The organism is Caenimonas soli (assembly GCF_013155545.1).
Lineage (GTDB): Bacteria > Pseudomonadota > Gammaproteobacteria > Burkholderiales > Burkholderiaceae_C > Ramlibacter > Ramlibacter soli.
On record NZ_JABJVV010000013.1, the window covers coordinates 1 to 56,519 of the forward strand.

Here is a 56,519-nt window from a genome sequence, read left to right on the forward strand (position 1 = left end):
CACCGCTGGTACTACGTGCCCGACCTGACGCGAGACGAGTTCTTTCTGTTCAAGGGCTATGATTCCGCAGATCACTACCATCGGTGGTCTGCTCACGGCAGTTTTGACAATCGTCGCGCGTATCCGAACGCCAATCCGCGCGAGAGTGTCGAGAGTCGGTTCTACGTGTACTACGAGTGACCGGCCGACCATCGCTTCCAGCCTTTCAAGGCGTTGCGTTCGCAGCTGGCCGGGCGGCGCCAAGGCTGCGGTGTGTCACGTAGCTGTTGACTCGTTCAAGTAGCCAATGGCCGTCGCCCCATGCGAACCTCGATGCTCCTTTGATGGGCCCGGCGGCAGTGCAGGCGTTTCGCTCCGGTGACCTCGCAACATCGCCATGGGGTGCACCTGATGCTGGTTGGCAGCGCGTGCATGGTCATCAACGACGCGCTGATTAAACTTGCCACTCAGTCGATCCCAGTCTCCCAAGTGATCTTCGTGCAGGGCTTGTGCATGATGATCTTGCTGGTTGCCATCGCAGTAGCAATGCGCATACCACTGCGCGCGAACTTCTTCACCGATCGCATAGTGCTGTTGAGGTCAGCACTGAACGCGCCCGGGCTCTTCACTTTCGTCGCCGCGCTCAAGCACATGCCGCTCGCGAATGCCATTGCGATCGGCATGGCAACACCACTCATGGCGAGCCTCCTGGCTGTGTTTATCTTCAATGAAAAAGTGAGTGGCGCCAGATGGCTCGCGATGACCGCGGGGCTCGCAGGGACGCTGTTGATTGTGCAGCCTGCGAGCGACGAGTTCAACGCATGGTCCTTAGTTGTTCTCGTAGGCTCATTCTTCGGCGCATGCCGCGACGTGGCCACTCGGTCAGTCCGTAAAGACATTCCGTCACTGGTCCTCACAATCGGCGCTGTGGTCGTGATGACGATGTGCGCAGGGGCTGGGGGACTCGCAGAAGATTGGCGGCTGTTGAGCCTACCGCAAATCGCGGTGCTCGCTGCGGCAAGCGCTTTCCTCTGCTCTTCGTTCTTTCTTGCGACTGTCGCCATGCGGGAAGGGGAGTTCGCCGTGCTCGGGCCAATCAGGTATTCGACGCTAATCTTTGGCGCCCTGCTGGGCTATGGCATCTGGGGTGATATCCCGGGTTTCGTCGCTCTCTGCGGCATGGTTCTCACGGTCCTGGCTGGGCTTTGCCTCGTCCGTCTGCGTTAGATCAACCTTCATGCTGCTCGGCCAACGACCACCGGGACCGCACCGACGCGGTCCCTACATCTCGTCCACCTCGCGCGCGCTCATCACGAACGGCGGCGAGAAAGCGAGATGTCGCCGTGGGGCCTGGCGCGAGCTAGCAGGTCCCTGTCGCTTGCCGCCTGAATTATGCGCGCGGCGACCTTCAGGCGCGGGGTCGAATCGCTTCTTCATTGCCGGATCGGCCACGAATTCCAAGGCTTCCATCATTCCAACCGACCGCACGTTGGCGCTGGAAGACGCAGCTTCTGTCTTTCGCGATCGTGGCGCGGTGGTTGTCGATGTCACGTTGCCGCCGCTCGCCGATTGGTCGGCGCGCGGCGAGATCATCGCGTTGGCCGAGGGTTATGCGGTCCATGAGAAATGGATGAAGTCGCGTCCGCAGGACTATGGAGAATGCTTCCGCGACTACATCAGCATGGGGGCGTTCCTCAGCGCCGCCGACTATGTCGAGGCGCAGCGCATGAGACGGGATCTCTGCGCCGCCTTCGACGAGACGATGCGTAAGGTCGACGTGCTGCTCTGCGCGACGTCGCGCAGCGAGGCTCCGTCGATGGAGACGCCGACGAAGGTGGTGAACTCGTTCGAGCTTCCCTGGTTCAATTCCGCGTTCAACGTCCGCGGCACTCCGGCACTCGCCGTATGCACCGGCTTCACCGCCGCGGGATTGCCTCTCGGCATGCAGCTGGTAGGCCGTCCTTTCGAGGACGCAACCGTGTTGCGCGCCGGCCATCACTACGAGAAGGCGACACCTTGCGCGACAGGCGGCCGGCGCTTTCTGCGTAGCGTCTCGCTCGTGGCGCAGCGCCGCAATGGGATCGGGGCCCCCGCATTGGCGACTAGGATCAGGCTCTTCGACGGCCTGCCGTGCTGAATGCGAGAGAGAGAGGCGGCTCGAGGCGGTCATTGCGCGATGGCTAGAGGCCTCATCTCCGCCTATGTGCCGCCGTAGGCGTCCGTCGTGGTCGAGTTCGCCTCCAAGTGATGGAAAACGTGCCGAACGCATCGGCGCATTCTCACATGGCTGCTACACCTATTCGGGCCATACGCTAGGTGTCCGCGGCCAACGCCGTTTGGACCATCCTCGAGCGCGGGGACCCTGAGGCCAGAGCAAAGAGGACCGGGCACCCACTTCCAGTCGCTCTTTCGCAGCGCGTTCGAAATCTCCCCATCGTCGACGAAGTGCGTGCGCGGCCTCGGTGGGGCCGCAACGCTTAGTTGTGATTCGCTCCGGTGTGGATGCACGTGTATTTCAGCTCCATGAATTCGGCGATGCCGTGGCGCGATCCTTCGCGGCCCAAACCAGCCTGCTTCCATCCGCCGAACGGTATGGAGGGCCCCGTGAAAGACGGCGTGTTCACGGCGACCATTCCATACTCCAGCGCCTTTGAGACCCGATGCGCCCGGCCGAGCGACTCTGTCTGGACATACGCCGCCAGGCCGAGCTCGTTGTTGTTCGCGCGGGCGATGACTTCTTCCTCGCTGTCGAAGGGCATGACGGCAACGACCGGGCCGAACGTTTCATCGCGCGCGATCTGCATGCCCTCCGTCACGTCGGAGATTAGCGTCGGCGTGACGAAGTTGCCGCCAAGCGGATTGGGCTGCGTAGTACCAACCAGCAACCGGCCTCCGCAATCAACTGCGTCTTCAATCTGGCGGCGGCACTTCTCAGCAACAGAGCGACGCGTCATCGGACCGATCTGGGTCGCTTCGTCGAGACCGTGCCCCACACGCAGCTCGCGCACCTTGTCGGCGAGCAAGCCGCAAAACTCCGCGTACTTACCGCGCTGCACGTACACGCGATTGACCGCAAGGCAGTCCTGGCCCGAGGTCGCGAACTTTGCGGCCATGCAGTCATTCACAGCCTTTTCCAGTGGCGCCTCGTCGAACACGATGAAAGGCGCATGCCCGCCGAGTTCGAGCGAGACACGCTTCACGGTAGCAGCGGCATCCCGCATAAGAATGCGGCCGACCTCGGTGGAGCCGGTGAATGAGAGGGCGCGCACCACAGTGTGATCATTGAGCCTGTGCACCAAAGCGGGTCCGTCGCCGTGCACGACGTTGAAGACGCCGGGCGGCAGCTGCGCTTCCTGCGCCATGCGGGCGAGTGCGAATGCGGACAAAGGCGTTTCGGGTGCGGGCTTCACGACGACACTGCATCCCGCCGCGAGTGCCGCCGCAGCCTTCCGCGTGATCATCGCGAACGGGAAGTTCCAGGGAGTGACGATGCCCACCACGCCGACGGGCTGCAATTCCACGACGACACTGATGCCGGGTTTGTGCGGCGGGATCGTGTCACCGTACGCGCGCTCGGCTTCCGCCGCGAACCACTCGATAAAGCCGATGCCGTAGCGCACCTCGCCGAGCGCTTCGGCCAGCGGTTTACCTTGCTCGAGAGTGATGATGCGGGCGATGTCGTGTTCATGCTCGCGGCAGGCGACGGCCCAACGCCGCAGCGCGTCGCCGCGCTGCCGGGCGAGTACGCCAGCCCACTTTTTCTGTGCGCGTTGAGCATGGACCACCGCGCAGTCGACATGCTCCGGTGTCATCCACGCAGCTTCAGCGAACGACAAGCCAGTGGCAGGATCTGTCAGCGGCCTGACGTCCCCACAGCTGACCCAAACGCCACCGATGAACGAGCTTTTCTCGAGCATTCCCGCGGCTTTCAGTTGGGCGGATGCCTCGTGAACTTTCTTAGACCAGAGGGCCTCGACGGTCATATCCTGCGTTTCCTTCATGGACGAGACAGGAGAGGATTGTTCCGCACAGAGCAACGGCAGATGCAGCAAATCTGCGTGCCCCCAATCTGTTATTCGGCGTCTCTTTCCGTTGCACGCAGTTTTTCGCAAGACGATGGAACTTGACAGGTTGGTCAGGTTCAGAAGGCGATCCGCGACTCCGCAGGTGATGGCGGGGTGCTACGTGACTTGGGGATGCTGGCTTCGTCCTGATCATCACCATCGAAGACATCGCGTGAAGGCAAGTTGCCGCCTCGCCGGGGCGGGCGCGCTAGGATTGTTCGGGCACGCGCCATGGGCGGAGCGGCAGCCCTGCAAGCGGAAAAAAAAGGGCTCGGCACCTTGGTGCCGAGCCCTGAATGCGGTGACCGCACGATACGCACGCACCGCCTTGGAGAAGCGGCGACGCACGAGTCCATGCGCCGCACGGCGTAGCTTGGCATCCCTGCTGCAGAACGCAAGTCCTGCTGCGGGGGACGCCATCAGCCGCTAGGTTGGCGAGAAACAGACAGCTGAGAAAAATCAAGATGCTCTCATCAGACTTCTAAACGGACAGCTTTTTGGGGCGGTAATCCTACGCGCGTCACGCATCGCGCCGAACGGTGAACCGCATTCACCGCCACGCGATGTTTTCGGAACGCGGCCGCCTCCGGCAGCGCTGGGGTATCGAGCCGACTTTCCCCGGAGCCGTTACCTGCCGAGCCGGTGGTTCGTCGACATCAAACCGTTAGGGAGAGTGCGCAGCTTGGCGCAGATCGGCTACGAGCAAAGTGTTGATGAGGATGTGCAGTCACCAGCGACGCCGCGCCACGCCCTCCATATTCAAAAGGAGCCGCAGCGGTTGTGCATGGCGATTAGATGGTGGTGCCGCCGTCGCAGACGATCGTCGTTCCGGTGGTGAAGCTTGCCGCGCGCGACGCGAGGTACACGGCGGCACCCGCGATCTCGTCCGGCTCGCCGATGCGGCGCAGCGGCACCTGCGCGCTCACCTTTTCCAACCTCGCAGGGTCTTCCCACAATGCGCGGGCGAAATCGGTGCGGATCAGGCCCGGCGCAATACAGTTCACGCGCACGCCGTGAGGCCCGTACTCGTGCGCGAGATTGCGCGCGAGCTGCATGTCGGCGGCCTTCGACACACAATACGCGCCGATGGTGGTGCTGCCCTTGAGCCCCCCCACGGACGACACGATGATCACAGAGCCGCTCCGGCGCTCTTCCATCTGCGGCACGCACATCGAGATCAGCCAGTGGTTGCTGACGATGTTGTTGTCCAGGACCTTGCGAAACTGCTCGTCCGAAATGTCCGCCATGGGGCCGTAGTACGGATTGCTAGCGGCATTGCAGACTAGGGTGTCGATACGGCCGAAGGCCAGCAACGCGTGATCGACCAGTTTGCGCAATGCCTCCTTTGAAGAAATGTTCGCTGCCACACCGATCGCGCGTCCCGCGCCGTATCGCTCGTTGATGGATGCGGCCACCTCGTCGGATGCATCCTGGTTGCGCGACGAGATCACGACGTGCGCGCCATGCTCCGCAAGCCGCTCCGCAATGGCGCGTCCGATGCCGCGCGAGGAACCGGTGATGATCGCGGCCTGGCCGCTGAGGTCGAAAAGATTCATTTGACCGCCTCCTTGCCATAGCTGCCGTACTTGCCTAATTCGCTCTTGGCGACCGCGTTACGATGCACTTCGTCGGGACCGTCGGCAAAGCGCAGAGTACGCGCGCCGGCGTAGGAGTACGCCAGCGGGAAGTCCCCGCTGACTCCGCCGCCCCCGTGTGCCTGGATGGCCCAGTCGATCACCTGTTGCGCCATCGACGGCGCGACCACCTTAATCATCGCAATCTCGTTCTTCGCCGCCTTGTTGCCCGCCACGTCCATCATCCACGCCGCCTTCAGCGTGAGCAGCCGTGCCATGTCGATCCTGCAGCGCGCCTCGGCAATTCGCTCCTGAGTCACCGTCTGCTGCGCGATCGTCTTCCCGAACGCCACCCGCGACATCGCGCGTTTGCACATCAGCTCGAGCGCGCGCTCGGCGAGGCCGATGAGGCGCATGCAATGGTGGATGCGGCCCGGCCCCAGGCGACCCTGCGCGATCTCGAAGCCGCGGCCTTCTCCCAGGAGCATGTTGCCCGCGGGCACGCGGACGTTCTCAAAGTACATCTCCACGTGACCGTGCGGCGCGTCGTCATAGCCGAAGACCGTGAGAGGTCGCACGATGCGGATGCCCGGCGTGTCCGCTGGTACTACGATCATGCTCTGCTGCGAATGCTTGTGCGCTTGCGGGTCGCTTTTTCCCATCGTGATGAACACCTTGCAGTGCGAATGGCCCGCCCCGGAGATCCACCACTTGTGCCCGTTGATCACATAGTGGTCATCATCGCGCTCAATGCGTGTGCAGATGTTGGTGGCGTCAGAGGATGCCACCTCAGGCTCGGTCATCGCGAACGCGGAGCGAATCTCTCCGTCCAGCAGCGGCTTGAGCCAGTGCGCCTTGATGTCCCCGGAGCCGTAGCGCGCGATCGTTTCCATGTTGCCCGTGTCGGGCGCGGAACAGTTAAAAACCTCGCTGGACCAGCGCACGCGACCCATGATCTCGGCGAGCGGCGCGTATTCCGAATTGGTGAGGCCCGCACCTTGATACCCAGAAGCTTCGGCGGTGTCCTTGGGCAGAAACAGGTTCCACAGGCCGGAGGCGCGGGCCTTTGCCTTGAGCTTTTCCACAATCTGGAGCTCGCTCCAGCGCTTACCTGCCGCTGTGTTAGCCGCGAGCTCCGCCTCATAGTCCTTTTCGGCGGGGTAGATGTAGTCGTCCATGAACTTGAGCAGCCGGGCCTGGAGCTCCTTGGTCGAGGGCGAGTAGTCGAAATCCATCGTGCGTTCCTTTTTTTGTTGCGTTCAGGCCATCTCGGCGAATCGCCACGCGAGTTGCGCGGCAGGGCGCGCAGTGACCGCGGCCGCGGCGGCTTGCGCACTCGAGGCCGTGCCGGCCTCGACACGCTTCGCAATACCTTGACGGATCGCGGCAATGCGAAAGAGGTTGTAGGCCATATAGAAGTTCCAGTCCGCCCTGAGTTCGTCCGGGTTGGCCAGGCGCGTACGCTCGCAGTAGTGGCGGATGTACTCGTCTTCACCGGGAATCCCCAAGGAGTTGAGGTCGAGCCCGCCGACGCCCCGCAGCGAACCCGCGGGAATGTGCCGCGGCATGCAGTGGTAGCTGAAGTCCGCGAACGGATGCCCCAGCGTCGAAAGCTCCCAATCCAAAACTGCGATGACTCGAGGCTCGTGGCGATGGAACATGAGGTTATCCAGGCGAAAGTCACCATGCACGATGGAAACCTTGCTCTCGTCGCGCGCGGCCGCGGGAATGTGCCGCGGCAGCCAGTCCACCAGGCTTTCCATCTCCGGGATCGGCTGTGACATCGGGCCGGCGCCGTCCGTAGAGGATTTGTATTGCCTGCTCCAGCGGCCAATCTGCCGCTCGAAGTAGTTGCCGGGCTTGCCGTAACCTGCCAGCCCGGCCGAAGCGAAGTCCACCATGTGAAGGGCGGAGATCACGCGATTCATCTCCTCGTAGATTTCACCGCGCTGCGCGGGCGTCATACCGGGCAGCGACTGATCCCACAGCACCCGGCCTTCCATGTACTCCATCACGTAGAACGCACGGCCAATGATGGATTCGTCCTCGCACAGACAACACATGCGGGGCACGGGCACGCCAGTGCCAGCCAGCGCGTTCATAACCGTGAATTCACGCTCAATTGCATGCGCGGAAGGAAGCAGTTTTGCTAGGGGCCCCGGTTTTGCGCGCATCACGTAGCTGCGCGTCGGCGTATCGAGCTTGTACGTGGGGTTCGACTGCCCCCCCTTGAACATTTCTACATGCAACGCGCCGCGAAAGCCCTCGAGGTTGCGCGCCAGCCAGACACTGAGTGCCTGCACATCGAAGTGATGGTCTTCGGCGACAGGACGCGTGCCGATGAATTGATCCGTGTTGGCTTCAGTCATCCGTGTCACTTAGGCGCAGCAGCGCCTCCCGGTTGCGCACGATGACAACACCGGGCGCCTCGATCCGGATGGCCTTCTCGCGTCGCATGGCGCTTAGTACCTCGTTTACGCGCTGGCGCGACGCGCCCAGCAGCTCCGCGAGCTCATTCTGCGCGAGCCGTAGGCCGATCCGAACTTCGCGCCCCGCTGACGGTACGCCGTAGCTGCGCACCAGGTGCAGCAGCTTTTTGGCTACCCGGGCACGCAGCGGCAGCGTGCTGAGGTCCTCGATCGCATTGAACATCCACCGCCGCCGCCGAGCCTGCAGGCGCAGCAGCGCGGGGTAAAGCTCGACGTGCTCCGAAAGAATGCGATGCACGTCTTCGCATGCCACCCTCAGCAGAGTGGTTTCGCCGTGTGCAAACGCATCCTGAGCGAGGCGTCCGCCGTCGAACATCGCCATGATGCCGAACCACGAGCCGGGGTCCACATACATGAATGTCAGTTGCCGCCCTGTGGCTGTGGTCGTGCCCACGCGCACGGCGCCTTTGGCGACCGCGCTCCATGCCCGCGCCATCTCGCCACGGGCCGAGATCGGCTCACCGTCCCTGTAGCGTCTGACGCAGGCGTATCGGAGGATGTCATGCCGCAGTTCGGCTGAAAGCGATGAAAACCAGGGATCCGAGTCAATTGCATCCCGTTCGTTCGTGTTCAGGTGCCAAGTCATGTGTGGTGAAGCTTAGGGGATCCCGCTCGGTGGGTTGATTCAATCATTCGCGAAAAAACCTCGAAAGCGGCCTTTTGAGGCTGCTCAACGCCTCCTCCCGAACAGGCATGTGATGTCGTGGTCCGGCAGCCCCCCGCTACCGCCAAACGCCGGCGCCACGGTCGGAAATCTCTCCCATTCCCGCGAATAGGCTTTGCGCGCCTTGGGTCCTGTCATGGATTGAAACTCTGGAATATGAAATGCGGGGAGGGATAGTCTCAGACGCGCTCGAGAAGGACGGCGATGCCTTGACCGATGCCGATGCACATCGTGCAAATCGCATAACGGCCACCGGTGCGGTGCATCTGATTGACCGCCGTGATGGCGAGACGCGCGCCGGATGCGCCAAGCGGATGGCCGAGCGCGATCGCGCCGCCGTTCGGGTTGACGCGGGGGTCGTCATCTTTCAACCCGAGCAGGCGCAGCACCGCCAGTCCTTGTGCAGCGAACGCTTCGTTTAGTTCGATCACGTCGACCTCATCCAGCGACACGCCTGTGAGCGCGAGAAGCTTTTGCACGGCCGGCGCCGGGCCGATGCCCATAATGCGCGGCGGCACGCCGGCGATAGCCATACCAACGATACGCGCGCGCGGCGTAAGGCCCTGCTTCGCGGCGGTCGTTTCATCCGCGACGATAAGCGCGCAAGCGCCGTCGTTCAGGCCACTCGCATTGCCCGCGGTCACCGTGCCATCGGACTTCACGACGCCCTTGAGCTTCGCAAGCACTTCGAGCGAAGTCTCGCGCGGGTGTTCATCCTTGTCCACCACGATAGCCTCGCCCTTCTTCTGCGGGATCGTCACGGGGACAACTTCTTCCGCGAAGAAGCCATCCTTCTGCGCCGCTACCGCCTTCAACTGTGAGGCGAGCGCCATACGATCCTGCGCCTCCCGCGAGATCTTGTATTCGGCTGCTACGGTTTCTGCAGTCTCCGGCATCGAGTCGGCGCCATAACGCTGTTGCATCAGGGGATTGATGAATCGCCAACCGATAGTGGTGTCGTAAACGGTGTTCGTGCGCGAATACGCACTCTCCGCCTTCGGCATCACGAACGGCGCACGACTCATACTCTCGACGCCGCCTGCGATGATGCACGATGCTTCGCCTGCCTTGATTGCGCGCGCCGCCGCACCGACTGCATCGAGACCCGAGCCGCACAGGCGGTTGATGGTCGCGCCCGGTACTTCGACGGGCAGGCCCGCCAGCAGCGATGCCATGCGCGCCACGTTGCGGCTGTCTTCGCCGGCCTGGTTGACGCACCCGTAGAACACGTCACTTACGGCCTGCCAGTCCACCGTCGGATTGCGCTGCATCAACGCCTTAAGCGGGATCGCACCGAGGTCGTCGGTGCGGACGGAAGAAAGAGCGCCGCCATAGCGGCCGAAGGGGGTGCGAACTGCGTCGCAGATGAAGGCTTGACGGGTCATATTTGAATAGGGACTGGGACGACCGATTCACTGTATCTATTGTCGGGATCCCTGAGATGCAATGAACAGCCCATTCGCGCGCAAAAACCGCGTTTGCACAGTCTTCGGCGGCGGAATTCCACTCAGGGGCCTCACGGCGGTTCTCATGACTACGCGCGCGCTGCACAACCGGCTCCTCGCTTGCCGCCGCCTCCTGTCCCCTGGGGTCGCCCGACGCCAGGAGCCCCTCAAGCGCCCGCGGAATGCCGGCACGCGCCGCCGGCTGGCTGCGAGCCTGGTAGCGCCTGAGCTTGCAGAAAAACATCGTTTGATTTATCTTATGTCCTGTTTCAATGCAGTCATCACGCAGTTTTTGGGCACAGCAATGGATATTGACCGGATCGACGCCCGCCTTATCGCGGAAGTTCAGCGGAACAACAGGACACCCAGCGAGGTACTGGGTGAGACCGTGGGCTTGTCGCCGACTGCCGTGCAGCGCAGGTTGAAGAGGCTGCGCACGGAGGGCGTCATCGAATCGGACGTAGCGATCGTGAATCCGAAGGCGATTGGCCAAAACGTGGCGATGGTCGTTTTGGTGGGCCTGGAGCGCGAGCGTTCGGACATCATCGACCACTTCAAAAAAGCGATTCGCATCACGCCGCAGGTCATGGCAGGCTATTACGTGACGGGCGATGCGGACTTCGTGTTGATAGTGACGACCGAAGATATGGAGCGATACGAATCTTTCACCCGCGCCTTTTTTTACGGGAACGCCGACGTCAAATGGTTCAAGACGATGGTTGTGATGGACCGGGTGAAGGCGAGCTTCGCACTGCCTATTGACGCCGAGCGCTTCAAATAACTAAAACCGGTCGCGGTTGCAAGAGACGCCCAGAGCAACACGCCACATCCTCGGTCGCAGCTCACTTCAGCGACAGGTCCCAACGAATGCCGGAGGCACGTGCAAAAACGCGCGGCCCCCCGACGCGCCTTCGCGCAGCTTTTCGGCTTTGGGACAGCACACTAAGCCAGAAAAAGACCCCTCGAATCTCCCAGAATCCTCTGTTCGCGTATGGAGGAAGTTGAGCACAATGAATCTTGACAGCGCAAAACAGGTTGCCCCGCTGGTCTTTTCGGGATCATATCTGGGAGCTAGGCACGAATACTTGGTGACGCCGATGTCGAGAGAGGATCTGTGCAGCGTAAAGGGACCATCTGGCTATGCCCTGTTCACGCCCCCGAACCTTGCTTGCGAGGAGATGGCCGAGCATCTTTTTCCTACGGACAATTCGCAGGAGCTGCGGCGCGCTGAAGCTGCCATCGCCGCTTATCGGCCACTGCAATGTGAGTGGAAATTGCAGGAAGCGCGGAAATCTGGGCAGTACACCAAGTCGGGCGGTATGTTTTTGCGGGGGAAGCATGCCTAGTGAAGCCGGCGAACTGTCGAGCGCATGGCGGAGCATTTCGACATAGCACCCCGTGATCAGACCGTAATCGTGGACCATCACACCTGCCGCAGCCGCTACAGCTGTGAACTGCAATGCGAGCAGGCTTCCGGACTGGTTGGCTACGAGAGAGCGGTAAATATCATCGCCCACTCTGTGTCGCCAGAGCTAGGAACCTCTTCTTCGCTGGTCCTGCACGGCACACAGGATGAATTCTGGCAGCGTGGATTGGGGATAGGTACGCCTACGTTTACCTCGAATTCAGAACTAACCATTCGGACAATGCACGGCAGGCGGCTCGCAACGACCCCTGGTTATTCACGTATCGGCCAAAAGCAGTGGATTCCGAACAGAGCCGCCAGATTCGGAATGCCTCCAAGTCTCGCTTTGACCCATAAGGGTCCGATTGGCCAGAAATGGCTGTTTGGAGATCCCAAGTGCATAAACAATCGCTCGAGGCGCTTGTATTGGGGAAATAGCTCCTTGTCGAGAGCCATTCCCAGAGAAGCTGTCTGTCAGTGCAGCCTAAGCGCCTGCTCGGCACTAAGCCAAGGAAGGCCAAGTGCCTCCGCGACCGCTCGGTGGGTCAAGTGACCGCGGAACACGTTAAGGCCCTCTCGAAGATGCATGTCGTCAGACAACACGTCGATTCCCCGGTTCGCGAGGGCGAGCCCGAACGGGAGCGTGGCATTGTTCAGCGCTTCCGCAGAGGTTACGGGCACCGAACCGGGCATGTTCGCAACGCAATAGTGGATGATTCCGTCGATTTCGTACGTCGGGTCTTGGTGAGTCGTCTGCCTGGAAGTTTCAAAACACCCTCCTTGATCGATTGCCACATCAACGAGAACACTCTTCGTACGCATTTGCCTCAACAGCCCTTTCGAAACAAGCTTAGGTGCACTCGCGCCGGGAATGAGCACCGCCCCGACAACGACGTCCGATGCAAGCACTTCCTCTTCCAGCGCAGTCGAGTTGGACGCTCGAGTACGTACTCGCCCGCCAAACAGGTCGTCCAAAGCACGAAGGCGTTCAAGCGAGCGCTCGATAATAGTCACCTCTGCACCGAGCCCGACCGCCATGCGAGCTGCATGTGTGCCCACCACGCCACCGCCAATTACGAGTACCCGGGCTGGAGGGACGCCGGGCACCCCCCCAATCAGCAATCCTTTGCCGCCGGCGGGGCGTCTCAGGCAATTCGCAGCCGCTTCGATGGCCAAGCGCCCAGCCACCTCGCTCATCGGCGCCAACAACGGCAGTCCGCCGCGGGCATCGGTCACCGTCTCATAAGCGATCGCTGCGCAGCCGGAACTTACGAGTCCTCGCGTCTGCTGCGGGTCCGGAGCGAGATGGAGGTAGGTAAACAGAATGTGCTTCTCCGTGAGCATTTTCCATTCAGGTTCCTGAGGCTCCTTGACCTTTACGATAATCTGCGCAGACGAGAAGACCTCAGCCGCCGTAGAGACAATGGTTGCGCCGGCGTTCGTGTAGACCGCATCACTTGCCCCGATGCCATCACCCGCGCCGGTCTGCACGTAGACCTGATGTCCAGAGCGCACATACTCGGTCACAGACGCAGGGGTCAAACCCACTCGGTACTCTTGGGGCTTTATCTCTTTTGGAACTCCTACTTTCATAATCTTCATTTCTGGTTGGTGGTACGAGTCACGAAGATTACGGTATACCGAACGCAATGTGCGCGTGAAATGGCGGGCCTGGAGACGGCCCCCTTTGAGATTCTGGCGCGGAAGCCATTCTGGGCGCTCAAAAAATGCATGCACTAGACCAACTTGACTTGCAGCTGCTGAAGCGATTGGCCAAAAACGGCCGGATCTCGCATGTGGAACTTGCATCTCAAGTCTTCTTGTCATCCTCAGCGGTTGCTCGTAGGCAAAGATCTCTTGAAGACGCGGGCATTATCACAGGGTATTCGGCGAATGTTTCACCGAAGGCGTTGGGACTGAATGCGACGGTGCTCGTTCACGTCGCCTTAACAAAGCAGTCGGACGAAGCCCTTTCGGACTTTGAACGCGCAGTGACAAGTTGTGAGAACGTTGTTCAGTGTTTTTTGATGTCAGGCGAGTACGACTACATGCTGGTGCTACTTGTCCGAGATCTTGAGGATTTTGAACGCGTGCACAAAATGCATTTGTCTCGCTTTCCTGCAGTTTTGAGAATTCAGTCGAGCTTTGCAATAAGGGAGGTGCTCAAAAGACCAATCCCTGATATATCGCTTTAGCTGCCGCCGCCATGCCAGTACAACAAGGGTCGCGCCGGTAGATTCGCACGGTCACCGGATAGTTGATTAAAAAAATAGACAGGGAAATGAAAAACAAAAGAAGGCAACTTATCGAGTTGCGACATCTACGCTACTTCATCACTTTGGCCGAGGAGCTTCACTTTGCGCGTGCGGCCGAGCGATTGCAGATAGAGCAGTCACCACTGTCCCGCGCGATCCGCGAAATGGAACGGCTGCTCGGCGTGCGGCTGTTCGAGCGAAACACACGCAGTACGAGGATCACGCGCGCGGGCAATGTCCTTGTCGATTATGCCAGGCGAGTACTCGCGTTAATGGAGCAAGCCGGGGCGAGCGCCAGATCTGCCGCCTTGGGCCACAGCAATCATTTGCGCATCGGGGTGTCGGATTGCACCGCATATTTCGGGGTGACTGAAATTCTCACGCGTCATCGAACACTACATCCAGATGTCTCAATCTCACTCCACGAGATGCCGTTGCATCGACAAGTCAGTGGAATACGCGACGACCTTCTTGATGCGTCATTCTCCCTCGATGGTAGTCATCGCAATGGAATTCAGGCGCAGGCCGTTGCATGCGATGCGATCTGCGCGATTATTCCCATCGCACATCCGCTGGCGCGCGTCGATGTCGCACTGGCAGCTGATTTGGTCTATCACCCATTGATCCTGTTCAGTGCCGAATCGGACTTGGGTGCTGGCTCCGAGATCGAGAACTTTGCGGAAACTCTCGGCCGACCCTACATCGCGTTCCGCGCGAATTCGCTCGGCACAATGTTGACACTCGTCGCGCTAGGGCACGGTATCGGCCTGGTCGGCTCCGCCCAGATGGCGGGCCTCCGGCGCAGCGATGTCGTGCTGCGCCCCATTGGGGGAATCACCCAGCAACTCACGACGTACGTGCTGCACTCCAATTGCGGCGTATCTGAGCCACTGGAGACTTTTATTGAGCTGGCCCGGGAGTTGTGCCCGATCGCCGCTTCACCGGGCTGGCCTTCCTGAAGCCACGATCTCGTGCGATGAAGGCTTCCAGCATGTGTGGAATCAGCACAGACGCATCGATCGGTTCGCCCCAGCGCGCCGCGTGCAACTCGGCGTAGCGGTCCAAGTCCATCCTCAGCTTTTCTGGGATGGCGATGGTGAGTTTCACCATTGCAGTTTTGGGTAGCGGCCCAAGTCGCAGCTCGGCCGTCATTGCGCGCCCCGATTGAAGAACAGTGGCTGGTATGGTCGTAGCACCATGTCTTTGTTCACCATGACACGCAATTCGAACCCCGACCGGATGGTGAGCGTCGGCTGGACATCCAGATTCCTCTTGGTCAGCTCCTTGCCCACCTCGTTGGCCGTCTCCTGCATGCTCTGCCGCATCGCGATGACGATCTGGCCCTCACCACCGCCACGCTGGGGCGCGGCCAGTTCGGCCCCGATGCCCATCATCGTCGATAGCCCCGCGCCGGCGAGCAGCCGTTCCCAGTGCCAGTCCACGCCGTCCTCCAGCCCAGTGCGCCCCGCAACGTCCAGACCCTGTAGTCGATCCAGTGCGATCGAGGAGGTGTCCGGCAGGATCAGCCGCGTCCACACCATCAGGACGCGCCGCTGGCCAAACGACACCTGGCTGTCGTACCGCCCGACCAGACGGCTCCCCTGAGGGATCAGCAAGTAGCGGCCCGTGGCCGAGTCGTACACGGCCCCCGTCACCGTGGCCACGACGGGGCCTGGCAAGTCAGAATTGATGCCGGTCAAGAGTGCCGCGGGAATCACGGTGCCGGCAGTCACCAAAAATCGCGATACCGGCGGCTGTAGCCGGGCGCTTTGGGTCGCCAGATCATTCGGCCGGTCGATGAATGCCTGTCTGCGGTCTGCCGTGCTTGACAAAGGCGCGCCTGCTCCCAAACCTGAACCGCCGGCATTCGCGACTATGTCGTTGCTGGTCCTCGACGCCGCACGCTCCGGTCCTTCAGCCGGCGCTGCCGTCTGCGCATTGGCCAAGGGAGTGTGACTCCCTTGCTTGAAAATGACCGGAGCCTTCGCCGCATCTTCTGCTTCCCGCGCGCGGGCCACGCGCTCGACGTTCGCCTGTTCGTCGTAGCCCATCGGGCGGCCGGCAGAACTGGCCTGCCCCAACTCAGCGCGCAGCATCGGTCCCCCCAGATCCCCCGGCAGGGGCGGCCCTAGTATTGGTATCGAAGCTGCCGGAGTGAGCTTCGAATAGTCCGCCGGCAGTTGACCCAGCCCTTCGGCCTTCGACACCCGATCGACATTGTGCAATTCAGGATTTGCGGTACCCCGTTTGGGACTCGCGCTCTGCAGCGACCACAATGTGGCGCCTAGAATCGCCGCACACAAAACGCCGACCACAGTTGAAAGGGTCCGGCGGTTCAGGCGCATAACCGGACGTGGCGTAGCGCGAAGCGCCGCGCTCTCCGGCGGCTCCTTCATTTGGATGCCCTCCGTACTCATTGGCCGCCTCGCGTCACACCATCCGTGCGCTGGATGCGGACTATCTGCATCTTGTCCGTGCCGAGCCGCAGTTCCGCCGCACCGAACATCCGGTCGACGACGTAGTAGGGCGAGCGAAAGCGGTAGTTCACCAGCTGCCCGTCGCCCTGCGCGCCGATTACGAACAGCGGCGGCAGTTCCCCCTGGGCGATGCCCCCAGGAAACTGGATGTAGACCTTTTCGCCGTCGTCGAACGCGCGCAAGGGCCGCCATGGCGGGCTGCCGCCCGTGATCTCGTAGCGGAACTTCAGGCGATCGAGTGTCATGCCGGTATCCACCGGCGCCGCCGCCTCAACGCGCTGCGCCTGCTTCTGCAGCGCGATCATCCGGTCCGCCGGATAGTCCCAGGACACCGACGCCATCCAGGTGCGTTCGGTGGAACTCAGTTCAAGCAAGTAGACGCGGCGATTCGTTGTAATGACCAGGTTGGTCTTCAGGCCCGAGCGGATCGGCTTGACCAAGATGTTCACGCGCGAGGTGGCGCCCGCGCCACTGGCGGTGTCGCCGACGATCCAGCGCACAGTGTCGCCGGCGGAGACCGTCACCAGTTCTTCGCCATGCTGCAGCGTGACGACCGTGACGCGACCCGGGCTCGCGTAGAGCTGGTACAGCGCGCCTTCTGAATACGGCCACACCTGGATCGCGTTGACGTAGCCCTCGCGTGTTGGCGAGACGCGTGCCTCCTTGTTCGCCAGTTCGACGCGGTCCGGCACGCTCGCCGCCTCCGACGTTGGCCAGTATTCGAGGTCTGCCGCCAGGGGCTTGAGTTGCTCGGGTAGCGGCAGCGGTTGCGGAATGGAGACGATTTCTATCGGAGCCGGTGGCTCTGGCTCCCGCACCGCCTCAACAGGCTCATCCAGCCGGATCTCGGGCGCCGGCACCGGCGTGGTGGCGCACCCCGTGACGGCGGACAGCGCGGTGATGGCGCACAGCAGGGCAAGCTTCTTCATGGTGTCTTTCCTTCGGTTGTGGTGAGTTCGCGGCTCCAGTTCAAGCCGTTGACGTAGATACCTAGCGGGTTGTGGCGCAGCCGCGCTTCAGTGCGTGGCGTCTGGAGGACGATGGAGACCATGGCCGTCCATCGCTCGGTTGCCGCAAGAGATCCGTTGACAAAGCTGCGCTCGATCCAGCGCAGCTGGAAGGTGTCGTCGCTCGCGCGTACGATGCTGCTCACCTCGACGGCTACTGTCTGCCGGCCCACCCGCGCGAACGGATCGTTGACCCGCGCGTACTCGTTCAGCACCGCCGCGCCGCGGTCGGTCGTGAAGTCGTAGGCTTCCAGCCAGCCCTTGCGCACGACGATGGGGTCGACAGACAGCGACCGTACGTTGACGATGAAGCGTTCCAGATGGAAGGCGATCTGGGCGTCAGTCGGCCAATAAGGCGTGAGCGCCTCTCCGATCGCGCGCACCTGGCCGGCCGCTTCAACCTCGATCACGTAGGGTGTAACGATCGATTGACCGGTGCGCCACACCAGGGCCCCGCCCATCAGCAATGCCAGGCCCAGACAGCCAAAAGCCATCAATCGCCAGTTGCGCGCCTGAACGCGCGAAGTCCCCACTCGCTCGTCCCACACCTGAGCCGCCGCCTGGTAGGGCGTCACGGGCGCCGGGGTGTCGGAGTAACGCGCTTCGGGTCGTTTGAATCGCAAGGTCATGTTTGGCTTTCATCTCGCAAGCTGGGGGAGGCGCCGCCGCCGCCGTGGTCGGAGGACCGAAGCACTTGCGCGGCAACGGCGGCGCCATGGGCAATCTGCTGCCGGCGCTGTAGGTGCTTGGCCCAGTCTGGCGCATTCGCGGAGGGACTGGCCGGTCCGTCTGAAGTTGCAACAGCGGCTGCAGGTTTGCTGTCGCTATCGGAGGAATCGCCTGGTGACATCCCGCCAGCGGCCTTGTCGCGGATCGAGCGCGCGCCTTCCGCCAGCTTGCGGCCGACCGCCTGGGTACCGGCTCGCGCGACACTCGCCACGCCAGCCGCCGCGACGCGCGGACCGCCCTCCGGCACGGCCGCTGCGCCGCTGTCGTAGGCTGCGCGCGCACTGCCCGAAACGCCCGTTGCCGAGCGTCCGGCGCTGCCTAGTCCCGATGTCGCACTCTGCGCGGCGCCGGGAAGCAGCCGGGCGCCAGCAGCCACCGCCGTGCTGCTGGCAGCCACCGCTGCGGTGCCCGCCGCGGCAAGCCCTGCAACTCCAATTGCGGCGCCCGCTGCAGCACCGGCGCCGAGTTGTGGCGCGCCGGATACGAGCCCCGTGGCGATCCCCGGCCCGAAGATCCCCAGCCCGAACAGCGTGAGCGAAGCCAACATGATCGCCAGCGCGTTGTCGATGGAAGGCTCCGACCCCGGGGGCAACTGGAACTCCGCGAAGAGGCCGGAGCCAATCCCCACAATCACGGCAAGCACCAGCACCTTGATGCCCGACGACACCACATTGCCCAGTACGCGTTCCGCCAGAAACGCGGTCTTGTTCCACAGCGCGAACGGAAGCAGGACGAAGCCCGCCAGGGTCGTGAGCTTGAACTCGATCAGTGTCACGAACAGTTGCACCGCAAGCACGAAGAAACTCACGATAACGATCAGCCAGGCCAGGAACAGCACCGCGATGCTGTCGATGTTCAGAAAGACTTCCGGAAACCCGGCCAGGTCCCCGATCTGCGCCATGATCGGCCGTCCCGCATCGACACCGACCTGCGCGATATGCCCCGGCTGCAGCAGCTGCGCCTGCGTGAGCGCTGAGCCGGAGGCCACCAGTCCGAGGCCCGCAAAGGAGCGAAACAGGATGCCGGCCAACGCGTTGAAGTTGCCGATGATGAAAGCGAAGGCGCCGACGTAGAGTGTCTTTTTGATCAGCTTCGCGATCACGTCTTCGCCGCTGCCATTCACGCCGCCCATGGCCCAGAACAAGCCCGCCAGAACCATATCGATCGCGACCAGCGTGGCCGTGAGAAACGCCACCTCGCCACCCAGCAGACCGAAGCCCGAGTCAATGTATTGAGAGAACACGCTCAGAAAGCGGTCGATGACCGACAGGTCGTTCATGGCACGGCCTCCCCACTGCGTGGTCGCTGCGCCGACGACGCCGGAACCTTCGTCGCATCGCTCTTTCCAAAGAAATGGCGACGCCAGGCTTCGCTGGCGGCGGTGCAAGTGGCATCACCCACCTTGGCCCACTCGACCTTGCACTGTCGCATCAAGTCTCTCATCCGATTCGGGTCGCTGGCGATGGCCTCAGCTGTAGGCGCGACCGGATTGCATGCGGCCAGCATCAACAGGCACGCTGCCTTCGACAGCGCACGTTGCATATCGATGAACTTGGTCACGGCGAATAAAATTTCACGGTCTGCGGCGTGTAGCGGGTGCCGTCGCCCTGGAAGCGCCGGCGAACTTCCCGCGCGCGCTCCTGCGCCGCCACGACGCGCGCGAGTTCGAGACCCACGGCGCGGTCCTGCGTGATGCGCAGCTGCTGCTCCTGCATCGCCTGGCGCGACTGCAGCGCCAGCAACTGGTTGGTGGCCTGCGCCGCCTGCAGCGCCCCAACGGCGCTCTGGCTTCGATCGACCAGATCCGTGAGCGTGTTCTCGTCGCTGGCGAAGTTCTGCACTGCCTGCGCCTGCACGCGCATTGCCGCACCGAGGGCCTTGAGTGAGTAGTCCCAGCGTTGGCGCGCATCGTGTGCCATCTGGCTGCCGCTAATCGCAGAGGTGTAGGCCTGGGGATACAGGCGCGAGAAATCGGCCTGCATGGTCGACACCTGGTACGCGAGACCCTGCGCCTGCTGAATCAGCTGATTGGCGCTGGTTAGCGCCGCGCGCAGCTCGGCCAGCGAGCTGAAGTTCAGGCTGGTGAGGTTGAGGGCCTCGTTTTGCAGCTGGCGCACCTGGTTGTTGATGGTTTCCAGCGTGTGCGCCGCCGTCAGGATGTTTTGCGCGTAGTTGGTCGGATCGAACACGATCAGTTGGGCGTGCGCCGGTGCGGTCATCAGAGTGAGCGCCGCTGCGGAAATGAGGAGAAGTTTTTTCATGGGAGTTGTTCCTTCGGTGGGGGAAATTCGTTCATCAGGTCGGCGGCCCAGCCGATGCGCCGATGGCGGAGCCACGCCGCGGCGAAGCCGCTGAGGCCGCTCTTTGCAAGCACCACGTCCATGGCGCGCTGGTCCTCGGGCGAAGCAGCTGCGGCAAAAGCGAGTGCCACCCGGCCCAGCCCGAGTTCGAAGACGCGGTTGCCCAGGCGCGACTGGTAGTAATAGTCGCGCTTGGGCTGAGCGTGCGCGACGATGCCGATTTGCCGGGCGTTCAAGCCGAAGCCTTCATAGATCGCACGGATCTGAGGCTCGGTGGCCTGTGGGTTTGGCAGGAAGATGCGGCTGGCGCAGCTCTCGACGATGGCCGGTGCGACCGACGAGGACTGAACATCCATCAGCGACTGCGTCGCGAAAAGCACCGACACATTTTTCTTGCGCAAGGTCTTGAGCCACTCGCGGATGCGGCCCGCAAACGCCGGGTCGTCCAGAAACACCCAGGCCTCGTCGAGGATCAGAAGTGTCGGCGCGCCGTCGAAGCGCCCATCCAGCCGGTGGAAAAGGTAGCTGAGCACCGGCAGCACCGCCGCTTTGCGGTGCATCAGTTCTTCCATTTCGAAACCCTGCACCGGGGCATCGCCCAGCCGGTCCTCGTCAGCGTCGAGGAGACGCCCGTGGGGCCCGCCCAGCGTGTAGGGTTGCAGCGCCTGGCGTAACGCGTTTGACTGCAACAGCACTGACAAGCCCGTGAGCGTCCGCTGCTCCGCCGGCGCACTGGCCAGGCTATTCAGCGCCGACCAGACGGAATCCTTGACCTCAGGTGTCAGCTGAACGCCCTCGTGCTGCAAAATGTCGGCCACCCATTGCGCCGCCCAGGCGCGCGCAGCCTCGGCATCGATGCCCGCGAACGGCTGAAACGCGATCGCGCTGTCCGCGCCCAGGTCGTAGTGCTCGCCGCCCAGCCCGAGCACCGTGGCCCGCGCCGAGCGACCCTTGTCGAAGACAAAGATGCGTGCGCCTGGGTAGCGGCGGAACTGCAGCATGAGGGTGGCCAGCAGCACCGACTTCCCCATGCCGGTGGGCCCCACCACTAGGGTATGTCCGACGTCGCCCACATGCGTCACCAGCCGGAACGGCGTCGCCCCATCGGTGCGGGTGACCACAAGCGGGGGCCCGTCCAGATGGTCGTTGCGCTCAGGCCCCGCCCACACGGCCGACAGCGGCATGAGATGCGCCAGGTTGAGGGTGGAGACGATGGGCTGGCGCACGTTGGCGTAGACGTGTCCCGGGATCGAGGACAGCCAGGCGTCGACCGCGTTCAGGCGTTCCGGCATCGTGATGAAGCCGCGGCTCTGGATCGTGCGTTCCACCGCGCGCAGCTTGTCGTCAGCTTCGGCGGCCGTGACGCCCATTACAGTCACCGTGGCCGTGAGGAATCCGTAGGCCACCTGGTCCGTCCCCAGCTCCTGAAGGGCCGCATCGGCATCCGCCGACTTGTTGGCGGCGTCCGAATCCACCAGCGGGCTTTCCTGCTGAAAGATCGTCTCGCGCAGCAGCGCCACCACGCTCTTACGCTTGGCGAACCACTGGCGGCGCAGCCGCACCAGTTCGCGCTCAGCCGCGCTCTTGTCCAAAAAGAGAAAGCGGGTGCACCAGCGGTAGGCGAAGCCCAGCCGGTTCAGCTCGTCCAGCAGGCCCGGCCATGTCGAGGTCGGAAACCCGCGCACCGTCAGCACCCGCAGGTGCTGCGTGCCCAGCATCGGCGCTAGCCCGCCCGTCAGCGGCTCGTCGGCCAGCAACGCGTCCAGATGGAACGGCACCTCTGGCACCGCGACCGCTTGCCGACGCGTGGACACCGTCGCGTGCAGGTAGGTCAGCGTCTGCCCGTCGTCCAGCCAGGCGATGTCCGGCATCACGCCGTCCAGCAGGTCAAACAGGCGCTGCGTTTCCGACTGGAAAGCGGCCAGGTGGTCGCGCCATTGCGCGGGCGCCGCAGACGCGGAGGCCTGCGCCACGGCCGATCCCTCGTACAACATGCCCGCCATGCGCGAGGTCGATTCCTCGGGCGGCAGCCACAGCAGCGTGAGCATGTAGGCGCTCTCGAAGTGGCTGCCCGCCTCTTCGAAAGCCGCACGCCGTTCTTCTTCGATCAGCCAGGACAGGGGATCCGGGAACGTGGACAGCGGATAGTCCGCAGCAGCACGGCGCTGCGCTTCAACAAACACGGCCCAACCGCACCCCAGTCGGCGCAGCGCGTTGTTCAGGCGAGCCGAGGTGGCCACCAGCTCGCTGTCGGTCGAGCTGTCCAGGTCCGGTCCACGAAACCGCGCGCTGCGTTGAAACGAGCCATCCTTGTTCAGGACCACACCGGGCGCAATGAGCCCGCCCCAGGGCAGCCAATCGGCCAGGAGGGCCGGGCGCTTGCGGAATTCAGCGAGGTTCAGCATGGCTCAGGCGTCCAGCAAGGCGCGGTGTTTCAGATGTCGTGCAAACACCTCCATGAACTGCGGATCGATCCGCGCCCCCCAGACGGCCAGCGCATGGCCGGCCATCCACAACGCGAGCCCGGGCAACCACAGCCGCAGGCCCAGCCCGACGGCGGCAGCCATCGTGGCGTTGGAAATCGCCACCGTGCGCGGCGCGCCGCCCAGTAGGATCGGCTCGGTCAGCGACCGGTGCAGCGGCACTTCGAAGCCCGCCACGGATTGCATGGCTTGCGCGTTCATCCGACCACCGCCCCGCCGCTGAAGCTGAAGAACGTCAGGAAGAACGAGGAAGCGGCGAATGCGATAGACAGGCCGAAGACGATCTGGACCAGCTTGCGAAAGCCGCCGCTTGTATCGCCGAAGGCAAGCGCGAGCCCCGTCGCGATGATGATGATCACCGCCACGATGCGTGCCACCGGCCCCTGGACCGAATCCAGGATCGACTGAAGCGGTGCCTCCCAGGGCATATTGGAGCCGGCGGCGTAAGCACCGCCCGCGAGCATGAGTAGCGCCGCGCCGAGCGCAGCGGCGCGCAAATGCGGGTTTACGGAAATACGTGAAGTCGTCATGGGGGTTCTCCGGGACTGGAAGTGAGGTCGGCCTCCGGCACCTCGGCCGGCAGCAGGGAAGGGTTGAGCACAGGGAAGTCCGGCACGAGCGGTGGCGACAGGTAATAACCCTGGGCGTCGAAGCCGGTCACGCGCACGATCTCCTGCACCCGGCGGGCGCGGCCGCGTCCGGCAATGAAGACGATCACGTTCACCGCTTCGGCGATCAGCGCGCGCGGCGGCGACACTGCCACTTCCAGAATGAGCTGCTCCAGGCGAGTCAGGGCACCCTGGGCGGAACCCGCGTGGATCGTTGCGATCCCGCCTGGATGGCCGGTGCCCCAGGCCTTGAGCAAGTCCAGTGCTTCGGGCCCGCGCACCTCGCCCACAACCACGCGGTCAGGCCGGAGGCGCAGGGTCGAGCGCACCAGCTCCGTCATCGACACGACACCGCGCCGCGTGCGCAGCGGCACATGATCGTCGGCCACGCACTGCAGTTCGACGGTGTCTTCGAGGATGATCACGCGATCGCGCGTCGCGGCGACTTCGTAAAGCAGGGCGTTGGCCAGCGTCGTCTTGCCGGTGCTCGTGCCGCCGGCCACCATGATGTTCAACCGGTCGCGCACGGCTTGGCGCAGGAACTCGGCCTGCTCCGCGGTCATGATGCGGTCGGCCACGTAGGCATCCAGCTTGATGAGACTCATCGCGCGCTTGCGGATCGCGAAGGCCGGTGCGCGCACAACGGGCGGCAGCACGCCCTCGAAGCGTTCGCCCGTTTCCGGAAGCTCGGCCGAGAGAATCGGCATCCCGGCATGCACCTCGGCACGTACGTGCGCTGCCACCAGCCGGATGATGCGTTCGGCATCGGCGGGCACGATCGTCACGCCGGTCGGCGCGCGGCCGGAGCCGAGCCGGTCCACCCAGAGCGAACCATCGGGATTGAGCAGAACCTCCACGACCTCGGGATCCTCGAGTGCGCGCGCGATCTCCGGACCCATGGCCGTGCGCAGCATGCGGATGCGGCGGTCCAGCGAAGTGGCCGCCGGCGACGCTTTTTTGTCCGGCAGGGAAGTCATGGCGGCTCTCCTGCGCCGCCGCTCCCGTTCAGTTCATTTTGGGGCGCAGCAAAAAACTGGCTTTGGTCCGGAACGATCTCTTCGTGAACTTCCTTGACCAGGCTGCGGCCCTTCAGGAGATGTCGGCCCAGTTGCGCGATGAACTGCTCGAAACGGGCGCGGCCCTGGGCGCGGGCGGCGTCCTGGTGCGCTTCCGGCACCGGCGTGCTCACGGTAAGGAAGTAGCGTACGTAGAGCGCCACGGTCTCGATCAGGATATTCTGGTCGCGTTCGAGCTTGCCGAATTGATCCGACAAGCGATCGAGCCGCTTGGCGATCGCGGCTTCGCGCCGGTCGCCGCTGTCGGGCGATAGAAAGGATGACAGCGCCGCTGCGATGATGGAAGACTTGGACAAGCCTTTCATGGCGGCGAGTTCATCCAGCCGCTTCGCGTGGTCGTGCTCCAGGAAGACGTTCAGCCGCGTGCGGCTCATAGCGCGATCCCATCATCGGGATCGAGAGCGGCCAGGCGCGCGGTGCGCGACATGCGCCGCTGGACCAGCTCTCGATCGGGCGAGAGCGCATCATCGTCATCCAGTACGACGAGGTCATCGCCAGGAGGCTCAAGCAACTCATGCACGCGGTCGTGCGCCAGCTCTGGCTGGAGTTGCAGACCACCGGCGTCCCTGAACTCGCCGCGGGTCTCCGAAGCCTCGTTCGGAGACCGCCGCAAGACGATTGCGAGTTCGCTCCAGTCATCCGACCGCCGGCTCGGCGCGTCGGCATAGGGACCGGTCGTCAACGCCGGGGGCGCGAGCACGCGCTGTTTGAAATTCGCGTCCTGGTAGTAGCGGATCTTGTGCGCCTGGATCGGCGCATGGCCAGACACCATCACCACCTCGTCATCCGGCGGCAGCTGCATGACTTCGCCGGGCGTGAGCAAGGGACGCGCGGTTTCCTGGCGCGACACCATCAAGTGGCCGAGCCACGGTGCCAGGCGATGACCCGCATAGTTGCGCTGCGCGCGCAACTCGGTCGCCGTGCCCAGCGCGTCGGAGATCCGCTTTGCCGTGCGCTCGTCGTTAGTCGCGAATGCGACGCGCACGTGACAGTTGTCCAGAATGGAGTGATTGGGGCCGTAGGCCTTGTCGATCTGGTTGAGCGACTGAGCGATGAGAAAGGCCCGCAGCCCGTAGCCCGCCATGAAGGCCAGCGCGCTCTCAAAGAAGTCGAGCCGCCCCAGGGCGGGGAATTCGTCGAGCATCAGCAGCAGCTGGTGTTTGCGCGCGATTCCGTCCGAGCCGTCGAGAGATTCGGTCAGGCGCCGGCCGATCTGGTTGAGCAAGAGGCGGATCAGTGGCTTGGTGCGGCTGATGTCGGAGGGGGGCACCACCAAGTACAGCGAAACTGGATAAGCACAGTCGATCAGGTCGGCGATACGCCAGTCGCAGCGGGAGGTCACTGCGGCTACCGTAGGGTCCCGATAGAGCCCGAGGAAGCTCATCGCGGTAGAAAGAACGCCCGAGCGCTCGTTCTCGCTCTTGTTGAGGACTTCGCGCGCCGCCGACGCTACGACCGGGTGCGGCCGGTCGGCAAGATGACATGACGTCATCATGAGATGCAGCGTCAGTTCGAACGGCCGGGCGGGGTCCGACAGGAAGTTGACGACGCCGCGCAAGGTCTTGTCGGCATCGGCGTAGAGCACGTGCAGGATGGCGCCCACCAGCAGTGCGTGGCTGGTCTTCTCCCAGTGATTTCGGCGCTCAAGCGCGCCTTCCGGATCGACCAGGATATCGGCGATGTTTTGCACGTCGCGGACCTCGTGATCGCCGCGGCGGACCTCGAGCAGCGGGTTGTAGGCGGCTGATCTTGAATCGGTCGGATTGAACAGCAGGCAATGGGAAAAGCGGGCGCGCCAGCCCGCCGTGAGTTGCCAGTTCTCGCCCTTGATGTCGTGGATCACTGCGGAGCCGGGCCATGACAGCAGCGTGGGCACGACCAGGCCGACCCCCTTGCCGGAGCGGGTAGGCGCGAAAGCCATCACGTGCTCCGGGCCGTCGTGGCGCAGGTATTCACTGTTTCGGCCATTGCTCACGCACCCCAGGAATACGCCGGCAGGGCGCGTCAGGCCGGCGCGAACGATTTCGTGCTGGGATGCCCAGCGCGCTGAGCCGTATGTGGTGACCAGTTTGGTTTGCCGCGCGCGCCACACCGACATCCCGATGGCCACTGCTGCGGCGGTGAGTCCACTGCAAGCCGCGATTGCGCCGCCCTTCATGAAGATGTCGGGCGCATAGGCGTCGAAGAAGTACCACCACTCGAAAAGGCGCCACGGGTGATAGATCGGCGTGTCGAAGAGTTCGAACCAAGCAGCTCCAAGGCGTGGCTGGTAGCCGAGTTGGGCAGCTGTCCATTGAGTGGCCAGCCAGACGCCCGAAGCCGCAACGCCGCAGACGGTGACGACCTGGCCGACAAGAATGCCAGTGGAACCGGAAACGGTCTTGGCGTTGACTACATGCACTTTTCTTCCCTGAACTCTTTTGAATTGCGTCGCGCTTCCGAGCGCGACGGGCGAAGAATCTCTGTTGCCAGAGGGCCGGTCAAAGACAGCAAACGCGAGGTCGAAGACTTGCCCTGTCTTAATGCGCAATCAGTAACAGACGGGCACGATCGGGCGTGCCTCAGCGCGAGTGAGAGTGGAGCGTTAAACACGATGCTCGTTACGAATGGCACATGTCTTTACGAAATGAACTGGGGTAATTCATCACCAAGAAAAAAGTGATTTCTTCTAGACGACCGACGGTCCGCGCTGCCTACCCAACTCCCATGAAGCACCAGCTCCGCGTAAGACAGCAGTCAGGGTTTGCCCGAGCCGTGATTCGATCACCGGCCGCCAGGGCACGAGGCTGAAGCCCATGCCATCCTCAAGCATTGCGAAGTTGCCGCTGGCGAGCAGCACTGCGCGGCGATAGACGCCGGTTACGCGCTCGCCATCCGCGAGTGGCCGATGCGCAAGACCGGTCTCTTTCTGTAGTGTTTGCCCCGCCATCTCGATATCCCGGCTGCGCAGAGTGGCCAAGAGATCTTGGGCGAGCACCACACGCTGGCTTCGCCGTTCCGCCAGCCCTTGTGACACCAGAAAATCCACTCGTTCCTTGAGCGCGCTCTTCAACTCGGCCCCGAAGCCACGATTGGCGACGACTCTCTCTCCGTCCAGCAACTGCTGGTCCAGCCAAGTCGCGCCGGTGACGCGTGCTTGGCGCTCGATCGGCAGATGGGAGCGCAACTCCACGAGGAAGCCGCCTCCGCGTTCGCTGTCGTACTGGCGACCTCTCTCTGCAAGGTTGGCGGGTACGCGCCACAACCCGTCCGCCACGCGTTCGACGACTCCTGATCGACGCAAGGCTTCGAGCCGGCGCACGTGGAATTCCACGTCTCGGGCCGCATCGCGCGCGGGCAAGGCAGCCTGGAGGTGCGCCACATGAACGTCGGTTCGGTACAACCCGTCCCGGGCCAGACCCGCGATGGTGTGGTCCGTCTTTCGAGCATCGCCCCCGCCGCGAACCTGGACGATGGCACCCGTCGGAAAGCTCTCCAGATCTGCGGCGACCGGCAGGCGCAAGTAGTGCGCGCGGCCGTCGATTCCATCCACCACCAGGTAGCCGCGCTCATTCAGTTCGTCCACGAGCCCCTTTCCGGCAATGCGCCCAACGACAGCAGCCGCATCGGCTATGCCGTTGGGGATCGCCAGCTCGCGTGATTCGCCTCGCAGAGCCCGCTGCATGTTCCGAACGATGTCGCCGCGCTCGCCCATGGCCCGCAGGGCGCCCTCGTGGACCGCGCTCAGCGTCCAGCGGCCCGGCGCCACCTGCCGTGCCAGTCCCATGGATTGCAGGCGTTGCAGGCGCCCGACGAGCAACGTTCGGCGCTGCCGTGCGGTGGCGTCCTGCGAATCCCGATCGAGATTGACGCTGCCGTTGTCGAGTGCAGATTGAAGCGCCCGATCCAGACTGGTCCAGCGCTCCTGATCAACCTCGCGGGTGAGGCCTTGCCGGATCTCGTGTTCCGTGCGTGGACCCAGCCACTCGGTGGCCAGCTCGCAGGCGCGCCGGCGCATGCCATGCGCTATGTAGTCGCGGGCAATGACGAGGTCGTTGCCCGTCTGGTCCTTGCCGCGCAGCACGACGTGGGTGTGCGGGTTGTCGGTGTCCCAGTGGTCCACCGCCACCCAGTCAAGGCGGGTGCCGAGGTCGGCTTCCATCCGCGACATGAGTTCCCGGGTGAAGGGCCGCAACTCCTCCAGCACGTTCGTATCTTCGGGCGACACGATGAAGCGGAACTGATGCCGATCACCCTGGCTCTGCTCTTCGAAGGCGGCGAGATCGGTCTTGTCGGTCGCGGGACCGTATCCCTGGCCGCGCTCCCCGTCGCGGCTTACTCCGTCGCGTTCGATGTAGCGCAGGTGCGTGCGGATCGAGCGCGCGCCCGCCTGTTTGAGCACAAACAGGCGAGTTTTGATGACTACCCGTCGCGAGCGCACGCCCAGCGAGCGGCCTGCGATCCCGGCGGCAACTTGGCCGCGCCCGAGCCTAGCGCCGGTGCGGGCAGCGAGAGAGCGCGTCGGCTTCCATACCTTGCCGCCCGCCTTGCTGATTTCCGTCAAGACACGGGTAAGGAAGCGCCGGTCCCCACTGCGTGGCGCACCTGGTTTGACCTTGAACTCCCTTTCGTCGCGCGCGCTCATGCCGACAGCTCCATCCCATCCGGAAGTGCCTGAGCGCACACGGCACGCGGCTTTGCGAGCATTGGCGCGGAAACCCGCTTCCATGCTGCACACCGTATGCGGCGGCGCGTGCCGCTCCCGCCCTTGTGCAGAAAAGGTCCGGAAGGCCGCACGGTGCCGTCCCCTTCTATCTTGCCCTCCGTCTTCTCCGGCCCCTGGCACGACCGGCGTCGACGTTCAGGCGGCGACGGTCTGCACGAGGGGCGCACACCGGCGTGCGCCGGCAGTGCAGCAAAACTGCAGGCGAGCGAGCAAGGCCGCGACAGCTTCATGGCGCGCTCCATTTCCAAAGTGGCACCGCTTGGCCGCGCACCGCCGAAGCCGGTAGCGGCCCAAAATACCGGCTATCGAAAGACGCGGGATTGGTAGTGCTGAGCAGGAAGAGCTCGCCGCTCTCCAGCTTTCGGCATTGCCGCCATACCGGCAGCGGACGGCCTTGCCGATCGCTGCGCAGGATGCGACCGGCAGCCGCTCCATCGATCAGCAACGCATCTCCCTTGACGCAGACATGCTGGCCGGGAACAGCCGACACCTGCTTCAATATCGGCAAGCCAGCGGGCAGGTAACCGCGTCGAGTTGCGAGTACGGCAGCATCCGGCGGCAATGTCGCCAAGACGTAATTGCCCACCTTCGCCGGCGTGGCGGGCTGTACGTGGTACCAACCCAGCGGCGCGCTGCTGCTGGCGTTGTAGACGAGGCGTACATCAGGCCGAAAGAGTGCGGGTGTCGCGGCGGCCGCGACACCCGCAACTGTGCATAGCACAAGCAAGACCTTGTTCAACGAAACACCTCGCCCGCAAGGTGCGCGGAATGCCTTTCGAGCGTGTATTCCGGCAGCGGTTCGCGCGCCGCGAGGCGGCCGTGCAGCAGCTGCCAATACGCGGGCGAGACCTCCGTGGGAGCGATGCCCAGGACCTCGATGCGGTCGATTATGTGCAGGACGCGCTGCACCTTGAGTTCGCCCGACACGTGCAGCAGGCGCTTCGCGCCCGGCAGCACGCCGGCCATGCGCTGCAATGGCTGGCTCGGTCGGCCGGCCTGCAGCACGGAGAGGTTCCAGACCGTCGTGCCGTAATCGTTGGCCAACCAACACACGCGGCAGAAAATCGCGTCCGGCAGAAAGTGCGCGGAGCTGCGCCAGCGATCCAGCACGAGCTCGTACGTGGGCTTTGCGAAACGCAAGCGGTTGTTCACGCTTTCGGGCACGAACGCCAGCATGACGCGTGTAAGGCTTCCAATCGGCGTAGTCACGGCGCGACCCTAGTGCGGGCGAATTCGCGTTCGAGCAGCTCGCGCAACATTTCAGCGACAGTAACGCCGCGCTCGAAGGCGATGACCTTGATGCGGCCTCGCAGCCCTGGTGTGACGTCGATCGTCAGCCGGGCCGTGTATTCCTGCGCCCTGCCCGGTGCGCCGGTCTGCTGCTGAATCCACGCTTGCGCAGCCGGGTCGGCGGCGGGGCGGCGCCCGATGGGCGCGCGCTGCGAACTCCTTCCGCTCATGGAACCAGCCGCCTGATTTCAGCTGCCAGGTCCGCGATCTCGCGCGCCGCAATGCCGTCCGGCTCGAGCTCGCGGGCAAGCCGGCCGGCAGCCACGCTGTCGGCGAAGATGATTCGCTGGCGGACCTCGGTCGCGAGCGCGGGCAGCGCCTGGTCGGCCAGCGCTTGACGTGCTTCCCGGCCGATGATTGTGCGGGCCACGCGCCTGTTGACGACGAAGGCAGCGCGCAGCGATGGCTTGAACACCCGCGCATCGGAAATCAGGGACACCATCTCGGCACTCGCCCATACATCGTAGGGACTGGGCTGCGCGGGAACCAGCACAAGATCGGCTGCGAGAAGCGCGGAACGCGCGAGTGCTGCGATCCGGGGCGGCCCATCGATGATGACGTGATCGACGGTCTTGGCCAGCTCTGGCGCCTCCTGGTGCAACGTCTCGCGCGCGAGACCGATCACTCCGAAGACTCTTGGTAAGCGGTTTTGGGTTCGGCGCTGGGCCCAGTCTAATGCCGAACCCTGGGGATCTGCATCGATAACGGCCACAGTACAGCCCGACAGGGCGAGTTCGCCAGCGATGTGCGTGGCCAGCGTCGTCTTGCCGACGCCTCCCTTTTGGTTGAGCAGCGCAATGATCATGGTGTTGCCGCGGCGCGCGCGGAACTTGTCCACAGCGGCCGTGCCTCTCTTTGAATCGTTATGAACCCAGAGTTAGAAGAGTTACCGAGGTCCGAAACCGTTGACTGGCGTGGGTTTGCGGACCGCCGATGCGCCTGATGGCACGAGAGGGTTGCGCCTGATAGCACGCGCCTGCCTGCGCCTGATGGCACGAGCGGATTCACTGCTTTTCCCCCGCGCTTCCACCGACTGCGAACAGTGCCGCCTCAGGCACGCTGTACGACAGGGGATGAAAGTGCAATGTGTCGCTGCGCCCGGTTGCACGGGTGACCGCGAGGCGATAGCCCGGCACTCCCTGGCGAATTGCAATGCGCCGGATGTCCAGTGCGAAATCAGAGAAGCGCGCCATGCTGCCGGATTTGGCATAGAGATGCCGGAAGTCGAACTGCCAGCCAGCGCGCTGGCGGCCGCCGTGCTTGCGCACGAGGCGGTATAGCCAGCGCTCGATGCCACCGCTAAGGCCGAAGTAGGCTGGATCAATCGTCAGCACCAAAGCCTCTTCGATCACGCCTGCGTAAAACCAATCCGGCAGGATCAGCTCGATCCCCTGTGGCCGGCCAAGCCGATCCGCGCACTCCTTCCACTCGTTGATCCATGAGAACCGGTGCATGCGCCGGCCTGGTGCCTGGCGGATCGTGGTCGCAATGCTGGTCGACTGAAGGCGGTCCAGCGCAGCCTTCAAGCGCAGGTAGTCGCGCAAGGAGGTGCCGCGTCCAATGAAGGTAAGGATCTGATAGGGCGTGGCCTGCATCAGGCGCGACGTGCGTATGCCTGCATCGCGCGCCTCGACGATCTGGCTGGCGGCCCAGATCAGTACGTCGGCGTCCCAGATGGTCGCCAAGCCGTGCTCGACAGTGCCTTCCACGCGCACCTTGACGCCGCCGGCCTCGAAATCGATCGGCTGAATGCGCCGTGACTTCGCCAGCGAGAAGAACGGCCATGCCATCAAGTCCTGGGCATCGCGGGGTGCCATGGCGCCCGGTAGTGCCCGGAACAGCTCAAGCTGCTCCCGACTCGGACCGGGCGAGATAGAAGCTGACATCGCCACTTTGCTCACCGGCCGGCGGCGCGCAGCGCCAAGTACTCTGGATCACAGGTCATCTCGAACGACCGCGCGTTGGCCCATGCCTCCAGGTCTTCGATCGCGTACATCACACGCCGGCCGAACTTGCGAAAGCGCGGACCACCGCCGATCACTCGCTGCTTCTCGAGAGTCCGCGGTGAAAGCCGCAGGAACTCGGCGGCCTCAGAGTTGTTGAGATAGCGGATCGAACGCTTGCTGGCGGGCTGAGCGGGTTGCGTGGGGGCGGTGGTCACTGAATCGGTCTCCGTCGGTGAAGATCGCCGGCGGTCCAAGTGCCGCCGGGCGCAGCCAGTCTCGGCGCGGGCGGGCGTTGTGAGGAGGGAGATTCCACGGGCTGGTGTTCACCTCCCTTCGGACGACTTGGAAATCAAATCGCGATATCCGCCGTCGACAAAGGCGCGTGCGCGCCGGAGCAGATGGCGAACTCGTGCCCGCAGCTCGCTGTCGGGGTTCCAGTTCTGGACCACCGGCTCGGCACCATACACGTGTCTTGCAATCTCGCGTTGCGAGGTGCCGGCGGCACCGCCGTCGAAGGCCTGTAGGGCACGCTTGTGCAGCAGTGCGAGGCGCCCGGGCCGCCCGGACACAGCAGGGACCGGTGTCCTTTTACCGGCCGCAAGCCGCCGATGCCGTTCGACGGCTCGCGAGGCCTCGTCCATCTGGGCGCCTGGACTGATAACAAAGTCAAACGGCGCGCCGTCGCGAATGTCCTGCCCCAGCGCGAGGTGCAGTGCCTCGCCATCCGCGGATCCCGTGAACAGCGTGTGTCGGCCGTCGTGGACCAGGCGCTTGGCGCCGGGAATATCCCAGAGACTGAAGCGAGGCGCGACCTCAAGCTCGTCCGGCATTGGGTGGGCAGCCTGTAGGCGAATCCTTTGATGGCGTGCCAGGCGCCATACAGGCCGCGCGAGGCGTGCATCGAGATTCGGATCCTCGAATACTTCGAGATGCCACCGCGACACCGGGTCACAGTTTTCACGGCTCCGCTGATTCCAGTCGGTGCGGTACTCTTTATTGCGCCGCAAATATTCCCAAGCCAGTGAAGGCCCGTCGAGTCTCAAGACGTACAAGTATCCCGCCAGCGCCTGCCAGCTCATTGTGTCCGCTGTGATGATCCATCCCCTGATAGCCACTCCCACGGTCAGAGCGAATTTCAGGCGCGAATCAATGTTTTGTGAAAGCGGCGCCCCCGTGGAGCCTGAAATCAGTAAAACGCATTTGTGTCTTTGGGGAAGGCGTAGCCTGCCCTCCAAATTGCGGTTTGCCGATTCGAGGAGAGGCGGATCATCTCGCCCCAAAATGGCGTGGACCTTACGCCGTTGTATTCTCTTGAAACCAAGACTCGGCGGGTCTGAATCGGGACGCCAAGTCGCTGAAGTGGCTTGGCCCCAAGTTCAGCGTCAGTCGTTGATCGATCCATCCGCGCGCGCCTGCGCAGCGTATTCGCTGAGGCGCCGCTTCGGCTTGAAATGCAAATCGCGTTGCACGGGCAACTTGTTCGGGCCTTGCATTGCCTCGAGGTCGGACAGCTTGATGTGAGCGAGTTCCGGCGCGCCAAGACCTACGTCACACAGGCCATAGGCGGTGTCGCCGTCGACAGGGTCCACTTCCGCCAGGAGCCAAGTCGCATGCGCGTCGGGTGTGAAGAGTTTGACGACGGGGTATGGGTCGCCACGCTTGCCTTGAGCGGCGGCCCTTCCATTGGCTAGGAGTTGCTGTCTCTGTTCGTCTGTGATGAGAGCCATGATCATCTCCCCGAAAGGGCAATTTCGTGGTGCTGACTCGCGACCGTGTATTTGCGGATGCCAGCAAAGGAGCAAAAACGGATCCACTGAAGCAGGGAGAAAAGGCGAAGCGCCAAAGCGCAAACGGCCGAATCCGTAGACGCGCCGAAAGACGAAGTCGTCAAGGCGATGAATCTCATAAGCCCAGAAGCGGAAGGAAAGAAATGCGGGTTCCAGGAAAAGCGGTATTGCACAGAAACGCAGATACGGCCATCAGGAAAGCGCTAAGAAGTGAAAAATGAATCCTATAGATTGTAGCCCTATGAGATTCATTCAGTTGTCATCGACGTTCGCACCCAAACGAACAAATGACCGAGAAGAGCTCTTTCGCTGCGGCCCTGAGGATGACCCGGAAAGCCCGCGGTTTGAGCCAGGAGGCTTTCTCGGATGTGTCCAGCCGCACGTATCTGAGCTCGCTCGAGCGAGGGCTCAAGAGTCCGACGCTGAACAAGGTGGCGGAGCTGTGCGCGGTCATGGAGGTCCACCCCCTGACGCTGTTGACGCTCGCGTACGCAACTGACAGCAAGGCCATCGACAAGTTGTTCGCCCGACTGCGCGAGGAATCGAACACCGTGCTTGCCGCGAAAGCCGCGCGGGAACCCTAGCTTTCTGGGCTGTTGCGCCGAGTGCGAAGTACGGTTCAAAAGAAAAGAGGCGCCAGCCGCCGATTGGCGGCCGGCGCCTCGGTAGCCTACGCCACGATTCGTCCGATCATTCGAGCTTCTCGTGCATAGACGCTGATTGGCTTGCCGCCGAGGAAATGAAGGTCACGCTCGACTGCCAGCCCCAATCGGCCGCGGACGGCGGCGAGTTCTGCCAGGCTTACATAGCCCAGCTCGGGAAAGCCCAGACCCAGGTCGCACAAGCCGAATGCGCGGTCACCGTCGTCAGGGTCAATCTCAGTGAGCAGCCAGGTCGCGCCGGCGTCGGGGGTGAACAGCTTCACCACGGGGGGCGGATCGAAGCGATCGTTTTCGACGGAGAGGCGGCCGTTGGCCAGCAGCTGCGCGCGCAAGTCGTCGGGTATGAGGTTCATGATTGCAATTCCTTCAATGGACGCTCCCGATCGGAGCGCTGCGATCCGGGCGCACGCGCATAGCGCGGCAGTCACACCCCCAACACGGTCCGGTGCGGGCCGGGGGTTGACGGCCGTGCGGCGTGCGCCAAGCTGCGCTGCTTGTCCGATGGGAATGCGGCCATGAAGGGACGTGGCAATTTGTGACCGCAGATGATCTGCGAAGCGGATGGATCCCGAAGAATCGACGGTGGCCGATCAGGCGCAGCCTGGTCGGCGGGCGTCCAGGGGCGCCAAGCCCGCGCGGCGGGGATTGGCTTTAGCCAGTCCCCTGCTGGAGGCGAGCGACGCCCGCAGCGCCAACAGGCGCGAAGGCGTCAGCGGATGGAAGCCGTTCGGGGGAGATGACGCCAGGCGGCTCGATGCGCAGCACGACAGCGCGCCCGGCCGACGTGCGCGAGCCACTATGATTTGGCTCGTCAACATGAGTTGGGCTAGAAGAAGGGTCGTCGAAATGGGGATCGATATGGACTGGGTCGTTCGGCTCGGTCGCGAGGAATGGCAGCGCTTCACGTACGAACGCTCTGAGGGCAGTCCGCTGCGGTTACTCGGCAGCGTCAGGCGGGGTGCCGCCATTGGTGCGCTAGCCGCGGACTTAGACGGCAACTATCTGCAGGTCAACGGAGACCACGTCAGTCCGTTGAACAACGCCCAGCTACGCCGAGCCGTGGCTGTTGCCAAAACGGCCGACTGGACTCCGACAATGCCCGCCCGACATCGGCAATCGCGAGTGCCGGTCGTTGTGATCAAACGCAGGCGCGTGCTGCCTTCGACAGACGCTGCGAAGGTCGCCGTTTCTTAGCTACGCTCTACGGCCTGCGTCAAAGCGCTGCAGTCGCAATCAAAGAGCCCGAGAACGCCCCGCTGCACGGGCGGGGCGTCGGAGCTGCGACGTTCAGTCGTTCTTGCTGCGCGACCAGATCAGGTTGTGCGCGCCGTCTTCGCCTTCGACGAGGCGGGCATAGATGGTGCCCGGGAACGACGGGTCATCCAGGGTCACCGACAGGTAAGGGCGCTCCGCCTTGCTGACCTTCTTCCAGGCCGCGCCGATCTCGTAGTTGCCGCCGGCCTGTATGCGATAGTCCGGGGCGTTCTCGCTTTCCTTGTCGTTGGGGACGAACTTGACCTTGACGTTGAGCGTCAAGGTGCGAACGGTGCCGGTGAAGCTGTTGCCTTGGGCGGTGAAGGTGCCGATGTGAGCCATGATTAAAAAGTCCTTTCGTGTTGAACCAGGTCGCGACCATCGCGGCCTTGGCGTGATCCGTAGAGGCGGGGAGCCGGGCGCGCCGCACCGCGCAAGCGGCCGCAGCGCAGCGGAGGACGGGAGGAACGAGAAATTTGTTTCGCGAGGAAGGCCGCAGGCCGGGGAAATTTGTCGGGTCGGACGGTTGCGGCGCATAAGCCCGAGGCGAAGCCGTCCCCACGCCAGGATTCACGACAAATACAAGGCCGCTGTGGTTGCGGTCCTGCGGCGAAAGGACGCATGGCCCAGGCACCCGGATCTTGGCAATGGTGCTGCGGCGCCCAACCTGATGCGATCCAGGTCCCGGTTGGCCCGACAAGGCAGAGCGCCCCGCCGCGTCGAGGCGGCAAAGCTGATCGGTGTTGAATGGAAAGAGCAATGTGGACGGGCTGTCGGTAAGCCACCGTCGTCTTGGGACAGCATGCCCGCCAGTGTCGGAGGCGGCGCGGCCGTCCACCACCCAGCGCAGCAAAGCGTGTCGTAGTCCGGCGCCCCGCCCGTGCGGCGGGGCGCGATTCTTTTCAGCGGGCAGCGTGCAGGGCATGAACCTTGGTCGCAATGCGCAAGTCCATCGAAGCGCGTCGCACCACCACCAGAGTGACGGTGGCGTCGCAAACTATCTCGTGGTCATCGTGGGCTTGGACGCAGAAAGTCGCGCTTCGCTCGCCGACCGATTGAATCCATCCGCTGAGTCGCAGCGGCGATCCCGGCGGGATCGGCGCCCGATGTGCAATGCGGATAGCGCGGCCCACCACCATTTCGATGAGGGGATCAATATGGTGATGCATCTCCCGGATGCAGATGGATTCGAGCACCGCAACGAGGTAGCCGGTGGCCAGGCATTCGATCATCTTCTGCGCGTATGCACTCCCGTGCGGCAGCCGCGCAAATAGGGACCGTGCCGTTTGATCGGCCGGCACCGTATAGGACTCTTCAAAAAATATCTCGCTGACGCCTTGGTGATTCATGAAATGGTGGTGATGGTTGAAGAAGGCACTGTGATCAGCCGCTGCCGGGTGATCGGTGCTCTTCGATGCTCGCGTGATCAGCACGCGCAGCCAACCTGCTGCGGCGTGCTCAGGCGTAGGAGTGCTCGCAGTGGAGCGCTCCAGCTGAATGCAAAACGCGCGCGGCAAACCTGCCGCGCGCGTCGCGCCGAATAATGCGAACCCCGGCGAAAAGCCGGGGATTCGGGTGTTTAAGCCACAGCGTCTAAAGGCGCATGCTCGTCAGGGTGCACGCTCTCTGCGGCTTCGACAGCCGCGACTTCCTGCGGCTCGCGAAGCATTGCGGGCAGCCAGCCGGTGTCCGCTGCCAGTCGCTCGGCTTCGGCGGCAATCTCGCCTTTCTTGAGTTTCGAGAGCCGATTCGCCTGTTCAGGTGCGAACACCTGCACCGCTTCCAGCGCCTTGGCTTTGGACACATGCTCGAAATACCCGGCTGCGGTCGGTGTCCACCACGCGTGCATGTCCAACCCGACCGCCCGCGCCAGCGAGGCGGCAGGCATGCAGTTCTCGCGCGTGGTCACGGCATCCACGGTGCAGGCCACGCATACCGCTAGCAGGGACAGCAACTCCTGCTGCGGGAACGCCAGCAGTTCGGCGAACAAAGCGGCTGGATCATCGGGCAGGCGATTGGCCCAGACCTCCCGGACCTCGTGCAAGCCCGCCGCCGCGGGGGATTCCGCGATCTCGGGCGCATGCGCTTCGAGCCCATCCTGTGGCGTCGCTTCGATGTTGATCGGTTTCTCCCCCAATCCGTAAGCCTTGCACACAACGCGCAGTGTGAGGCGATGCACGACTGCCACCAGCGCGACGTGCGGATTGCTCGCCACCTCTGCCTGCAAAGCGGCGGTTCGGTGTGCGCTGAGCCGCTTCGCCAGCTTCTCCGAAATTCCGGATCTCCCCGGCTTCTCCACCTCTTCCCCGGCAGCGCTTCCCAGCGCACCGGCTTCGTGCCGCTCCTGCGCCTTCAATACTTTCGCTTGGCCGTCGCGCAGCAGCCCGCGATGAACCACGACACCGCCCAGATGATCGACCGACACTACGGCACCGGCCAGCGTCAGGACTTCGGGGGCATAGCTCACCATGGATTGCTCGATGCCGTCGAGCTCGGTGCCGAGGGCGTCGATTTCTTCCTGCAGCGCCTGTGCTTCCGTGTCAGACAGGTCCGTGGTCGAATCATCGAGCCGGTCCAGCAGTTCGCTCTGCTTGGCCTCCAGCTTGGCGATGCGCTTGGCCTCGGCCTTGGTCGGCTCGCGGCGCGCGCGCCGAGCGCGCTGGAACGCATGCAACTCCGCGTACGTCGCGCGCGGCACCACCTCCACCCAGCCCCAACCCTCGGCGCGCACTTGGTCGGCGAGAGCGGCGAGCTTGTCTCGCGCGAGCCGGTCCAGCAGCGCGGCATCCGTCAGGTAGATACCCTGCTCCTCGTCCGAGAACAGGTCCCGGCGCATGCTTCCACCCGCTGCCTCATAGGCTTCGACCCCCACATAGCGCGCCAGCGCATCTCTGCCCGCCTCAATCTCCTCATGCGTCAGGTGATCGCGCAGCGCCTGTGGGCTGCGCTGCCACTGCGGTGACTCGTAGAAAGCGGCCTCCTGCGCTGCATGGTCGTCGGTGATGGCGAGCGCCATCAACTGCTCCAGCGTCACGGCATCGGCCCGGTAGTCGGCCAGCAGGCGCGGCGAGACGTTGGCGAGCTTGAGTCGCCGCTGCACCACCAGCGGCGTCACGCCAAAGTCGGCGGCGATGTCCTCGATGGGGCGGCCCTCGGCCACCAGCGCCGCGAAAGACTCGAACTGATCCGCCGGATGCATCGCCTCGCGCTGCACGTTCTCGGTCAGGCTCACGGTGCGCGCCGACGCATCCGGCACGACTAGACAAGGCACTTCATGGTCCTTCGATAGCTTGCGGCGCTTGACCAGCAGCTTGAGCGCGGCCAGACGACGTCGCCCGGCCACGACTTCGTAGAACTCACCATCGCCAGCGAGCACGACATTGAGGTTCTGCAGCAACCCGACGCGGGCGATGGACGCGGCCAGCTCCGGGATCGACGAGCCACCGCCCGTGCGTACGTTGCGCGCCGATGGCCTCAGCCTGGACAGCGGAATCAGCAACAGTTCCTGCCCCGCCGCGACAGCGGCGGCAGTAGTAGCAATAGCGGTGGTTTCGTGAAGCGAAACGGTGTTCATGGTGAAAAGCTCCTGCCCCCTTGCGAGGGCGTTAAGAATGAAAAGAGACGGAAAAAAATCGGTCGTGATCTACGGTTTCGTTGTCTGCATCCGCGGCTCTCCTGGGTTTCCAAAGTCAGCCGGATTCCAAGATTCGGAGCCCGGTCTGGCTTCGGTGGGGTCGGCGCAGTGACCTGGGCCGGTCGCCGTTGCCGCCGTCTTTCCTGAGTTCATCGCCCGCGAAATAACCGGGTCGGCGGGGACTGGCCGTCAAGGAAACAAGCGCAGGGTTGGGGCGGCCCACAGCCGCAGGCGAGGACACGGCCCTGTGCTCCTTGACGGCCAGGCAACGCCGGCTACGGTCGCGGGTTCAGCGATGAAGGAATGGAAAGATGAAAACTCCGCCAACGGGCAAGTCGGCGACGAACCTACGCCGCGCGGCGAGCGCCCCCGCGTGCGCAGCACGCCTGGCTGGAGGGTGACCAAAGCGCGCAGCGCGACATCGGCCCTTTGCACTGGCCGATCAGGCGCAGCCGTGTTCGGCGGTATCGCGGGGCGCGAAGCCTGCGCGGCGGGGCGGGCTGAAAGCCGACCTCTGGAGTGCGCCGCAATATCCAGCGTCGACCGCCGGCGAGCAAAAAGGGGGCTGCGCCCCCGGGACTACAACAGCCCCTTCTCCGCAAAAGACAAAATGTCCGCACCCGCCACGATCAGGTGATCCAGAACCCGGACGTCCACCAGTGCCAATGCCGCCTTGAGCGTCTGCGTCAAAGCTTCATCCGCACGCGACGGCTGGGCTGCACCGCTCGGGTGGTTGTGCACCAGCACCACAGCGGCGCTGTTGCGGGCCAATGTCTCCTTGACCACTTCGCGCGGATAGACCGAGGTCTGGCTCACCGTTCCACGAAACATCTCCACGTACTCGATTACGCGGTTCTGCGAATCCAGATGCACGACGGCAAACATCTCGTGCTCCAGGCCAGCAAGGCGCACCCGCAAGAAATCCCGCACCGCCTGCGGTGAGGAAAAGATGTCCGTGTTGCGCACCCGGCTCAAGAGCAAGCGCTGTGCGGCCTGAAGCACTTCGTCGGCCTGGGCCGGACGGTAGGTGCCCGCAACGTCCTGGACGAAAAGAACGGAAGAAGGGAAGGAAGAGAAATCGTGCGACATGGTCGGCTCCGTGATCCGGGCGGGATTGCCCGAGACCGGCACCAACACGGCGCAGCGAGTTGTCAGGGTTCGAAGACGGCCGCCAGGACGCAAGCGCACAAGCGAAGCGCCGGGCGCGCAGACCTTGACCACGAGAACGGCGTGGTACTGTGAAGGGAACAGCGAGACTGCCCCCCGCCCTCCAATGCCTGCGGCAAGCGCAGCGCGCAGCCAGCGAAGCCGGCGGAGGCGTCAGGGATCAAAGCCGAATGGCCGCGACGACAAGGCGCGGGGCAAAAGCCCGCGAGCCCGACGGCGGAACGCCGGGACGCTTGAATCAGTTCGCGGGATCTTATTCCGACAAGCAAGAACGCCAGGGAAGCGAATCTGGAAATCTTTCACTCGAGCAACTGGCGAGGGTGGGGCACGACTTCATCAGCCCCTACAAAGCACCGGCGCGGCGCAGGAAGTCTGATGCGCCGACGCGTTTGATGCGCAAACCGCGAATTAGCCCATGACCTGGGCGACGGCGGCAGCTGCGCCTTGCTTCGAGAGTTTTCTGAGGGCATCGATCCTCGGCAGCTGGCTGGCACGCGGTTTGGCTGTGCCAGCTTCCCAGTGGTAGATCGTCTGTCCCGAAACGCCGAGCAACGCGCCCGCTTGAGCCGCTGATAACCCAAGCCGCTTCCGGTGGGTTGCGAATCCTTTCGAGCGAAAGCGAAGACCAGTTCCCGCGGTCTCCTGATCTTCCGCTGCCGCATGCGCGGCCCTTGCGCCCCTCGAGGACTTGCGGTGCAATTTCTCTAGACCGGCGACTTGACGCTTCAAGGCAGCGATCTGACTGCGGTATTCGGTCGATTGCTTCTTTAGGCTTTCCGTCGCCGCTCGGATTTCTTTGCGAGCAATGCGAGAAATTTCGGCCTTGAGGATGGAGGCGATGTTCGGCATGGCCGCGATTGTGCCCGTTCCCGATGCCACCCCTGCAAGGGAGTAGAACTGGCCGGGCCTTACCAGGGACCTCCGATAGAGAAGGCCCATGGAAGTCCGTAGCCGCCGCGCTTGCCGCCGGGACGGCGATGCGCGAGCCTTAGAGGCTCGCACGCAGGGGTTCTGAGCCGGCCCACAGTGTCACCCTCTGTACATCAGCACAGGGAGGGCACATGTCATTTCCGGGTCAGAAGGGAGCGATCGAGTGGTATCGCAACTTCGAGGAGCAGCGGCGCTACCGGACCGAATCCGTCGGTCGAAGAGAAGGACAGTCTCGCCGACTGCCGGGTCCGGTCTCCCCGAACAGGGGCACGGGCGACCTCCTGTTGGGTGCCGTCCGCCCGATCGTTCGCAACCATCGGACACTCGACGTAACTGAAAGGGACCCGCTTGACGTTGCATAGCAGCTCGTACGCGATCGTGCCTGCGGCGCGAGCCACTGCGTTCACATCGACCTGCGCGCCCCACAGTTCGACCGAGCTGCCGATCCCGGCGGCGGGCAGCGTCGTAATGTCTACCATGAGCATATCCATCGATACTCGGCCGACAAGGCGCGTGGGATGGCCGTCGATCGCCACGGGGGTGCCGGTCGAAGCGCTGCGCGGGTAGCCATCGGCATACCCAATGGCGACCAAGCCCACGCGCGTCTGCCGCTGCGCCACATAGTCGCCGCCGTAGCCCAGCGCATCGCCGGGGCGCAGTGTGCGCACGGCGAAGATCTCGCTGGTCAGCGTCATCACGGGGCGCAGGCCGTTCGTCGCGTGGGGCATGGGTTCCACGCCGTAGAGCATGATGCCGGGACGCGCCCAGTCGCGCCGGGCATCGCTCCAGCCTAGCACGCCACCCGAGTTGCACAGGCTGTGATCGCCGGACAGCCCGGCCGTCGCCGAGTCGAAGACGGCGATCTGGTGTGCGGTCGCGCCATGGTTCGGCTCGTCGGCACGGGCGAAGTGCGTCATGAGCGTGATCTCCGACACGCTGCCGCTCGCCCTCAAGCGCGCATAAGCGGCGGCGACCTCGGCCGGCGCGAAGCCTGCACGGCCCATACCGGAGTCGACCTTGAGCCAAACGTTCAGGTTCCTGCGTCGACCATCCTCGAGCATGCGCAATTGCGACTCCTGGTGCACGACGGTCCACAGACTATGGATGGTCGCGAGTTCCAGTTCCTCGGCCTGGAAGACACCTTCAAGCAGCAGGATCGGTCCCCGAATGCCGGCTTCTCGCAGAGTCAGGGCCTCCTCCAGGAAGGCGACAGCGTAGCCGTCGGTGACTCCGGAAAGCGCGCGGGCGCACTGCGTCGCGCCATGTCCATAGGCGTTGGCCTTGAGCACTGCCAGCGCACGTCCGCCGTGCAAGCGCCTGGCCAGCGCGTAGTTGTGCCTCAGTGCCTTGAGGTCGATGCGGGCGTGCGTGGGCCGGGCCATGGCTCAGGCAGGAACCGTGGTCGATGGCCGTGTGGCCGAACGCACCGAGGAGTAACGGTCGATCGCCAGGCCCTCAGCGCTGATTCCCAGGCGATTCCCGCTGACCAAGTCGGCGACTAACCGGCCCGAGCCGCAGGCCATGGTCCAGCCCAGCGTGCCATGGCCGGTGTTGAGGAACAGGTTGGAATAGCGTGTGGCACCCACAATGGGAGTACTGTCCGGCGTCATGGGGCGCAAGCCTGTCCAGAAACTTGCGCGTTTCATGTCGCCGCCCGGGAACAGATCTTTCACCACCATCTCCAGCGTGGCCCGGCGATGTGGGTTCAGGCGCAGGTCGAAGCCGCCCAGCTCCGCCATCCCGCCGACTCGGATGCGGTTATCGAAGCGCGTGATGGCAATTTTGTAGGTCTCGTCGAGTATCGTGGACTGCGGCGCCAGCGCAGGGTCAACCAGCGGTACGGTCAGCGAGTAGCCCTTGACCGGATACACCGGCAGGTCCAGACCCAGCGGGGCCAGCGTTCGTCGTGAATAGCTTCCAAAAGCCATCACGTAGCGGTCAGCCCGGAGCAAGCGGCCGTCCACTCGCACGCCGGTGACGCGATCGCCCTCGGTCGCGACAGCTTCGACGGTCTGATTGAAACAGAACTCCACCCCCATGCGGCGCGCGATGCCGGCCAGCTCGTTGGTGAAAAGGTAGCAGTCACCGGTTTCGTCCTTCGGCAGGCGCAAGCCACCTATGAGTCGGTCCCGAGCCTGTGCCAAGGCCGGCTCGACCTCGGCCAATTGATCACGGGTGAGCAATTCGAAGGGCACGCCGCAATCGACAAGCACGGCGATGTCGCGCGCCACTGAGTCGAGCTGGGCCTGGGTACGGAAAAGCTGCAAGGTGCCGCCCTTGCGCTGCTCGTACGCGATGCCCGTTTCGGCGCGCAACTGCCGCAGGCACCTGCGGCTGTACTCTGCCAAGCGCATCATGCGTTCCTTGTTGACGGCGTAGTGCGCTGATGTGCAGTTGCGCAGCATCTGCGCCATCCAACTGAGTTGGAACAAGCTGCCATCGAGGCGAATGGCCAGTGGCGCGTGCCGCTGGAACATCCACTTAAGTGCCTTCAGTGGAATTCCGGGGGCCGCCCAGGGAGTGGAGTAGCCAGGCGAGACCTGACCCGCGTTGGCGAAGCTGGTTTCCTGCGCCGGGCCATCCTGGCGATCGAGCACAGTGACTTGAGCGCCAGCACGCGCCAGATAGTAGGCGCTGGTCACGCCGATCACGCCGCCGCCGAGAACAATGACTTTCATCGAATCCCTGCTGATCGAGAATCGTCGCGACCCCACAGCGCGACGGCTTGATTGGTTGCGCCGTTGTTGCCATCTGCATCTCTTAGGAGGCTGCGTTCGTACGGGATGAGCCACGCCGCTCGCGTGGTGCGCTCCTGGAGTGCGTCAACTACAACCAAGCCTTCGATGTCGTGCGTGTGGCGGCGAAGATCGTTCAAACATTGACGGAGTAATGCCATGGCCATCTCCTAAAACATAGGAATATTTTGGAGATTCGGCCGCTCCGTTGCGGGGCTTACTGAGAGGTCAGAACATCGAAAAACTGCAATAAGCGTGCTGGTTTCGCGCGTTCTACGCGTGCTGGCTGAGACTCATGCGTGAAGGACGTTTGGCCGACGTGCCAGGCCGTCTGGCAGCGGATTGCGGGACCGCCGGAGCGGCGGATTTGAACGAACCCGGCACCCTTCGCGAGACGCGCACCGGTGCGAGGTCTCCGCGCGCACCGTGTGCGGCAAGGCGTCCCTTCGCTTGCACAGGCCAGGCGCTCAATAAGTGCGTCGGGCACTCTGGCTCTACGAGTCTTCAGAACGTTGAGGCATCTTGGTACAGCGCGCAATCCTCCTCAAGCCGGCAGCGCGACTTTGCTCTGCAACTTGACGAGGATCTCTTGAGGGGCTGTTCGACGGTTCGTGGTCCCCAGTCAACGACCATGACATCGCCGTCGAATCCGGCGTGTTCAAGAGCCAGCGGACTTAGCCGCTGCACTTCTCGCACGAAGGTTCCTAAGCGCCAGCGCCGATCAAAGGGGAGGGCAGTACAGCCAGTACCGGTAGTCGGGGTAGGTGCGCGTGGCAGGGAGGGGTGAGTCACCGGCGGCGCGCCTGATATCCGCCATGATGCGCGGGTCGCTCAGCGCCAGTTGCCAGTACTGATCGTCCTGCGCGGCCCGCATGCGCCGCTCGTTCTGTGACTTGAACGCGGCCCGAAGCGAAGCAGCTGCTCGCCTGGACGGGGCTGCGAGCAGCGCGAGCCCGGCGAAAGCGAGAACCCACAGCACCATCCATCCGATGAGCAGGTTGCCCTCGGTCCAGGAATCCATGGCTTTGTCTGCCACGACAAGCACCGCCGCGACGACGCCGGCATGCAGCAAACTCGATCGCGCGCGGGCGGCATAAAACGCGCGCGCAACGCGCGGGCGGGCGCCTAAGACCCGTTGGCCGGCGCCGGCTGCAGGGGTGGGACCCGAGTGGTCCATGGGGAAATAGCTGGCGCTCATCAGTTCCTCCTTTTAGAACAGCGCCATTGCGACGCGTAGGCAATAGTAAGGGTTTTCCCGAATACGCCGCCAATGCAATTTCGGCATGTCGATCATCTTCTGCGGTATGAAGTCACCCAAGAGCCGAACGCCGGCCCCACAACACGCGGGGCGGTCCAGAAGCTCAAGGAGGCAAGTGGCAATTTCCAGCGTGTTCTCGTGGCTTCAGCGACGCCCATCAGGGGCAGGTGTCAGTAAGGCGGCTGACCCTATACGACGAGGCTAAAAGAGGAGATGGCCACGCCGTTTCCGAGTTTCTTCATTACGGTCCAGAGGGAGGCGATCTGAGGATGGTCAGTGCTGTCCAACTCGCCTCGGTGCCTTCGGAGTTGATTAACAAAATCGCCGTTATACGTGCAATAGGCGGCCAATTTCTCGAGCACGGTGAATCTGGCAAGGTGAGGGCCTCAAGACGTGGAGTTGCGTGAGCCTTTGCCAAACCGCTGGGGTCGAACGGCACGAAGGCGACCACTGGCGCCAAGGAGGTCGCAAGCAATCGTCGCACGGCTTCAGCGCGGTAAATGCCGCCAGCTTGCCCTGAATACAGAGCGAGGGTCGGGCTTCCACGTGTCCTGGCTCGAATCCATTGGTACTCGTGCAAGCGGCCCAGGCAGCTCAGTGTGTCGCAGAGCAGTATGAGCCTGAATGGGAGGCGAGCGGCGGCCTCCCATGACATCGTCACGTGGTCAGTGCCCTCGGGGAGCTCGATATCCATATCGAACGGAAGTACGGCGACCCTGCTCAGGGCAGAGGACAAGGGCCGCTCGATCTCAGTTCCATTTTTCTTTGAGGAGGTGGTCACAGCGGCCGGCGGTGTCATACGCGTCGGCTCGAGCTGCGGCGCCGAATCTCCGAACCGCGCGAGCAGTGCCGTCGCACGATCGAAGTCCTGGTCGTTGTAGTGGATCGAAGAATGAACGCCGGGATGCCCAATTTGGAACGCAGTGTAGATGTACCCGGCCACACCCTGCCTCCGGCGAGCGCGAGGCCGATCGGCAAGCAAGCGACGCAGAAAAGCCAGTTGATTGGGCGCCAGAACAGGCAACGGGTCGGAAAAAACTGGCTGTTTTTCAGCCACACAAACGTTCAATTACTCGTTGTCCTTCCTATTCCCGAACTACCCTGAAGAGGTCGAGCTTGCCTACCGCGGGCACGCTCTCCTCTTTCTGCGAGCATCGACCGCTGAAGCTTACGGTGAACTTAAGCGCCGTCTTGCAGCTGCTTAGCCGACGCCGACGTGCAAGACCCTGCCGAGACCCAATGTACTTCGCAGCCCAGCGATGGGCGCCCTCACAGCATGCGACCACCGAATTTCGAGCTACCTCGCTAGCGAACCTCTGAATAACTCGTATGCGCAAGCCGTACGAGCACACGCGAGTTGTTCGGACCCCGCTTTCGCCGCAAACGCTAGTTGAGCAGCTGCCAAGGTCGACTTACAGAAACTCCCTGACTAGGACTGCGGGCGAGCGTCCACGTTGCCGAAGAAGCCTCAAATCTGGGCCGATCCGCCTGTCCACCTCGTTCCGAACTAGCTGTCCAAGTCGGAGCGAAATATTCTGGCTCCGGGGGTGCGTCAACTTCAACCAAGCCGTGGAAGTCGTGAGCGTGGCGGCGAAGATCGTTCGGAGAAATGCCATGGCCATCTCCTAAAACATAGGAAGATTATGGAGATTTGGCGGCTCCTTTGTGGGGCTTACTGCGACTTCAACACGTCGGAAAACAGCAAGAAGCGTGCTGGTTTCGCGCGTTCTGTACGTGATGGCTGAGACGCGCTGTTCGGCAACTGATCGCCAAGCTAGACCGCTGCACAGCGGTCATCTGCGTTCGCCCCACTGATACCCATGGAGGGCCTCGAGCGACGAGGACCCACCACGAAGGCTGGCGTACTGCGAAATGTTCCCACCATCGCGGCGTGCATCAGGCGTTGGCAGCTCAGGCACGTAAAAGCGGCTTGCGGTGCTCCCGCCAGGCCAGGGCAGCCGGACGATGAACTCGCTGCCCCGACCCGGGCCTGCGCTGTGCGCCTCGACCTCCCCTCCATGCAGGGCCACTATTGTGCGCAGCAGTGACAGGCCGATACCCAACCCTCCATGGTGATGGGCAGCCGGCACGGCGAGCTGAACGAATGGCTCAAAGATTCTGTCCAGATCCTCGGGGCCAATGCCAATACCGCTGTCCTTCACAGACAGCCGCAACTCGGGACCCGCGCATCCGATGGCCAAATGGATGTGGCTACCAGGTGCTGAGTAATGTGCGGCGTTGTTCAGCAGAATCGATACGATTTGAGCAAGCCGAACCGGGTCGGCATCAAGCATCATCGGATGGGGCGGCAATGACATTGTCATCTGGTGGTCCATCGAATCTATGAGGGGCTTACTCGCTTCGACACCGACTTGAATTGCCTGGGCGACATCGACTTCCTCTTTGCGAAGCTCGATCTGCCCGTTGGCTATCCGGCTGACGTCCAGAAGATCGTCCAGCAGTCGAGCCATGTGGGCGAGTTGCCGCTCCATCATCGGGAGCAGCCGACCATGTCGACCCATACTCGCATCTGAAGACCGGCTAAGGATTTGGACGGCATTTCGAATCGGCTGCAGTGGATTGCGTAACTCGTGCGCAAGCACGGCCAGAAACTGGCCGCACCTTTCGGCATCACGTAGTACCTCGGCGGCTTTCGCATCGATCAGTTCCATGGGGAACACCTCTTTGATCATCAGACTTCAGGGTTCTTCGCATAGGGCGGCCGAAATAGGCTGCATCCGGGAAGAGAGCCATCGGCCGGATGGCCCATTTGCTCTGCAAGGGACATGCTTTCGATGTTCGTACCGGCGGCAAGAATTTCAGTGGGATGGGAGTTCTGACTTATGCAGTCGTCGTTGGTGCTTCAAAGCAACCGGATCGCGCGAACCGACTGGGATCGGCGTGCGACGTACGGATCCGCTCCATCAACATGGAGATCGGCACGGCGGTCTATGAAATCGCCCGCCACTGCAAATGTTACCGGCACGCCAGAGTCGAAATTCAACAATGAAGGGACTCGCTTGGCTGAAATTCTGCATCCAATAGGGTAATGCGACGCTTTCGGCATTTCCCCACCATAAAGGCAAAGCAAACAAGGCGTTCGACAAGTCAGGCTCTTGTTCAGGTCGCGGTAAGGACGGAGGTTGCTCGGCCCCCGAGCAGATTCGTACGTGCGGGATTACTGCATAGCTCCTGCCTTGAGTTTGGCATGGCGGCGAACGCGACCCTAACGCCTGGTTCGGCGTACGCTGGCTCAGCGGCGGTACGCAACCGAATGCCGCTTCCTGCCAGAAACCATGCGCGATTTCGCCAGAATGCGTCCGTTCTGGGACTGGAGCCGCGACGGCACCCGGCCGTTTCGCGACCGCGGGCTCGTCCCGACAACTGCCTGCGCGCGAGTGTCATGCTGCAGACATCGGAAGTCAGCACCATCGCGGCTTCTTACTTTGCATTTGCCTAATGACAAAAATAGTTCCGGCGCCGATGAGGAAGTACCGAGACCTGGTGATCGCCATCTTGCTCTTCATCGTGCTCGACCTGAGCATTCTGGTATTCAACTTCTTTGCGGCCAACCAATTCGAGCGCGACGCCAACCGTATCAATGCAGCGGGCGAGCTGCGCATGCTCACGCAGCAGATAACAAAATCGCTCCTGACCCTGCACGGCGAAAGCAACTCGCAGATGCCGATGCAGACCAGCATGGCGCAGCTCGGGCAGGGGCACGCCGGCTTCGAACGGGCCCTGGCCGGCCTGCAGCAGATGACGGGCGACGACTTGGAGTTCGCAGCCATGGGGCTCAACGCGGACGAGACGCGCCGGCGTATCGGCCAGGTGGAGCGCGAGTGGCGGCCGCTGGGGGAGTCGATCCTCCCAGTGATCGGCATGACGGAACCGGCCACGCAAGATATCGAGATCGCGGTAACCAAGGCAGTCGCCCGCAACATTCGCCTGATGGGGCTGTGCGACGACCTAGCCAACAGCATCGAAGCAGCGGCGAAGACCAAGGCTAACCGGATGCGCCAGGTCCAGGTGATGGCCATCGTGCTGGCACTCCTCAATTTTGTCTACATCGTCTTCAAGTTTCTGCGGCGCCTCGACGCCAGCGACCGGGTCGCTGAAACCGCGCGGCAAGAAACCGAGGAGATCCTCAGCACCGTAGGCGAAGGCTTGCTGTTGGTTCACGCGGACGGCCGCATCGGCGGACAGTTCTCGGCCTCCGTGCCTCGGCTTTTCGACCGCGAAGTGAAGGCCGGGCAGGATTTCGACCAGCTGCTGGTCGAGGTACTCGGACTGCAGCGGGGGGGTGAGGCGGCTCGTCTGCGCAAGCGGCTGTTCGAACCGGACGTGGAACCCGCCCTGCTGGGGCAGCTCGATGCATTGCGGGAAGTGCCGGCGATGGCGCGTCATGGCGGGCCGCCGAAGTACCTCACCTTCCAGATGACGCAAGTCCGCGAAGGAGATGCTGTCAAGGACCTTCTGGTCACGGTTCTGGACGTCACTGAAAAGGTGCGGTTGGAACACACGCTTGCGTCGCTGATCAATTCGATTTCCGACCTCATCTTCTACAAGGACCGCGAGGGCCGTTACCTTGGATGCAACGCAGCCTATGCCGCGCTGGTGGGCAAACCGGTGCACGAGATCCGAGGCAAGACTTGCCGCGACCTCTTCCCGCAGGAGGTCGCCATGGTCATGGAAGAGCACGACAGGATCTCGCTGCGTGAGTTGCGAGAGCAGGCGTCGGAGCACTGGGCCAGCTATCCCGATGGCACCCGAGTCATGTTTCACACCGTGGTGTCGCCCCTGTCGAATAGTCATGACGGGCCGCAGGGCCTGCTGGGTATCAGCCGCGACATCACGCAGCGCAAAAAGATCGAAGAAGAGATCCGCCGGGCCAAGGCGTTCGCCGAAGAGGCGACCCGGATGAAGTCCGATTTCCTGGCCAACATGAGCCATGAAATCCGCACACCGATGAATGCCATCATCGGCCTATCGCATCTGGCGCTGAAGACCGAATTGTCCGTGCGGCAGCGGGACTACATCCAGAAAGTTCAATCATCGGGCCAGCACCTGCTTGGCATCGTCAATGACATCCTGGATTTCTCGAAGGTAGAAGCCGGCAAGATCGACCTCGAAAGCGTGGATTTCGATCTGGAGAAATTACTGGACGGCACCACCAGCGTGATCGGCGAAAAGTGCCATGCAAAGGGGTTGGAGCTGGTCTTGGACGTGGCCTCGGGCGTGCCTTCGCAATTGATCGGCGATCCGCTTCGGGTGCGCCAGGTCCTGCTGAACTATGCCGGCAACGCCGTCAAGTTCACTGAAAGGGGAGAGGTGGTCGTGTCGGTGCGCGTGGCCGAGCGCACCGAAAGCGATGTGCTGTTGCGCTTTTGCGTGCGCGACAGCGGAATCGGCCTGACTTCTGAGCAAATGGGCCGACTGTTCCAGAGTTTTTCTCAGGCGGATACCTCCACCTCGCGCAAGTTCGGTGGCACGGGCCTCGGCTTGGCGATCTCTAAGAAACTGGCCGAGCTCATGGGGGGAGAAGTCGGCGTGACGAGCGACTTTGGCCAAGGAAGCAGCTTCTGGTTCACCGCTCGCTTCCGCATGGCGCAGGGCCCCAAACGAAAACTGGCGCTCGACCCCGGCCTGCAGGGGCTGCGCGCCCTGGTTGTGGACGACAACGCGCATGCGCGCGCGGTCGCCCTCGACATGCTGCGCGGCATGGCATTCACGGCTGCGGAGGCTGACTGCGGCGCCCGGGCCATTGAAGAGGTTCGCCGCGCGGCAGCCGCAGGTGAGCCGTACGACATCGTGTATCTCGACTGGCGCATGCCAGGGATGGACGGCATCGAAACGGCGCGGCGCATTCGCTCGATCGGCCTGCATGCGCCGCCTATGCTGCTCATGGTGACGGCGCAGGATCGCGACGAAGTCATGCGGGATGCCCGTCTTGTCGGCATCGAGAAGGTGCTGGTCAAGCCGGTGACTCCTTCCACGTTGTTCGACATGACCATCAGCATGTTCGGCGCATGGCGCGGCGTCGAGGCATCCGTCGGCCCGGGCTCGGCCGTGGATAAGCGGCTGGCGCCGATCCGCGGGCGCAGGATCCTTTTGGTGGAGGACAACGACATCAATCAGCTGGTGGCTGGCGAACTGCTCAGGGACGCGGGCCTGGTGGTCGAGGTCGCGGACAACGGTGAGGCGGCCCTCGCCTTGCTGGAGAAAGTCCGCTACGACTTGGTGTTCATGGACATGCAGATGCCCGTGATGGACGGCGTCACCGCGACCCGGATGATCCGCAGCGATAAACGGCTCGAGCTGCTTCCCGTCATCGCGATGACGGCCAATGCGATGGAACAAGACCGCCGTAAATGCCTGGACGCTGGCATGGACGACTTTCTCGCCAAGCCCCTGGACCCCGACGAACTCTGGACTATCCTGTTGCGCTGGCTGAACCCGGCCCGGGGCACTGTAAGGCTCAAAGCTCAGGCGTCGGTCCAAGTACGCTAAAGGGCATATCCGGTAACGTGGGCGCCAGGGTCGTGTAGGACCTCGCGCCAGATATCCGGGGGTCTTTCAGCAAGTCCCGAGCGCACGCCACCCTCTCCCGCCCGGTTGCAGCGCCAGCTTGGGCTCTCCAATGGACTGTTAGCGCCCGACTAAAGGCTTGGAGATGCGCGCTCATGCTCGCCGAAAACAACGCTGCTGCTGGCGGCTTTCTCCTCTTCGGTATCCCACCGGCCCAACCCCCAATGAGAAGTGCCCACCAAAAACGTCGGGTGGGAATTTGCCGCTGACCTCAAGCTCGACTATTTACAACAGCCTGCTCATGGGTGGCTTTTCTCTTGATGCCTAGCTTTCAAGCCCTAGTGCGCTGCTGCGCCGCTCTTGCTCGCTCTCAACTAACCTGCGCATTGCGTGCCAAACGGAACCAAACGTACGTCCCTCCCGATGAACGTTCGCTATGTGTTGGACTATGCCAATGGTATCGCCGGGGATGAAGCCAGAACCGAGCAGAAAACGAGCCGTCTCTTCCTGCCAAGAGTTATCAGTACCGGCGGTGATTGATTCTTCGCTTAAATGCATGCGCAACTCCTATGCGATCCTCACCACGTTTGGCGGCGACCGTTGATCGATGTGCCTTCAGCAGTGTTCTTTGGAGCCTTCTGCACAGTGCGAGTCGACAGGCTGAGAAATCTGTCTTTGCTTCATGTCCGCTCCTTGTTGGGCTCGGTCAGACGGGGCTAGGGGATTCTGTAGAGACAGTCAATTTTTTTTCATGCTTAGTTCGACGTCTTAATGCCGAAAAGCTGCGCGGAATGCGCTGCCGACGGCGCGTTTGATCGCCTACCTTCGGTATAAACAGGCCGCAGGACCGTTGGTCTCCGCTTGCGCAGAGCTTGGACAGAATGGGGCAATACTTGAGTTTGGCGCCAAGGCCGAAAAGTATCCCTCGGCGTAGATGAATCGCGGCTTGGCGGGCACAGGATCAAAGGGTTTCAGTTGTGCGACAGAAAGCGCCACCGCGAACCTCCGGGGTGTCTTTGCGTATGCAAGAACAACTCTATTGTTCAACGATGAAGTGAGGGAGGGCTAGGAGTGCATGACAATGCGTCGCGCGGTCGCGCAGGTGCGAGTATCGGCGTGGCGCCCATGTGTTCTAGGCGCGCCTGATGCGAAGCAGTTCGCCATTTCTACCAACGCTGAGCCCGAGGCCACGCGAGCATCGCCTTGCGTTCATCGTTGTGCTGGCGTCCATTGCGGTTTTTCTCGCCGTTGCTCCGTTCGCCAAGACTCCTCTTATGCAAGTGCCGGCGTTCATTCCGGTCTATCAGTCGGCCCTGGTTGTCTGTGACCTGCTCACCGCGATTCTTCTTTGGGGGCAGTACGGCATTCTGCGCTCGCGCGCATTGCTGGTGCTGGCCGCGGGTTACCTGTTCAGCGCGCTCATGGCAGTGGCCCATGCCTTGAGCTTTCCGGGCCTGTTCGCTGCGGGAGGTTTGTTTGGCGCCGGTCGGCAGACCACCGCCTGGCTCTACTTCCTCTGGCATGGCGGCTTCCCGTTGTTCGTGATTGGATACGCATTGCTCAAAGGCGGGACGAGGGACGGTTCGACCGCACCAACCGACCCGCGCATCGAAATCCTTATCAGCGCGTTTGTGGCGTTGGCATGCGCAGGGGGATTGACAGTGCTCACCACCGTTGGTCACTCGACGTTACCGCCCATCATGGCCGGCAACGCGGACGCATCGACGAAGGTCTATGTCGCCGCGGCCACGTGGCTGTTCGGGTTGGGCGCCCTGTTCATCGTATGGCGCCGCCGTCCCCATTCGGTCCTGGATCTGTGGTTGATGGTCGTGCTGTGCGTGTGGACGGCCGACAGTGCGCTGGCCGCTGTCTTCAACGGCGCCCGCTACGACCTCGGCTGGTACGCGGGGCGCATCTACGGTCTGCTGGCCTCCGGCTTCGTGCTGGTGCTACTGCTGTTGGAAAACGGTGCGCTTCACGCCCAGCTTGCCGAAGCCCATGACGCGCTCGCCGAGAAAAACGCACAACTCGCACAAGCAAGCAGGCTCAAATCCGAGTTCCTCGCCAATATGTCGCATGAGCTGCGCACGCCATTGAACGCCGTGATCGGCTTTTCGGAAGTATTGAAGGACGGCTTGGCGGGCGAGTTGGTGGCGGAGCAGCGGAACTACGTGACCGACATCTACACCAGTGGCCAGCACCTGCTGTCGTTGATCAACGACATCCTCGATCTCTCCAAGATCGAAGCCGGCCAGATGATGCTGGATCTCGAGTCCACTGCTGCAGCCACGTTGTTCGAGCACAGTCTCTCGATCGTCAGGGAGAAAGCCGCCAAACGCCGGCTGCATCTGAGCATCGATGTTCCGCGCGAACTTGGGTCGCTTTTGCTTGACCCTCGCAAGACCAAGCAGATTCTCTACAACCTGCTGTCGAACGCGGTGAAGTTTACTCAGGAAGGCGGGAGCGTGACCCTGCGAGCCCGCCGAGTAGCGCGCGCTGACGTGGAGAGTTGGAGCGATGGCGCGTCCACAGTGCTGCGCATGCCGATGGCGACCGTGCAGTTCGAAAGTTACCTGCAAATCGTCGTCGAAGACACCGGCATCGGCATCGCGCCGGAGGATGCGTCAAGACTGTTCCGGATGTTTTCCCAGTTGGATTCGTCGCTGACCAAGGAAGTCGAAGGCACCGGCCTCGGCCTGGTCCTGGTCGAACACCTCGCACGGCTGCATGGAGGCGGTGTGGCGATTGCAAGCACGCCTGCCGAAGGCAGCCGCTTGTTCGTCTGGCTGCCGTGGCGCGATGCCGGTGCGGCCGCGGAACAGCTGGCGGGTCCGGCCGCCCGGGGCGCAGTCCCCGCCGGCCGCCCGCTCGCCTTGGTGATCGAGGACAACGACCACGCCGCCGAGCTGATACGCGTGCAGCTGGAGCCCGCGGGCTTCAAGATTGTCCGCGCCGCGACGGCGCGCAAGGCTCTCGAGTGGCTGGTGACTGGCCAGCCGACGGTGGTCGTGCTCGATCTCCTGCTGCCCGACATGGATGGCTGGGATCTGCTCGGCCTGCTCAAGCAGCCGAATTCGGCGACCGCGCACATCCCGGTGGTCATCGTCTCGATCGTGGCCGACATGCACAAGGGCTTCTCTCTGGGCGCCAGCGACGTGCTGCAAAAGCCGGTAAGTCGCGAGGAACTGCTCGATGCGCTGGCGAATGTAGGTGTCAATGGCATGGGCCGGCCGGTGACGCGCGTGCTGGTAGTGGACGACGATCCCAAGGCAGTGAGCCTTTTGGCCGCGTACTTGCGGGGCCCCAGATACAGCGTATTGATGGCTCACGGTGGCAAAGAGGGAATCGAGATGGCGCAGCGCGAACGGCCGGACCTCATCGTGCTGGACCTGATGATGCCGGAAGTCAGCGGCTTCGATGTGGTCGAGGTGTTGAAAGACAACCACGAGACGGCGACGATTCCGATCGTGGTGGTCACTGCCAAGACCCTGACCGCGCAGGACAAGGCTACGCTCAATGGTCTGGTCGCTGTCGTGCTGGGAAAGGCCACTTTCAACCACGGCCGATTTGTCAACGAGGTGCGCCGAGCCCTTGCCGCGGAGAGGCCCGAGGTGCTGACATGACCGCGCATGTTCTGGTGGTGGAGGACACCGCAGCCAACATGAGGCTCATCTCCATGCTGCTGCGAAAGGCCGGGCATGAAGTTCTGCAGGCGGTCAACGCCGACGAGGCCATCGCACTGGCGCGCGCGCATCTCCCAGACCTGATCCTGATGGACATCCAGCTGCCCGGCACGGACGGCCTGGCTGCTACGCGGATCCTGAAAGACGACGAATCGACCCGGCGCATTCCGGTGGTCGCCCTCACGGCCTTGGCCATGAGAGGCGACGAGCAACGCATGCTCGCGGCGGGGTGCGACGGCTACATTGCCAAGCCCATCCAGTACAAGAAATTCCTGGAGAAGGTAAGCGGCCTGCTGGCCGGCTCTCCTCCCGAATGAGCGACACAACGCAAACCGACCGCGCGACAGTGCTGGTGATCGACGACAAGGAGGTAAATCTCCGGCTC

At 63.1% G+C, this 56,519-nt stretch carries 53 protein-coding genes and 1 pseudogene (1 of these 54 running past the window's edge); 14 read left to right on the plus strand and 40 right to left on the minus strand.

Annotated features, from left to right (window positions below):
• From HNE04_RS27870 to HNE04_RS19235, 3 genes and pseudogenes are all read left to right on the plus strand, one after another.
• Window positions 1-180, plus strand: a pseudogene (locus HNE04_RS27870) (CmcJ/NvfI family oxidoreductase); the annotation flags it as partial.
• A gap of 210 nt (window positions 181-390) precedes the next feature.
• Complete coding sequence (locus HNE04_RS19230; RefSeq protein WP_235965210.1) at window positions 391-1,206, plus strand: DMT family transporter; 816 nt, start codon at window positions 391-393, stop codon at window positions 1,204-1,206.
• A gap of 151 nt (window positions 1,207-1,357) precedes the next feature.
• Window positions 1,358-2,116, plus strand: a complete 759-nt coding sequence (locus HNE04_RS19235) for an amidase family protein (protein ID WP_172222749.1) — start codon at window positions 1,358-1,360, stop codon at window positions 2,114-2,116.
• 340 nt (window positions 2,117-2,456) lie between these two features.
• Here the strand turns inward: HNE04_RS19235 and HNE04_RS19240 are convergent, their stop codons facing one another.
• The 6 genes from HNE04_RS19240 to pcaF form a co-directional block, all read right to left on the minus strand.
• A complete protein-coding gene (locus HNE04_RS19240) occupies window positions 2,457-3,962 on the minus strand; it encodes an NAD-dependent succinate-semialdehyde dehydrogenase (RefSeq protein ID WP_207717640.1) in 1,506 nt (501 codons plus the stop codon).
• An 872-nt stretch (window positions 3,963-4,834) separates the two neighbouring features.
• Window positions 4,835-5,599: an SDR family NAD(P)-dependent oxidoreductase gene (locus HNE04_RS19245; protein WP_172222751.1), complete on the minus strand. Its 765-nt coding sequence runs from the start codon at window positions 5,597-5,599 to the stop codon at window positions 4,835-4,837.
• Window positions 5,596-6,852 (minus strand): acyl-CoA dehydrogenase family protein, encoded by a 1,257-nt coding sequence (locus HNE04_RS19250; protein WP_172222753.1) that lies wholly within the window; start codon window positions 6,850-6,852, stop codon window positions 5,596-5,598. Before HNE04_RS19250 ends, HNE04_RS19245 begins: the two co-directional genes overlap by 4 nt.
• Before the next feature lie 24 nt (window positions 6,853-6,876).
• Entirely contained in the window at window positions 6,877-7,986 is a 1,110-nt protein-coding gene (locus HNE04_RS19255; protein ID WP_172222755.1) for a phosphotransferase, read from the minus strand.
• Entirely contained in the window at window positions 7,979-8,692 is a 714-nt protein-coding gene (locus HNE04_RS19260) for a Crp/Fnr family transcriptional regulator (protein WP_172222757.1), read from the minus strand. The genes HNE04_RS19255 and HNE04_RS19260 overlap by 8 nt, the downstream gene beginning before the upstream one ends.
• 257 nt (window positions 8,693-8,949) lie before the next feature.
• The gene (gene pcaF / locus HNE04_RS19265; RefSeq protein WP_172222759.1) at window positions 8,950-10,155 is read right to left on the minus strand and encodes a 3-oxoadipyl-CoA thiolase; all 1,206 of its coding nucleotides are present in this window, start codon (window positions 10,153-10,155) and stop codon (window positions 8,950-8,952) included.
• Between the two features lie 61 nt (window positions 10,156-10,216).
• Between pcaF and HNE04_RS27875 the strand changes: the two genes are divergently transcribed.
• On the plus strand, window positions 10,217-10,996 hold the full coding sequence (locus tag HNE04_RS27875; protein WP_207717641.1) for an Lrp/AsnC family transcriptional regulator: 780 nt from the start codon (window positions 10,217-10,219) through the stop codon (window positions 10,994-10,996).
• 229 nt (window positions 10,997-11,225) lie between these two features.
• A complete protein-coding gene (locus HNE04_RS27880; protein ID WP_207717642.1) occupies window positions 11,226-11,561 on the plus strand; it encodes a DUF2817 domain-containing protein in 336 nt (111 codons plus the stop codon).
• Window positions 11,562-12,094: 533 nt separating this feature from the next.
• Here HNE04_RS27880 and ald read toward each other — a convergent pair.
• Entirely contained in the window at window positions 12,095-13,213 is a 1,119-nt protein-coding gene (gene ald / locus HNE04_RS19280) for an alanine dehydrogenase (RefSeq protein ID WP_172223121.1), read from the minus strand.
• Between the two features lie 134 nt (window positions 13,214-13,347).
• Between ald and HNE04_RS19285 the strand changes: the two genes are divergently transcribed.
• Both HNE04_RS19285 and HNE04_RS19290 read left to right on the plus strand, forming a co-directional pair.
• The gene (locus HNE04_RS19285; protein WP_172222761.1) at window positions 13,348-13,815 is read left to right on the plus strand and encodes an Lrp/AsnC family transcriptional regulator; all 468 of its coding nucleotides are present in this window, start codon (window positions 13,348-13,350) and stop codon (window positions 13,813-13,815) included.
• An 86-nt stretch (window positions 13,816-13,901) separates the two neighbouring features.
• Window positions 13,902-14,834, plus strand: coding sequence for a LysR family transcriptional regulator (locus tag HNE04_RS19290; RefSeq protein WP_172222764.1), 933 nt, complete (start codon window positions 13,902-13,904; stop codon window positions 14,832-14,834).
• Here the strand turns inward: HNE04_RS19290 and HNE04_RS19295 are convergent.
• From HNE04_RS19295 to HNE04_RS19400, 22 genes are all read right to left on the minus strand, one after another.
• Window positions 14,776-15,027, minus strand: a complete 252-nt coding sequence (locus tag HNE04_RS19295; protein WP_172222766.1) for a DUF2274 domain-containing protein — start codon at window positions 15,025-15,027, stop codon at window positions 14,776-14,778. The two genes, HNE04_RS19290 and HNE04_RS19295, sit on opposite strands and share 59 nt — an antisense overlap.
• Window positions 15,024-16,100 (minus strand): TrbI/VirB10 family protein, encoded by a 1,077-nt coding sequence (locus HNE04_RS19300; RefSeq protein ID WP_328700365.1) that lies wholly within the window; start codon window positions 16,098-16,100, stop codon window positions 15,024-15,026. The genes HNE04_RS19295 and HNE04_RS19300 overlap by 4 nt, the downstream gene beginning before the upstream one ends.
• Before the next feature lie 188 nt (window positions 16,101-16,288).
• The gene (gene trbG / locus HNE04_RS19305; protein WP_172222772.1) at window positions 16,289-17,281 is read right to left on the minus strand and encodes a P-type conjugative transfer protein TrbG; all 993 of its coding nucleotides are present in this window, start codon (window positions 17,279-17,281) and stop codon (window positions 16,289-16,291) included.
• Window positions 17,278-17,982 carry a conjugal transfer protein TrbF gene (gene trbF / locus HNE04_RS19310; RefSeq protein WP_172223124.1) on the minus strand — a complete coding sequence of 235 codons (705 nt, stop codon included), beginning with the start codon at window positions 17,980-17,982 and terminating at the stop codon, window positions 17,278-17,280. Before trbF ends, trbG begins: the two co-directional genes overlap by 4 nt.
• 2 nt (window positions 17,983-17,984) lie before the next feature.
• Window positions 17,985-19,367, minus strand: a complete 1,383-nt coding sequence (gene trbL, locus HNE04_RS19315; RefSeq protein WP_172222774.1) for a P-type conjugative transfer protein TrbL — start codon at window positions 19,365-19,367, stop codon at window positions 17,985-17,987.
• Window positions 19,364-19,648: a hypothetical protein gene (locus tag HNE04_RS19320; protein WP_172222777.1), complete on the minus strand. Its 285-nt coding sequence runs from the start codon at window positions 19,646-19,648 to the stop codon at window positions 19,364-19,366. The genes trbL and HNE04_RS19320 overlap by 4 nt, the downstream gene beginning before the upstream one ends.
• Window positions 19,645-20,349: a P-type conjugative transfer protein TrbJ gene (gene trbJ, locus HNE04_RS19325; protein ID WP_172222779.1), complete on the minus strand. Its 705-nt coding sequence runs from the start codon at window positions 20,347-20,349 to the stop codon at window positions 19,645-19,647. Before trbJ ends, HNE04_RS19320 begins: the two co-directional genes overlap by 4 nt.
• A complete protein-coding gene (gene trbE / locus HNE04_RS19330) occupies window positions 20,346-22,793 on the minus strand; it encodes a conjugal transfer protein TrbE (protein ID WP_172222782.1) in 2,448 nt (815 codons plus the stop codon). The genes trbJ and trbE overlap by 4 nt, the downstream gene beginning before the upstream one ends.
• A gap of 3 nt (window positions 22,794-22,796) precedes the next feature.
• On the minus strand, window positions 22,797-23,057 hold the full coding sequence (locus HNE04_RS19335; RefSeq protein ID WP_172223126.1) for a VirB3 family type IV secretion system protein: 261 nt from the start codon (window positions 23,055-23,057) through the stop codon (window positions 22,797-22,799).
• An 11-nt stretch (window positions 23,058-23,068) separates the two neighbouring features.
• On the minus strand, window positions 23,069-23,401 hold the full coding sequence (locus HNE04_RS19340; RefSeq protein ID WP_172222785.1) for a TrbC/VirB2 family protein: 333 nt from the start codon (window positions 23,399-23,401) through the stop codon (window positions 23,069-23,071).
• Window positions 23,398-24,456 (minus strand): P-type conjugative transfer ATPase TrbB, encoded by a 1,059-nt coding sequence (gene trbB, locus HNE04_RS19345; RefSeq protein WP_172222787.1) that lies wholly within the window; start codon window positions 24,454-24,456, stop codon window positions 23,398-23,400. The genes HNE04_RS19340 and trbB overlap by 4 nt, the downstream gene beginning before the upstream one ends.
• The gene (locus HNE04_RS19350; RefSeq protein ID WP_172222790.1) at window positions 24,453-24,929 is read right to left on the minus strand and encodes a ribbon-helix-helix protein, CopG family; all 477 of its coding nucleotides are present in this window, start codon (window positions 24,927-24,929) and stop codon (window positions 24,453-24,455) included. The genes trbB and HNE04_RS19350 overlap by 4 nt, the downstream gene beginning before the upstream one ends.
• Window positions 24,926-26,956, minus strand: a complete 2,031-nt coding sequence (locus HNE04_RS19355) for a conjugal transfer protein TraG (protein ID WP_172222793.1) — start codon at window positions 26,954-26,956, stop codon at window positions 24,926-24,928. Before HNE04_RS19355 ends, HNE04_RS19350 begins: the two co-directional genes overlap by 4 nt.
• Before the next feature lie 267 nt (window positions 26,957-27,223).
• Window positions 27,224-29,179, minus strand: a complete 1,956-nt coding sequence (locus tag HNE04_RS19360) for a relaxase/mobilization nuclease and DUF3363 domain-containing protein (RefSeq protein ID WP_172222795.1) — start codon at window positions 29,177-29,179, stop codon at window positions 27,224-27,226.
• A gap of 307 nt (window positions 29,180-29,486) precedes the next feature.
• Window positions 29,487-29,999: a conjugative transfer signal peptidase TraF gene (gene traF / locus HNE04_RS19365; protein WP_172222798.1), complete on the minus strand. Its 513-nt coding sequence runs from the start codon at window positions 29,997-29,999 to the stop codon at window positions 29,487-29,489.
• The gene (locus tag HNE04_RS19370) at window positions 29,996-30,436 is read right to left on the minus strand and encodes a DUF2840 domain-containing protein (RefSeq protein WP_235965191.1); all 441 of its coding nucleotides are present in this window, start codon (window positions 30,434-30,436) and stop codon (window positions 29,996-29,998) included. The genes traF and HNE04_RS19370 overlap by 4 nt, the downstream gene beginning before the upstream one ends.
• Window positions 30,437-30,465: 29 nt before the next feature.
• On the minus strand, window positions 30,466-30,720 hold the full coding sequence (locus tag HNE04_RS19375; RefSeq protein WP_172222800.1) for a ribbon-helix-helix protein: 255 nt from the start codon (window positions 30,718-30,720) through the stop codon (window positions 30,466-30,468).
• The gene (gene parA, locus HNE04_RS19380; protein WP_172223129.1) at window positions 30,717-31,355 is read right to left on the minus strand and encodes a ParA family partition ATPase; all 639 of its coding nucleotides are present in this window, start codon (window positions 31,353-31,355) and stop codon (window positions 30,717-30,719) included. The genes HNE04_RS19375 and parA overlap by 4 nt, the downstream gene beginning before the upstream one ends.
• Before the next feature lie 199 nt (window positions 31,356-31,554).
• Entirely contained in the window at window positions 31,555-32,436 is an 882-nt protein-coding gene (locus tag HNE04_RS19385; RefSeq protein WP_172223132.1) for a replication initiator protein A, read from the minus strand.
• Between the two features lie 11 nt (window positions 32,437-32,447).
• Entirely contained in the window at window positions 32,448-32,711 is a 264-nt protein-coding gene (locus tag HNE04_RS19390; RefSeq protein ID WP_172222803.1) for a helix-turn-helix transcriptional regulator, read from the minus strand.
• A 108-nt stretch (window positions 32,712-32,819) separates the two neighbouring features.
• A complete protein-coding gene (locus HNE04_RS19395; protein ID WP_172222806.1) occupies window positions 32,820-33,575 on the minus strand; it encodes a DUF2285 domain-containing protein in 756 nt (251 codons plus the stop codon).
• A 303-nt stretch (window positions 33,576-33,878) separates the two neighbouring features.
• Window positions 33,879-34,229 (minus strand): DUF2958 domain-containing protein, encoded by a 351-nt coding sequence (locus HNE04_RS19400; RefSeq protein ID WP_172222808.1) that lies wholly within the window; start codon window positions 34,227-34,229, stop codon window positions 33,879-33,881.
• Between the two features lie 341 nt (window positions 34,230-34,570).
• On the opposite strand from HNE04_RS19400, the gene HNE04_RS19405 reads away from it, so the two are divergent.
• Complete coding sequence (locus HNE04_RS19405; RefSeq protein ID WP_172222811.1) at window positions 34,571-34,867, plus strand: helix-turn-helix domain-containing protein; 297 nt, start codon at window positions 34,571-34,573, stop codon at window positions 34,865-34,867.
• Between the two features lie 86 nt (window positions 34,868-34,953).
• Here HNE04_RS19405 and HNE04_RS19410 read toward each other — a convergent pair whose 3' ends face one another.
• The gene (locus HNE04_RS19410; protein ID WP_172222814.1) at window positions 34,954-35,298 is read right to left on the minus strand and encodes a DUF2958 domain-containing protein; all 345 of its coding nucleotides are present in this window, start codon (window positions 35,296-35,298) and stop codon (window positions 34,954-34,956) included.
• Window positions 35,299-35,506: 208 nt separating this feature from the next.
• Between HNE04_RS19410 and HNE04_RS19415 the strand changes: the two genes are divergently transcribed.
• Entirely contained in the window at window positions 35,507-36,139 is a 633-nt protein-coding gene (locus HNE04_RS19415) for a hypothetical protein (RefSeq protein ID WP_172222816.1), read from the plus strand.
• A 93-nt stretch (window positions 36,140-36,232) separates the two neighbouring features.
• On the opposite strand, the gene HNE04_RS19420 is transcribed toward HNE04_RS19415, so the two are convergent.
• The 10 genes from HNE04_RS19420 to HNE04_RS19465 all read right to left on the minus strand — a co-directional run bounded on the left by HNE04_RS19420 (window position 36,233) and on the right by HNE04_RS19465 (window position 48,595).
• Entirely contained in the window at window positions 36,233-36,541 is a 309-nt protein-coding gene (locus HNE04_RS19420) for a DUF736 domain-containing protein (protein WP_172222819.1), read from the minus strand.
• A gap of 560 nt (window positions 36,542-37,101) precedes the next feature.
• A complete protein-coding gene (locus HNE04_RS19425; RefSeq protein WP_328700366.1) occupies window positions 37,102-37,632 on the minus strand; it encodes a thioesterase family protein in 531 nt (176 codons plus the stop codon).
• 146 nt (window positions 37,633-37,778) lie between these two features.
• Complete coding sequence (locus HNE04_RS19430) at window positions 37,779-39,773, minus strand: ParB/RepB/Spo0J family partition protein (RefSeq protein ID WP_172222822.1); 1,995 nt, start codon at window positions 39,771-39,773, stop codon at window positions 37,779-37,781.
• Between the two features lie 639 nt (window positions 39,774-40,412).
• Entirely contained in the window at window positions 40,413-40,922 is a 510-nt protein-coding gene (radC, locus tag HNE04_RS19435; protein WP_172222824.1) for a RadC family protein, read from the minus strand.
• Between the two features lie 486 nt (window positions 40,923-41,408).
• Complete coding sequence (locus HNE04_RS19440) at window positions 41,409-41,849, minus strand: helix-turn-helix domain-containing protein (protein ID WP_172222827.1); 441 nt, start codon at window positions 41,847-41,849, stop codon at window positions 41,409-41,411.
• Between the two features lie 215 nt (window positions 41,850-42,064).
• Window positions 42,065-43,312 carry an alanine racemase gene (gene alr, locus HNE04_RS19445; RefSeq protein ID WP_172222829.1) on the minus strand — a complete coding sequence of 416 codons (1,248 nt, stop codon included), beginning with the start codon at window positions 43,310-43,312 and terminating at the stop codon, window positions 42,065-42,067.
• A gap of 3 nt (window positions 43,313-43,315) precedes the next feature.
• Window positions 43,316-44,608: a D-amino acid dehydrogenase gene (locus HNE04_RS19450; RefSeq protein WP_172222832.1), complete on the minus strand. Its 1,293-nt coding sequence runs from the start codon at window positions 44,606-44,608 to the stop codon at window positions 43,316-43,318.
• Complete coding sequence (locus HNE04_RS19455; protein WP_172222835.1) at window positions 44,605-44,826, minus strand: hypothetical protein; 222 nt, start codon at window positions 44,824-44,826, stop codon at window positions 44,605-44,607. The genes HNE04_RS19450 and HNE04_RS19455 overlap by 4 nt, the downstream gene beginning before the upstream one ends.
• A gap of 560 nt (window positions 44,827-45,386) precedes the next feature.
• Entirely contained in the window at window positions 45,387-45,863 is a 477-nt protein-coding gene (locus HNE04_RS19460) for a hypothetical protein (protein ID WP_207717645.1), read from the minus strand.
• Window positions 45,864-47,716: 1,853 nt separating this feature from the next.
• Window positions 47,717-48,595, minus strand: a complete 879-nt coding sequence (locus HNE04_RS19465) for a sensor histidine kinase (RefSeq protein ID WP_172222837.1) — start codon at window positions 48,593-48,595, stop codon at window positions 47,717-47,719.
• Between the two features lie 89 nt (window positions 48,596-48,684).
• Here HNE04_RS19465 and HNE04_RS19470 point away from each other — a divergent pair, with 89 nt between their 5' ends.
• From HNE04_RS19470 to HNE04_RS19490, 5 genes are all read left to right on the plus strand, one after another.
• Window positions 48,685-48,933 (plus strand): hypothetical protein, encoded by a 249-nt coding sequence (locus HNE04_RS19470; RefSeq protein ID WP_172222840.1) that lies wholly within the window; start codon window positions 48,685-48,687, stop codon window positions 48,931-48,933.
• Window positions 48,934-49,406: 473 nt separating this feature from the next.
• On the plus strand, window positions 49,407-52,433 hold the full coding sequence (locus HNE04_RS19475) for a response regulator (RefSeq protein WP_172222843.1): 3,027 nt from the start codon (window positions 49,407-49,409) through the stop codon (window positions 52,431-52,433).
• A gap of 1,292 nt (window positions 52,434-53,725) precedes the next feature.
• Window positions 53,726-56,074, plus strand: coding sequence for a response regulator (locus tag HNE04_RS19480; protein ID WP_235965193.1), 2,349 nt, complete (start codon window positions 53,726-53,728; stop codon window positions 56,072-56,074).
• Window positions 56,071-56,451: a response regulator gene (locus tag HNE04_RS19485; protein ID WP_172222849.1), complete on the plus strand. Its 381-nt coding sequence runs from the start codon at window positions 56,071-56,073 to the stop codon at window positions 56,449-56,451. The genes HNE04_RS19480 and HNE04_RS19485 overlap by 4 nt, the downstream gene beginning before the upstream one ends.
• A 35-nt stretch (window positions 56,452-56,486) precedes the next feature.
• Window positions 56,487-56,519: the 5' end (the start) of a sensor histidine kinase gene (locus HNE04_RS19490; RefSeq protein WP_172222851.1), read on the plus strand. 1,032 nt of this gene lie beyond the right edge of the window; 33 of the gene's 1,065 nt are visible here — the first part of the coding sequence; the start codon lies at window positions 56,487-56,489; the stop codon falls past the right edge of the window.

Excerpts from the sequence above, each read along its gene's own strand:
- HNE04_RS19230 (WP_235965210.1), top strand. The coding sequence starts at position 391 with ATGCTGGTTGGCAGCGCGTGCATGGTCATCAACGACGCGCTGATTAAA.
- HNE04_RS19240 (WP_207717640.1), bottom strand. The coding sequence starts at position 3,962 with ATGACCGTCGAGGCCCTCTGGTCTAAGAAAGTTCACGAGGCATCCGCC.
- HNE04_RS19245 (WP_172222751.1), bottom strand. The coding sequence starts at position 5,599 with ATGAATCTTTTCGACCTCAGCGGCCAGGCCGCGATCATCACCGGTTCC.
- HNE04_RS19250 (WP_172222753.1), bottom strand. The coding sequence starts at position 6,852 with ATGGATTTCGACTACTCGCCCTCGACCAAGGAGCTCCAGGCCCGGCTG.
- HNE04_RS19255 (WP_172222755.1), bottom strand. The coding sequence starts at position 7,986 with ATGACTGAAGCCAACACGGATCAATTCATCGGCACGCGTCCTGTCGCC.
- HNE04_RS19260 (WP_172222757.1), bottom strand. The coding sequence starts at position 8,692 with ATGACTTGGCACCTGAACACGAACGAACGGGATGCAATTGACTCGGAT.
- pcaF (WP_172222759.1), bottom strand. The coding sequence starts at position 10,155 with ATGACCCGTCAAGCCTTCATCTGCGACGCAGTTCGCACCCCCTTCGGC.
- HNE04_RS27875 (WP_207717641.1), top strand. The coding sequence starts at position 10,217 with ATGAACAGCCCATTCGCGCGCAAAAACCGCGTTTGCACAGTCTTCGGC.
- HNE04_RS27880 (WP_207717642.1), top strand. The coding sequence starts at position 11,226 with ATGAATCTTGACAGCGCAAAACAGGTTGCCCCGCTGGTCTTTTCGGGA.
- ald (WP_172223121.1), bottom strand. The coding sequence starts at position 13,213 with ATGAAAGTAGGAGTTCCAAAAGAGATAAAGCCCCAAGAGTACCGAGTG.
- HNE04_RS19285 (WP_172222761.1), top strand. The coding sequence starts at position 13,348 with ATGCATGCACTAGACCAACTTGACTTGCAGCTGCTGAAGCGATTGGCC.
- HNE04_RS19290 (WP_172222764.1), top strand. The coding sequence starts at position 13,902 with ATGAAAAACAAAAGAAGGCAACTTATCGAGTTGCGACATCTACGCTAC.
- HNE04_RS19295 (WP_172222766.1), bottom strand. The coding sequence starts at position 15,027 with ATGACGGCCGAGCTGCGACTTGGGCCGCTACCCAAAACTGCAATGGTG.
- trbG (WP_172222772.1), bottom strand. The coding sequence starts at position 17,281 with ATGAAGAAGCTTGCCCTGCTGTGCGCCATCACCGCGCTGTCCGCCGTC.
- trbL (WP_172222774.1), bottom strand. The coding sequence starts at position 19,367 with ATGAACGACCTGTCGGTCATCGACCGCTTTCTGAGCGTGTTCTCTCAA.
- trbJ (WP_172222779.1), bottom strand. The coding sequence starts at position 20,349 with ATGAAAAAACTTCTCCTCATTTCCGCAGCGGCGCTCACTCTGATGACC.
- trbE (WP_172222782.1), bottom strand. The coding sequence starts at position 22,793 with ATGCTGAACCTCGCTGAATTCCGCAAGCGCCCGGCCCTCCTGGCCGAT.
- HNE04_RS19335 (WP_172223126.1), bottom strand. The coding sequence starts at position 23,057 with ATGCAATCCGTGGCGGGCTTCGAAGTGCCGCTGCACCGGTCGCTGACC.
- HNE04_RS19340 (WP_172222785.1), bottom strand. The coding sequence starts at position 23,401 with ATGACGACTTCACGTATTTCCGTAAACCCGCATTTGCGCGCCGCTGCG.
- trbB (WP_172222787.1), bottom strand. The coding sequence starts at position 24,456 with ATGACTTCCCTGCCGGACAAAAAAGCGTCGCCGGCGGCCACTTCGCTG.
- HNE04_RS19350 (WP_172222790.1), bottom strand. The coding sequence starts at position 24,929 with ATGAGCCGCACGCGGCTGAACGTCTTCCTGGAGCACGACCACGCGAAG.
- HNE04_RS19360 (WP_172222795.1), bottom strand. The coding sequence starts at position 29,179 with ATGAGCGCGCGCGACGAAAGGGAGTTCAAGGTCAAACCAGGTGCGCCA.
- HNE04_RS19370 (WP_235965191.1), bottom strand. The coding sequence starts at position 30,436 with ATGCTGGCGTTCGTGCCCGAAAGCGTGAACAACCGCTTGCGTTTCGCA.
- HNE04_RS19375 (WP_172222800.1), bottom strand. The coding sequence starts at position 30,720 with ATGAGCGGAAGGAGTTCGCAGCGCGCGCCCATCGGGCGCCGCCCCGCC.
- parA (WP_172223129.1), bottom strand. The coding sequence starts at position 31,355 with ATGATCATTGCGCTGCTCAACCAAAAGGGAGGCGTCGGCAAGACGACG.
- HNE04_RS19385 (WP_172223132.1), bottom strand. The coding sequence starts at position 32,436 with ATGTCAGCTTCTATCTCGCCCGGTCCGAGTCGGGAGCAGCTTGAGCTG.
- HNE04_RS19395 (WP_172222806.1), bottom strand. The coding sequence starts at position 33,575 with ATGAGCTGGCAGGCGCTGGCGGGATACTTGTACGTCTTGAGACTCGAC.
- HNE04_RS19400 (WP_172222808.1), bottom strand. The coding sequence starts at position 34,229 with ATGATCATGGCTCTCATCACAGACGAACAGAGACAGCAACTCCTAGCC.
- HNE04_RS19405 (WP_172222811.1), top strand. The coding sequence starts at position 34,571 with ATGACCGAGAAGAGCTCTTTCGCTGCGGCCCTGAGGATGACCCGGAAA.
- HNE04_RS19410 (WP_172222814.1), bottom strand. The coding sequence starts at position 35,298 with ATGAACCTCATACCCGACGACTTGCGCGCGCAGCTGCTGGCCAACGGC.
- HNE04_RS19415 (WP_172222816.1), top strand. The coding sequence starts at position 35,507 with ATGGATCCCGAAGAATCGACGGTGGCCGATCAGGCGCAGCCTGGTCGG.
- HNE04_RS19420 (WP_172222819.1), bottom strand. The coding sequence starts at position 36,541 with ATGGCTCACATCGGCACCTTCACCGCCCAAGGCAACAGCTTCACCGGC.
- HNE04_RS19430 (WP_172222822.1), bottom strand. The coding sequence starts at position 39,773 with ATGAACACCGTTTCGCTTCACGAAACCACCGCTATTGCTACTACTGCC.
- radC (WP_172222824.1), bottom strand. The coding sequence starts at position 40,922 with ATGTCGCACGATTTCTCTTCCTTCCCTTCTTCCGTTCTTTTCGTCCAG.
- HNE04_RS19440 (WP_172222827.1), bottom strand. The coding sequence starts at position 41,849 with ATGCCGAACATCGCCTCCATCCTCAAGGCCGAAATTTCTCGCATTGCT.
- alr (WP_172222829.1), bottom strand. The coding sequence starts at position 43,312 with ATGGCCCGGCCCACGCACGCCCGCATCGACCTCAAGGCACTGAGGCAC.
- HNE04_RS19450 (WP_172222832.1), bottom strand. The coding sequence starts at position 44,608 with ATGAAAGTCATTGTTCTCGGCGGCGGCGTGATCGGCGTGACCAGCGCC.
- HNE04_RS19455 (WP_172222835.1), bottom strand. The coding sequence starts at position 44,826 with ATGGCATTACTCCGTCAATGTTTGAACGATCTTCGCCGCCACACGCAC.
- HNE04_RS19460 (WP_207717645.1), bottom strand. The coding sequence starts at position 45,863 with ATGAGCGCCAGCTATTTCCCCATGGACCACTCGGGTCCCACCCCTGCA.
- HNE04_RS19465 (WP_172222837.1), bottom strand. The coding sequence starts at position 48,595 with ATGGAACTGATCGATGCGAAAGCCGCCGAGGTACTACGTGATGCCGAA.
- HNE04_RS19470 (WP_172222840.1), top strand. The coding sequence starts at position 48,685 with ATGGCCCATTTGCTCTGCAAGGGACATGCTTTCGATGTTCGTACCGGC.
- HNE04_RS19475 (WP_172222843.1), top strand. The coding sequence starts at position 49,407 with ATGAGGAAGTACCGAGACCTGGTGATCGCCATCTTGCTCTTCATCGTG.
- HNE04_RS19480 (WP_235965193.1), top strand. The coding sequence starts at position 53,726 with ATGCAAGTGCCGGCGTTCATTCCGGTCTATCAGTCGGCCCTGGTTGTC.
- HNE04_RS19485 (WP_172222849.1), top strand. The coding sequence starts at position 56,071 with ATGACCGCGCATGTTCTGGTGGTGGAGGACACCGCAGCCAACATGAGG.